Origin of the sequence: Streptomyces sp. NPDC012637 (assembly GCF_042954805.1) — a bacterium.
Lineage (GTDB): Bacteria > Actinomycetota > Actinomycetes > Streptomycetales > Streptomycetaceae > Streptomyces.
Genome location: NZ_JBIBDS010000008.1, coordinates 114736 through 171693 on the forward strand (window position 1 = coordinate 114736; position 56958 = coordinate 171693).

Here is a 56958-nt window from a genome sequence, read left to right on the forward strand (position 1 = left end):
CGCCACCGATGGACGGCTCACCCGCGGCGTAAGGCTTCAGATTCGTCACGTATCCACCTGCTCGTCTCCGACGGCCACGGGCCGTCTCGCGTCTCGTTCTGAGGGCAGTGCCCTCGTATTCATGGACCCTAACGCGCAGGTGGGACAACGCCATCCCGCTTCCCGAACTGTTCGCTGGGAGCGCAAGGTAGTTGGGCGCGCATAAACGGGTCACGAGCGGGTCCCCGGAGGGATCCCGGGACGTCCACGGGCCCGGCGCACTGCTGTGCGTCCGGGCCCGTGGCGCGTGGTTCAACGCGAGGCCTGGGCCTCCCGGTGAGCCTGGTGGGGCTTACTTCTCCTCGGAGACCTCGGCCTCGCCGGTGACGGCCTCGACCGTCTCGGTGGCCTGCTCCTCGTCCTCGTCGGACAGGTCCACCACGTTGCCGTTGGTGTCGACGACCTTGGCGGCCTCGACGACGACCGCGAGGGCCTTGCCGCGGGCGACCTCGCCGACCAGCATCGGCACCTGGCCGCCCTGGACGACGGCCTGGGCGAACTGGTCGGGGGACATGCCGGAGGAGGCGGCGCGGCGCATGAGGTGCTCGGTGAGCTCCTCCTGGTCCACGTTCAGCTGCTCCTTGGAGACCAGCTCGTCGAGCAGGAACTGGGTCTTGATGCCCTTGACCGCCTGCTCCTTGGTCTCGGCCTCGAACTCCTCGACCGTCTTGCCCTGGAACTCCAGGTACTTCTCGAGGGTCAGGCCCATCTGGCCGAGCTGGTGGTGCTCCAGGTTGTGCTTGCGGGTCTGGATCTCGTCCTCGAGCAGCTTCTCGGGAACGGGGATCTCCGCGATCTCCAGGAACTTCTCCAGGACGCGCTCCTGGGCCTGGGTGGCCTGGTCGAACTGCTTCATGTTCTCGAGGCGCTTGCGGCTGTCGGCCTTGAGCTCGTCGAGGGTGTCGAACTCGGACGCCATCTGCGCGAACTCGTCGTCGAGCTCGGGGAGCTCACGGGCGGCGACGGCGGTGACCTTGACGGTGACCTCGGCCTCCTTGCCCGCGGCGGAGCCGCCCTTCAGCTCGGAGGTGAAGGTGGCCTCGCCGCCGGCCTCCAGGCCGGTGACGGCGGCGTCGATGCCGTCGAGCAGCTCGCCGGAGCCGATGGTGTACGAGACACCGCTGGCGATGCCGTCGGGCAGGACCTCGCCGTCGACCTTGGCCTCGAGGTCGATGGTGACGACGTCACCCTCGGCGGCGGCGCGCTCGACCGGGTTGGTGGAGGCGAAGCGCTCGCGCAGCTGCTCCACGGACTTCTCGATGTCCTCGTCGGTGACCTCGACGGCGTCGACCTCGACCTCGATGCCGGAGTAGTCCGGGATCTCGATGGCCGGGCGGATGTCGACCTCGGCGGTGAAGGCCAGCAGCTCGCCGTCCTTCAGCTCGGTGATGTCGACCTCGGGCTGGCCCAGCGGGTTGACCTCGGCCTCGTTGACCGCCTCGGTGTACAGCTTCGGGAGCGCGTCGTTGACGGCCTCCTCAAGGACGGCACCGCGGCCGAAGCGCTGGTCGATGACGCGCGCGGGGATCTTGCCCTTGCGGAAGCCCTTGACCGTGACCTGCTGGTTGATCTTCTTGTACGCCGCGTCGAGGCTGTCCTTGAGCTCCTCGAAGGGCACCTCGACAGTGAGCCGAACCCGGGTCGGGTTCAGGGTCTCCACGGCGCTCTTCACGGTTCGGTCTCCTTGTGGCTGATTCCTGGTTTCCGGCGGCGCCGCCCGTGGCGGTTCCGGCCGATCGGCCCGGTCAGAGAGACACACGGGCACGCAGCTTGCATAGTAGCCGCAAGCGGCTTGCGCCCCACAACGTGATCTTGGCTGGTCGGGGTGGCGGGATTTGAACCCACGGCCTTCCGCTCCCAAAGCGGACGCGCTACCAAGCTGCGCCACACCCCGTCGGTGCGACACGTAGGGTACATGGACGGGGACGGTGCGACGCCCCCTCTTCCAAGGGGCGTGCGAGCACCCGCCAGGACCGGCTACGATGGCGTCCGTGCCGCGGCCCTGGCCTGCGGCGCACTGCTGTGCGGGCGTAGCTCAATGGTAGAGCACTAGTCTTCCAAACTAGCTACGCGGGTTCGATTCCCGTCGCCCGCTCTTCACGGCCCGGGGCCGGGCCGGAGACACGTTCTCCGGCCCGGCCCCGAGGCGTTTCCGGGACCTTTTGCGGGGACCTTCGGGGCACCGGAGAATGAGCGCTGTCCGCTTTGTCTGCAGTTGCCCCTTTGTCTGCAGTCGCTCCTGGCGCACCGGAGGTACTCATGAAGGACCTGAAGTTCGAGCAGAAGCGCTCGCTCTCCCGTACCGAGGCGGCCGATCAGCTCTCGGCGCTCGCCGACGCGCTCAGGGAGGGCGGGGAGGCGGAGCTCGAACTGGGCGCGGGCACGCTGAGCCTGCGCATCCCGGACGAGCTGCGCAGCGAGCTGGAGTTCGAGGTCGGCGACGGGGAGTTCGAGCTGGAGATCGAGCTCAAGTGGCCGACGGGCCGGCCCCGCAGGACGAACGCCGAGCCCGCGGCGGCACCGGCCGCGAAGACGACGGATGCGCCGGAGGCGGCGGACACGGCGGAGGCAGCACAGCCGGCGAGGACGGCGAAGGCGCCGGCCAAGAAGACGGCGCGGAAGACGGCCGCGAAGACGTCGCGGAGCCGCAAGCGCGCCACCGCCAAGCCGGCGTGACCGCGACCGGGCTCAGAACTTGATGGAGCCGATCGTCTGCGTTATGGAGTCCAGGAAGCGCTGGATGTCGTCGGCCATGCCCGTGGAGGCGAGGAAGAAGCCGAAGAGGACCGCGACGACGGCCGGACCGGCCTTCAGGTTTCCGCCACGGATCAGCACCACCAGGATGATCGCCAAAAGCAGCACCACGGACAGTGAAATGGCCACAACTGATCACACCCTCGGTCGGTCCCGCCCTTGCCGCCGGGGAGCGCACGTCACAGAACACCCCCGCCGCATCTATCGTGCCACCAACTTCCTGCCCAGCGCGGCCGGGTGACGAATCGTCGACGTAAGGATCGAGCCAACGTGACGAAATCCGTCCTGATCATTTCCCTGTGGTGAGCCCCAACAGGGTCCGCATCCGGGCGTACTTGGCGGTCAGCCGCTCCCCCGTCGCCGCGTCGAGTGCGGCGAGGCGGGCCGGATCGGCGTTGTGGGCGAGGTCGGACTCCTTGACCAGCAGGGCGCCGGGGGTGGCCAGAATGCGACGGGCGTAGTCCTCGGGCGGCTCGCCGGCCCGTTTGGTGAGCGCGCGCACCATCGCCTTGACCTCGTCCGGCAGCGCGGCCTCCGCGAGCCACCGCTCGGACAGGGCCTCGTCCTCGACGGCGTCGTGCAGCCACCCGGCCGCGATCTGCGCCTCGCTCCCGCCCCTGGCGCGCACGCCCTCGGCGACGGCCCGCAGGTGCTCGCCGTAGGGCCGGCCCGCCTTGTCGGTCTGCCCGGCGTGGGCGGCGAGGGCGACGGCCTCGACCTCGGCCGGCGTGAGGTACGGGCCCGGGTGCGGGGTGTGGGTCACGGCGGCTACCCCTTGCGGCTGATCAGGAGGAGGGCACGGTCGTCGTTGACGTCCTTGGCGCAGGCTTCGATGAGGTGCCAGGCGGCGCCCTCGAAGCCGCCGCCGATGTGGCGGTCGGCCTCGCCGGTGAGGCGGTCGATGCCCTCGGCGATGTCCCGCTCGGCGCTCTCGACGAGGCCGTCGGTGAAGAGCATCAGGACGTCGCCGGGGCGCAAAGCGCCCTTGACCGGGTGGAACTCGGCACCGTCGTACACACCGAGGAGCGGCCCTTCGGCGGCCTTCTCCTCCCAGCGGCCGGTGCCCGCGTGCAGCTGGAGCGCGGGCAGATGGCCGGCGGAGAGCAGCTCGTAGTCGCCGGACTCCAGGTCCAGGACGAGGTGGACGGAGGTGGCGAAGCCCTCGTCCCAGTCCTGGCGCAGCAGATAGCCGTTGGCGGCGGGCAGGAAGCCGTGCGGCGGCAGCGAACCGAGCAGGCCGCCGAAGGCGCCGGAGAGGAGCAGCGCGCGGGAGCCCGCGTCCATGCCCTTGCCGGACACGTCGGTGAGCACGACCTCGAGGGTGCGTCCGCCGTTCGTGCGGGCGGCGACGACGAAGTCGCCGGAGAAGGACTGGCCGCCGGCCGGACGCAGCGCCATCTCGCGGTGCCAGCCGGCCGGGAGGCGGGGCAGCGCGCTCTGCACCCGGATGCGTTCGCGCAGGTCGAAGAGCATGGTGCCGCCGCGCCGCCAGGGCACGCCGACGCGGGCCCGGAACTGGGCGATGAGCAGCCCGAACAGGCCGCAGGCCGCGACGACCAGGACGGTGCCGGGGGTGACGCGGGCGGGACCCTCGGAGTACGGACCGAGGACGAGCGACTCGACGATGAGCCCGCCGGCGGCCGCCGCGTACAGGCCGAGGAGGCTGGCGGGCCGCAGCAGCAGTCCGCCGGCGACGATCGGCAGGACGAGGGCGACGGGCGAGCACCACACGGGGTTCATGAGGGTGCCGAGGACGATGGCGGGGACGGTCAGGAGGAGGCCGGCCAGGGCGATCCAGTCGGAGCCGTCGCCGCGGAAGTAGTCGACTCCGCTCCGGCGCAGCGCGACGCGGGCCCGGCGGGCGCTCCTGCGCATCCGGGCCGCGTACGAGTCGAGCACTCCGCGACGTCCCATTGGCCTGGACCCTATCCACCCCGCCGGAGCTCGTGCAGGGGGACCCAGGTGACAACGTGTGCGAAATCGGGTCGCGACGGGCGGCGGGGCGCTGATATCGATGGCATATGACGACTGAACTGCGGGTGCTCGACCCTGCCGATTGGGACAACTGGTACGGCGTACTCGAACTAGCGTTCGGCGGTGTTCCGGAATCGGACGAGGAGCGCAAGCTCTGGCAGGAGCTGACCGAGCACGAGCGGTCCATCGGGGCGTGGGACGGCGACCGCTGCGTCGGTACGGCGAGCGCCTTCACGTTCCGCCTCTCGGTGCCCGGCGGGAACGTGCTGCCGGCGGCGGGCGTCACCATGGTGAGCGTGGCCGGGACCCACCGGCGGCGCGGGATCCTCACGTCGATGATGCGGCGCCAGCTGGAGGACGTACGGAGCTGGGGCGAGCCGGTCGCGGTCCTGACGGCCTCGGAGCCGGAGATCTACGGGCGGTTCGGGTACGGCGTGGCCGCGTACTCGACGCACGCGACGATCGACACCACCCGGGTGCGGCTCACCGTGCCGGAGGGCACGGACCAGGTGGCGCTGCGGCACACCACGCCGGCCGAGGCGCTGGACGCCATGGAGGCGCTGTACGCGCGGACCGTGCGGTCCCGGCCGGGGATGCTGGAGCGCCGCCCCGGCTGGGAGCGGCTGGCCCTCCTCGACCCTCCCGGCGAACGGGAGGGCGCCTCGCCGCTGCAGTGCGTCCTCGCGGAACGGGACGGCGAGGTCGTCGGGTACGCGCTGTACGCGGTCAAGCCGGAGTGGTCCTACGCGGGTTCGGACGGCTCGGTCTCGATGCACCAGCTGACGGGGCTCGACCCGGCGGCGGAGGCGGCGCTGTGGCGGTTCCTGTGCTCGGTGGACCTGACCGCGCGGGTCCGCATGCGCAGCCGGCCGGTGGACGACGCCTGGCAGCACCTGGTCTCGGACGTCCGGCGCTGCGAGCCGACGCTGCGGGACGGGCTGCACGTGCGGCTCGTGGACGTCGGCGCGGCGCTCGCGGCGCGCGCCTACCAGGCCCCGGTGGACCTGGTCTTCGAGGTCGAGGACGCGTTCTGTCCCTGGAACGAAGGGCGTTGGCGGCTGACCGGGGACGCGAAGGGCGCCCGCTGCGCGCCCACCGACGACGCCGCCGACCTCACCCTGTCCGTACGGGAGTTGGGCGCGGCGTACCTGGGCGGGGTGTCGCTGGTGTCGCTGGCCGCGGCGGGCCGGGTGCGGGAGCTGCGCGAGGGCGCGCTCGTCGAGGCGTCGGTGGCGTTCGGGTCACCGGTGGCGCCGTGGCTGCCGCACGGGTTCTAGGACGGGCCCTGGCCGCACGGGCTAGGCCTGCTGGCAGCCCGGGCACCAGAAGAGGTTGCGGTGGGCGAGGTCCGCCGTGCGGATCCCGCTGCCGCAGACGTGGCAGGGCTGCTGGGCCCGGCGGTAGACGTAGACCTCGCCGCCGTGGTCGTCGACGCGCGGCGGGCGGCCCATCGCCTCGGGCGTGTGCTCGGGGCGGACGGTGTCGATGCGGTTCAGGCGCACGCCCTCGCGCATCAGCGCGACCAGGTCGTCCCAGATCGCGCGCCACTCCCGCTCCGTCAGGTCCCTGCCCGCGCGGTACGGGTCGATGCCGTGGCGGAAGAGGACCTCGGCGCGGTAGACGTTGCCGACGCCCGCGACGATCTTCTGGTCCATGAGGAGCGCGGCGATCGTGGTGCGGGACTTCGAGATCCGCCGCCAGGCGCGCGCCGGGTCGTCGCCGTCCCTGAGGGGGTCCGGGCCGAGCCGGTCGTGTATGGACCGCTTCTCGGCGTCGGTGATCAGCGTGCAGGTCGTCGGGCCGCGCAGGTCGACGTACGACTCCGCGTCGGCGAGCCGCAGCCGGACCGTGTCCGTGGGCGGCGGCGCGGGGGCGTCGCCGAAGTTCACCTTGCCGAAGAGGCCGAGGTGGATGTGGACCCATTCCTCGCCCGGGAAGCCCAGGAAGAGGTGCTTGCCGTGGGCCTCGGTGCGGGCGAGCACCGTGCCGTCGAGGAGCGCGGCGGAGTCGGCGAACTTGCCCTGCGGGCTGGAGACGCGCACGGGCCGGCCGCCGAACCGTTCCCGGTAGTCGGCGGCCAGCCGGTGGATGGTGTGCCCTTCGGGCATCAGGCGGTGGGCTCCTGCGGGTGGTGGGCCGGGATCGGCGGGAGCTCGCCGGTGGTCTCGTACGCGCTGAGCATGTCGATGCGGCGGGTGTGGCGCTCGTCACCGGAGTACGGGGTGCTCAGGAAGATCTCGACGAACTTGGTCGCCTCTTCCTCGGAGTGCATGCGGGCGCCGACGGCGACCACGTTGGCGTTGTTGTGCTCACGGCCGAGCGCGGCGGTCTGCTCGCTCCACGCGAGGGCGGCACGGACGCCCTTGACCTTGTTGGCGGCGATCTGCTCGCCGTTGCCGGAACCGCCGATCACGATGCCGAGGCTGCCCTCGTCGGCGGCCGTCTTCTCGGCGGCGCGCAGGCAGAACGGCGGGTAGTCGTCCTGGGCGTCGTAGATGTGGGGACCGCAGTCGACAGCCTCGTGGCCGTGGGCCTTCAGCCACTCGACGAGGTGGTTCTTGAGTTCGTAGCCGGCATGGTCGGAGCCGAGGTAGACGCGCATGTTCCGAGTGTGGCACGGGCGGAGCCGGGTAGCGGTCATCGGGGTCGGGACCTCTGTCACGGCCGTCGGGGACCTTGGTCCCGCCTGGTCCGGACCTTATGTCCTGAATCACGATCCGGAATCAGCTCTTCCGTACTGCCGGGTCACCCGGTTTCATTGCTCCAGCTCGCGACCCGAGCATGCCCCCATACCGAAGGAAGCGTTCATGAACACGCAGCCGACCCTGGCAAAGGAAGGCGGCGCCACCGGAAACCCCGGTGAAGTCCAGCCCGACGGAGCCAACGGCCTGAAGGCCGGGCTGAAGAACCGCCACCTGTCGATGATCGCCATCGGCGGTGTCATCGGTGCCGGCCTCTTCGTCGGCTCCGGCTCCGGCATCGCCGCGGCCGGTCCCGCCATCCTCCTCTCCTACGCACTCGTCGGCGCGATGGTCGTCTTCGTGATGCGGATGCTGGGCGAGATGGCCGCCGCCCGCCCCTCCTCCGGCTCCTTCTCCGCCTACGCCGACCAGGCGCTCGGCCGCTGGGCCGGCTTCACCATCGGCTGGCTGTACTGGTTCTTCTGGGTGGTCGTGCTGGCCGTCGAGGCGACCGCGGGTGCGGTGATCCTGGAGAGCTGGATCCCGGCCGTGCCGCAGTGGGCCTGGGCCCTCATCGTGATGGTGGTGCTCACCGCGACCAACCTCGGCTCCGTCGCCTCGTACGGCGAGTTCGAGTTCTGGTTCGCCGGCATCAAGGTCGTCGCCATCGCCGCCTTCGTCGTCATCGGCTTCCTCGCCGTCTTCGGCGTGCTGCCGGGCTCGGACAACCCGGGCGCGGGCTTCGCGCACCTCACCGACGCCGGGGGATTCTTCCCGATGGGCGCGGGCGCGATCCTCACCGGTGTGCTGATGGTCGTCTTCTCCTTCATGGGCAGCGAGATCGTCACCCTGGCCGCCGGCGAGTCCGAGGACCCGCAGCGTGCCGTCACCAAGGCCACCAACAGCGTGATCTGGCGGATCGGCGTCTTCTACCTGGGCTCGATCTTCGTCGTCCTCACCCTGCTGCCGTGGAACGACAAGTCGATCACCGAGAAGGGCTCGTACGTCGCCGCCCTCGACTCCATCGGCATCCCGGCCGCCGGCCAGATCATGAACGTGATCGTGCTGACCGCCGTCCTGTCCTGCCTGAACTCGGGCCTCTACACCGCCTCCCGCATGGCCTTCTCGCTCGGCCAGCGCGGTGACGCGCCCAAGGCCTTCGCCCGCACCAACGCCCGTGGCGTCCCGGTGACGGCGATCCTCGCCTCGGTCGTCTTCGGCTTCGTGGCGGTCTTCTTCAACTACTGGCGGCCGGACGACGTCTTCGCCTTCCTGCTGAACTCCTCGGGTGCGGTCGCGCTCTTCGTCTGGCTGGTCATCTGCCTGACCCAGCTGCGGATGCGCAAGATCATCCTGCGCGAGTCCCCGGAGAAGCTGGTCGTGAAGATGTGGCTCTTCCCGTACCTGACCTGGGCCACCGCCGCCATGATCGTCTTCGTCCTCGGCTACATGGTCTACGACGGCGGCAGCAACCGTGAGCAGGTCGTGCTCTCGCTGCTCGTCGCGGCGCTGGTGCTCGCGATCGGCATCGTGAAGGACCGGATCCAGAAGCCCTCGGAGATCGAGAAGATCTGACTCCATACCTGACGGAACCTGTCAGGTATCGGCGAAAGGCTCTCCGTACACCGACCACCTCGGGAACGGAGAGCCTTTCCATGTCCACGCACGACCGGTTGACCGGCTTCCGGACCGCCTTCCCCGTCCGCCCCGACCGGCACGTCGAGGCCACCGGGCCCGACGGCGTCCGCGCCGCCGTCCGGTACGCGGCCGAGCACGGCCTCGCCGTCGCCGTGCAGTCCACCGGTCACGGGCGCGGCGGGCCCGTCGAGGGCGGACTGCTCGTCGACACCCGGAGGATGGACGAGAACCACCCGGGCGGGGCGCTCGCCGCGGAACCGGCGGTGCCGAACTCCGTGCCGTACCGCGGGGCGGGCTGGCTCGTACGCGCCCTGCACCCGCTCGACGCGGCCGGCCCGGCGCCGGTGCGGGAGCTGCACGCGCGCGTGCAGCGGGTGCTCGCCCCGCGCACGGTGGGGCGCGCCGTGAACTTCGTCTTCGGCGACCGGGAGCGCACGGCCGGCCCGTACGACTCGGCGACGGCGAAGAGGCTCGCCGCGGTCAAGTCGGAACTCGACCCGGCGAGCCTCTTCGGGGCCTTCGGGAAAAGCGGGCGGGCTCGGCCCTCCGTCGGGCTCAGCCCCTGCGGCCGAGCAGCTTCCAGGCGGTCGGCAGGGCACCCATCGCGAGCGCGGCCTTGAGGGCGTCGCCGATGAGGAACGGCGTCAGGCCCGCGGCGACGGCCTGGCCGAGGGACATGCCGGTGGCGAGCGCCAGGTACGGCACGCCGACCGCGTAGATGACCGCCGAGCCGAGCACCATCGTGCCGGCCGTGCGGAGCACCGAGCGGTCGGCGCCGCGGCGGGCGAGGGCGCCGACGACGGTCGCGGCGAGCAGCATGCCGAGGATGTAGCCGAAGGACGGCATGGACCAGCCGGAGGAGGCCTGGGCGAACCACGGCACGCCCGCCATGCCGGCGACGGCGTACAGGGCGAGGGAGAGGAAGCCGCGGCGGGCGCCGAGCGAGGTGCCGACCAGCAGTGCGGCAAAGGTCTGGCCGGAGACCGGGACCGGCGAGCCCGGAACGGGCACGGACAGCTGGGCCGCGAGGCCGGTGAGCGCGGCGCCGCCGACGACGAGCGCGAGGTCGCGGACGCGGCTGGACGGGATCAGGTCGGCGAGGACCGTCCCGGAGCGGAGGGGACGGACGGGGGCGGCAGCGGTGCTCATCGGTACTCCGCGGAACGAGGGGACAAGGGGACGGCTCGACCGTATGCCAGGAGCGAGCGGCCGATCACCATCAGCCGCCCACAAAGCGGAGGTTGAGCCCTTCGTCGAGATCAAACAAAGCCCGCGATCCATGCCTCCCGCCACGTGACGCTTGTCACTGGGCACTCTTGCCCAGTGGTCCCTTTTGCGCCAGGCGTCGGTCACCAGACAGACTGTGGGGTCCCCATAAACCGTCCGAGAGCGCGAGCCCCCACATGCACGACTCCCCGCCCGCCCCTCAGCCCTCCCTCGCCGCCGAACCCGAGCCGCTCTCCCACGGGCTGAAACAGCGTCATCTGACGATGCTGGGGCTCGGCGGTGTGATCGGCGCGGGGCTCTTCGTCGGCTCGGGCGCGGGCATCGCGGTGGCGGGGCCGGGGATCGTCGTCTCGTATCTGCTCGCGGGCGCGCTCGCGATGCTGGTGATGCGGATGCTGGGCGAGATGTCGGCGGCGATGCCCGCCTCCGGCGCCTTCTCGGTGCACGCGGAGCGGGCGCTCGGCCGCTGGGCGGGCTTCTCGGTGGGCTGGCTGTACTGGTTCCTGCTGGTGGTGGTGCTCGCGGTGGAGGCGACGGGCGCGGCCCGGATCGCGCACGGCTGGGTGCCGGGCGTCCCACAGTGGGGCTGGGTCCTCGTCTTCATGCTGGTGTTCACGGCGGCCAACCTGGCGGCGGTGAAGAACTTCGGCGAGTTCGAGTTCTGGTTCGCGGCGCTGAAGGTCGGCGCGATCGTGCTCTTCCTGGTGCTCGGCGTGCTCGCGATCGCCGGCCTGCTGCCGGACACCGACCCGGTGGGCCTGACCAATCTGACCGGCCAGGGCGGCTTCCTGCCCAACGGCTGGGCAGGGGTGGTCTCCGGCGTCCTCGCCGTCGTCTTCGCCTTCGGCGGCCTGGAGGTCGTGACCATCGCGGCGGCCGAGTCGGACGACCCGGCGCGCAACGTGGCACGGGCGGTGCGCAGCGCCGTGTGGCGCATCCTCTTCTTCTACGTGGGCTCGATGCTGGTGATCGTGACCCTGCTGCCGTGGACCGCGATGAAGCCGGGCGAGTCGCCGTACGTGGCGGTCCTGGACGCGATCGGCGTGCCGGCGGCCGGGCAGATCATGAACGCGGTGGTGTTCGTGGCGCTGCTCTCGGCGCTGAACGCCAACCTCTACGGCTCCTCCCGGATGGTGTTCTCGCTGGCCGAGCGCGGTGAGGCACCGAAGGGACTGCTCAGGGTCTCCGGCGGCGGGGTGCCGCGGCGGGCGGTGCTGGCGTCGGTGGCCTTCGGCTTCGTCTCCGTACTGCTCAATCTGAAGTGGCCGGATTCCGTCTTCCTCTACATGCTGAACGCCGTCGGCGCTGTGCTGCTGTTCGTGTGGGCGCTGATCGCGGTGTCCCAACTGCGGCTGCGGCGCCGGATCGAGCGGGAGGCGCCGGAGACGCTGTCGCTGCGGATGTGGGGCTTCCCGTGGCTGACCTGGGTGGCACTCGCCGCGATGGCGGCGGTGCTCGTGCTGATGCTGGTGGACGACGCGGCGCGGCCGCAGGTGCTGTGGTCGGCCGGGGCGACGGCGGCGGTGCTGGTGGTGGCGTGGGTGCGGGAGCTGCGCGGCCGCTCCCCGCGTGACCCCTCCCTGCACGGCCCCTCCCTGCACGGCCCCTCCACAAAGCGGAGCTGAACGTTCACCTTGTGTGAAGCTCGTGCCCGTATAGCGGACATCTGTTCCCTGTGAGCGGTGCGGGCCCACAGACTGTGGGCCACCTCCCCGTCTCACCTCATGAACAGGTTGCCCATGTCCCGGACCACCGCGCCCGCGCCGGCCGACCGCAAGGACGGCGGGAGTGCTCCTGCCGGGGGCCTGTCCCACGGCCTCAAGCAGCGCCATCTCTCGATGATCGCCCTCGGCGGCGTCATCGGTGCCGGCCTCTTCGTCGGCTCCGGCGCCGGCATCGCCGCGGCCGGCCCGTCGATCGTCCTCGCGTACGCGATCTCCGGCGTGCTCGTCATGCTGGTGATGCGGATGCTCGGCGAGATGTCGGCGGCGAACCCGGCCTCGGGCTCCTTCTCCGTCCACGCCGAGCGCGCCTTCGGCCCGTGGGCCGGTTTCACCGCGGGCTGGGCCTTCTGGTTCCTGCTCTGCGTGGCCGTCGGCCTGGAGGGCATCGGGGCGGCGAAGATCATGACCGGCTGGTTCCCCGGGACTCCGGAGTGGGCCTGGGTGGCCCTGTTCATGGTGGTGTTCTGCGGCACGAACCTGGCGGCGGTGAAGAACTTCGGCGAGTTCGAGTTCTGGTTCGCCGCGCTGAAGGTCGGCGCGATCGTCCTCTTCCTCGGCATCGGCGTGGCCGCCATCGTCGGCGTCCTGCCCGGCACCGAGGCCCCCGGCACGGCGAACCTCACCGGTGACGGCGGCTTCTTCCCGCACGGCTCCGAGGGCCTGATCGTCGGCCTGCTCGCCTCCGTCTTCGCGTACGGCGGCCTGGAGACCGTCACCATCGCCGCGGCCGAGTCCGAGCACCCGGTGCAGGGCGTCGCCAAGGCCGTCCGCACGGCGATGTGGCGCATCGCGCTCTTCTACATCGGCTCGATGGCGGTCATCGTCACCCTCGTGCCGTGGGACGACAAGGCGGTCGTCGAGAAGGGCCCGTACGTCGCCGCCCTCGACCACCTGGGCATCCCGGCCGCCGGCCAGATCATGAACGTGGTCGTCCTGGTCGCCCTGCTCTCGGCGATGAACGCCAACATCTACGGCGCCTCCCGCATGGCCGGCTCGCTGGTCGCCCGCGGCCAGGGCCCGCAGGCGCTCGGCCGCACCTTCGGCGGCGTGCCGCGCCCCGCGGTCCTGGTCTCCTCGGTCGTCGGCTTCGGCTGTGTGCTGCTGAGCTACTGGTCGCCGGACAAGGCCTTCATCTGGCTGCTCAACACCATCGGCGCGATCATCCTGGTCGTCTGGTTCTTCATCGCGGCCTCGCAGCTGGTGCTGCGCCGCCGCACCGAGCGCGAGGCGCCCGAGAAGCTGGTCGTGAAGATGTGGCTCTTCCCCGGCCTGACCTGGGTGGCGCTGGCCGGCATGGCGACGGTCTTCTTCCTGATGGCCCGCGAGGAGGGCACCCGGATCCAGCTGTACTCGACGGGCGCCCTGACGCTGGTGCTCGCCGTGGTCGGCTTCGCGCTGCAGAAGGCGCGCGGGACCGCTGCCGCGACGGCGAACGAGCCGGCGGCCGAGGAGGCCTGACCCCGCTCACTGGGAGAACACCCGGTTCGCCGGGGCGTCCCAGAAGAGGTGCTTGATGGCGCCGTCGTCGCTGCGGTAGAAGACGTGCTGCTGGTTCGGCCACACCAAGGTGGCCGGATCGTCGGTGGCGTCGGCGGCGACCCGGCCCATCCGGCTCCAGTCCTCCGCGAACACCCGGTTCTGACCCGCGTCCCAGAACAGGTGCCCGATGGCGCCGCTCGTGCTCCGGTAGAAGACGTGCTGCTGACCCGGCCACACCATCGTGGCCGGGTTCCCGGCGACGTCAGCGGCGGCCCCGGCCTTCCGGCTCCAGTCGTCGGCGTAGACCCGGTTCTGACTCGCGTCCCAGAACAGGTGCCTGACGGTCCCGGCCGTGCTGCGGTAGAAGACGTGCTGCTGGTTCGGCGTCACCATCGTCGCGGGATCCCCGGCGACATCAGCCGCCACACCGGCCTTCTGACTCCAGTCCTCCGCGAACACCCGGTTCGCCGAGGCGTCCCAGAACAGGTGCCTGACGGTCCCGGCCGTACTGCGGTAGAAGACGTGCTGCTGGTTCGGCGTCACCATCGTCGCGGGATCCCCGGCGACATCAGCCGCCACACCGGCCTTCTGACTCCAGTCCTCCGCGAACACCCGGTTCGCCGAGGCGTCCCAGAACAGGTGCCTGACGGTCCCCGCCGTGCTGCGGTAGAAGACGTGCTGCTGGTTCGGCGTCACCATCGTCGCGGGATCCCCGGCGACATCAGCCGCCACACCGGCCTTCTGACTCCAGTCCTCCGCGAACACCCGGTTCAGATTCGCGTCCCAGAACAGGTGCCTGACAGTCCCCGCCGTACTCCGGTAGAAGACGTGCTGCTGACCCGGCCACACCATCGTCGCGGGGTTCCCGGCGACGTCAGCGGCGGCCCCGGCCTTCCGGCTCCAGTCGTCGGCGAACACCCGGTTCGCCGAGGCGTCCCAGAACAGGTGCTTGATGGCGCCGTCCTCGCTCCGGTAGAAGACGTGCTGCTGGTTCGGCGTCACCATGGTGGCAGGGTCCCCGACGGCGTCCGTGGCGACCTGCGCCCGTGCGTTCCAGCTGCCCGCCGGAGCCACGACCTCGCCTCCGGGCGGGATGGCCCGCTCCCCGGTCCGGTTGCCCGCGGGGGCGTACCGGCAGACCAGGATCCAGCCGGTGTTGCCCGACACCGGGACGCCCTCCTTCACGCCGCACCCGATCGTGGTGGTGGGTGAGGCGGAGGACATCCACACCATCTGGGAGTAGTGGCCCCACACGCGGTAGTTGGTGCCGTCGACGGGCGCGTTGCCGTCGGCGTCGAACGCCGCCTTCTCGGCCGTCCAGCTGTAGTGCACCGCCGGGTCCACCGCGACCAGCGGGCGCGCCGGGCCGGGGTAGGAGTTGAGCAGGTTCTCGCCCTCGCGGCCCCGGTCCTCGAAGCCGCTGTGGTGCAGTGTCCCGCCCGCGCTGGACGCGGGGCCGTCGGCCCAGGCCTGCGCGTCGCAGGCGAGCTTGGGATCCCAGCTGACGGAGACCACGGGAAGTCCCGGGTGGTACTTCTCGACCGCCTCCCGGCGCGCTTCGTTGTGGGCGCGGACGAGACCCTCCGCGTCGGCGGCGCTGACCCGTGAGCCGGTGCCGGGCGGCGCCTGGGGCGTGGGGCACAGAGCCGACCTCGTGACGGACGCCGGGGCGGTGGCGGCTTCGGCAGCGACGGCCGCGGCGCCGGCCGACGCCGCCGGCCCCGGGGCCATGAGGACGAGACCGCAGACGACCGCGGTCGCTGCGGCGAAGGGACTGGGCTTCATCGGACACCCCGACGGGACGTGAGGGGGACCCGGCGCGCAGACTCCGCTCCCCGAACGCGATCCGTCAGGCGCCGGACGATGACCCCATCGTCACCCATTCGGCGCAGATCTTCCCGTCCGGAGATCAACCACTTCACTGATGCAGGTGCTGATAGCCTGCACTTGCATATAGGTTGCAATAAGCAGTCGGTCGAAGGGCTAAGGGTTCGGCGCATGGCGATCTACACACTTCCGGAGCTGCCGTACGACTACGCGGCACTGGAGCCGGTGATCAATCCGCAGATCATCGAGCTGCACCACGACAAGCACCACGCGGCCTACGTGAAGGGTGCGAACGACACCCTGGAACAGCTGGCGGAGGCCCGCGACAAGGAGCAGTGGGGAAGCATCAACGGGCTCGAGAAGAGCCTGGCCTTCCATCTCTCCGGGCACATCCTGCACAGCATCTACTGGAACAACATGAACAGCCCGAAGGACGGAGGCGGCGGTGAGCCGCTGGCCGCCGACGGGGTCGGCGAGCTCGCCGACGCGATCACCGAGTCCTTCGGCTCCTTCGCCGGGTTCAAGGCCCAGCTCACCAAGGCCGCCGCGACCACCCAGGGCTCCGGGTGGGGCGTCCTCGCGTACGAGCCGATCAGCGGCCGCCTGATCGTCGAGCAGGTCTACGACCACCAGGGCAACGTCGGCCAGGGCTCGGTCCCGGTCCTCGTCTTCGACGCCTGGGAGCACGCCTTCTACCTGCAGTACAAGAACCAGAAGGTCGACTTCATCGACGCCATGTGGCAGGTCGTCAACTGGCAGGACGTGCAGAAGCGCTACGCCGACGCGAAGGGCCGCACCCCGCTGATCGGCATCTGAGGAACTCCTGCTCGTGATCGTCTTCTCAACCTTCACCGGGCAGGCGGAAAAGAGGACGGCCCCCGCGGTGGGCACCCCCTCTTGGGGCGAACCGCGGGGGCCGTCCGCATGTGCGGAAGCGGGCCTACTCGAAGCTCGGCGCCGCCGTCCGCGTGCGCTTGATCTCGTAGAAGCCCGGCGTCGACGCGACGAGCAGCGTGCCGTCCCACAGCCGGGCGGCGGCCTCGCCGCGCGGAGTCGGGGTGACGACCGGGCCGAAGAAGGCGACCTCGTCGCCGTCCGGGCCGGGTACGGAGATCACCGGGGTGCCGACGTCCTGGCCGACCTTGTCTATGCCCTCCTTGTGGGAGGCGCGCAGCTCGGTGTCGTACGTGTCCTTGTCCGCGTAGTCGACGAGCTCGGCCGGCAGGCCGACCTCGGCGAGCGCGGCGGCGATCGCCTCGCGGGTCGGGCCCTCGCCGTCGTTGTGGAAGCGGGTGCCGAGCGCCGTGTAGAGCTTGCCGACGACCTCGTCGCCGTGCAGCTGCTGGGCGGCGATCACCACGCGCACCGGGCCCCAGGCCTTGGTCTCGAGCATCTCGCGGTACTCCGGCGGCACCTCGTCGAGGCGGTTCTCGTTCAGCACCGCCAGGCTCATCACCTTCCAGCTGACGTCGACCGGACGCACCTTCTCGACCTCCAGCATCCAGCGGGAGGTCATCCAGGCCCAGGGGCACAGCGGGTCGAAGAAGAACTCGGCGGTGGTCCTGCTCTCGGACATGTGACTCCTCGGAAAGGGCCTCGGAACGGGCTGGGGAACGGGCGGGGCAAGGTGTTGCGCCGGAAAGGCGCAACACCGGGAGCTCCGGCGGCATTCCCCCGTACCTCGCGTCATCGGCACATGGCAGGATCGGTGCTGTTTTGATGGCGTCACGAAGGAGTGCCCCGTGCCCGGTGAGAATCTGTCCCGCGACGAGGCCCGCGAGCGGGCCGAGCTGCTGTCCGTCGACGGGTACGAGGTCTATCTCGACCTGCGGTCGGCGGTCGGCGAGTCCGGGGAGGGCGTGCGCACGTTCCGCTCGGTGACCACGATCCGTTTCCGCCGCACCGGCACCGGCGACGCCACCTTCGTCGACCTGATCGCCCCTTCGGTGAACGCGGTCACGCTCAACGGCCGCGAGCTCGACCCGGCGGTCGTCTTCGACGGCTCGCGGATCGCGGTCGACGGCCTCGCCGACGAGAACGTGCTGGTCGTCGACGCGCAGTGCGCCTACAGCCGCACCGGCGAGGGCATGCACCGCTTCGTCGACCCGGAGGACGGCGAGGTCTACCTCTACACGCAGTACGAGCCCGCCGACGCCCGCCGCGTCTTCGCGGACTTCGAGCAGCCCGACCTCAAGGCGCCGTACCGCTTCGCGGTGGACGCCCCCGAGGGCTGGACGGTCTGGTCGAACGGCGCCGGCGAGCAGGACGCCGAGGGCCGCTGGACGTTCGCCGAGACGGCACCGATCTCCTCGTACATCACCTGCGTGGTGGCCGGGCCGTACCACTACGTCACGGACACCTACAAGCGTGGCGACATCGAGATCCCGCTGGGCGCGATGTGCCGCAAGGGCCTCGCGAAGCACTTCGACGCGGACGACGTCTTCCTGATCACGAAGCAGGGCTTCGACTTCTTCCACGACAACTTCGACTACCCGTACCCCTTCGGGAAGTACGACCAGGCCTTCGTGCCCGAGTACAACCTCGGCGCCATGGAGAACCCGGGCATGGTCACCTTCCGCGAGGAGTACATCTACCGCGGCAAGGTGACGCAGGCGGCGTACGAGCGCCGGGCCAACGTGATCCTGCACGAGATGGCCCACATGTGGTTCGGCGACCTGGTCACCATGGTGTGGTGGGACGACCTGTGGCTGAAGGAGTCCTTCGCCGACTTCATGGGCTCCTTCTCGCTCGCCGAGGCGACCCGCTTCACCAACAGCTGGGTGACCTTCGCCAACAACCGCAAGGCCTGGGCGTACCGCGCCGACCAGCTGCCCTCCACCCACCCGATCACGGCCGACATCCGTGACCTGGAGGACGCCAAGCTCAACTTCGACGGCATCACCTACGCCAAGGGCGCGTCGGTGCTGAAGCAGCTCGTGGCGTACGCGGGCCGGGACGCGTTCCTCGAGGGCGCGCGCCGCTACTTCAAGCGCCACGCGTACGGCAACACGCGCCTCGCGGACCTGCTGACCGTCCTGGAGGAGACCTCCGGCCGGGACATGAAGGCCTGGGCGAAGTCCTGGCTGCAGACCTCCGGCGTCAACACCCTCACGCCGGTCGTCACCTACGACGCCGAGGGCCGGATCACCGAGCTCGCCGTCCTCCAGGAGGGTGGAGAGCTCCGTCCGCACCGCGCCGCCGTCGGCCTCTACCGCGTCTCGGGCGGCGAGCTCGTGCGGTACGCGCGCGTGGAGGCGGACATCACGGGCGCGAGCACGGTCGTGGCCGAGCTCGCGGGTGCCGAGAAGCCGGACCTGGTCCTGGTCAACGACGACGACCTCACCTACTGCAAGATCCGCTTCGACGAGGGCTCGCTCGCCACCCTGCGCGCCCACCTCGGCGACATCACCGACCCGCTGGCCCGTGCCCTGTGCTGGTCGGCGCTGTGGAACCTGACCCGCGACGGGCTGATGCCGGCCCGCGACTTCGTGCGGATCGCGCTGGACTTCGCGGGCCGCGAGACGGACATCGGCGTCCTGCAGATGGTGCACGCCTGGGCTCAGTCGGCCGTCACCCACTACGCGGCGCCGGACTGGCGACCGGAGGGCGGGCGGCTGCTCGCCGAGGGCGGGCTGCGCGAGCTGCGGCTCGCCGAGCCGGGCAGCGAGCACCAGCTGACCTGGGCGCGCTTCTTCGCGGCCGTCGCGTCCTCCGAGGCCGACCTCCAGCTCCTGGAGGGCCTGCTCGACGGCTCGGCCGCGATCGACGGCCTCGACGTGGAGCAGGAGCTGCGCTGGGCGTTCCTGGAGCCGCTGGCCACGCACGGCCGCGCCGACGAGGCCCGAATCGGCGCGGAGCTGTCCCGCGACGACACCGCGACCGGCAAGCGGCACCAGGTGCGCTGCCTGGCGGCCCGGCCGTCGGCCGCGGTCAAGGCGCAGGCCTGGGCGCAGGTCGTCGAGTCGGACGCGCTGTCGAACGCCCTGGTGGAGGCGACGATCGCGGGCTTCGTGCGGCCCTCGCAGCGCGAGCTGATCGCCCCGTACGCGGAGAAGTACTTCGCGGTGATCGAGCGGATCTGGGCGGAGCGGTCCATCCAGATCGGCATGGACGTGGTGCGCGGTCTGTTCCCGGGGCTCCAGGACCGGCCGGAGACGCTGGACGCGACCGACGCCTGGCTGGCCGAGCACGCCGACGCCGCCCCGGCGCTGCGCCGTCTCGTCCTGGAGTCGCGGGACGACCTGGCGCGGGCGCTGCGGGCGCAGGAGTGCGACGGGCGCGCCGTCTGACCTCCGGCGTGACCTCGTAGGACACCAGCGGCCCCCGGCGGAGACCTCCGCCGGGGGCCGCGGCGCGTGCCTGGCGGCCCGGAGCGCTTGCTCCGTGCCTGGTGGACGGCCGTGCCTACTCGGCACTCGAACGCGCGTACTTTAGTGCGAGGTTGTCCCTAAATGTCGACGGGCGTGTAACAGCGGTTAGTTGAGCTCCGGACGACGGAAGACCGTCGACATGAACCACGACACCTCCCCCAAGGCCCCCCTCTCCCCCCTCCCCCACACCGGAGTCGACCGGTTCCGGGAGGCCGTCCGGCACGCCGGCGCCGGTTCGATGCTCACCGGGCTCGCCGCCCTCTCCCTGCACCGCTTCGCCTCCGCTCCGCCGCCCGGCATGATCGACCGGGTCGACGTCCTCGTGCCGCGCACCCGCCGGCTGCGCTCGACCGGTCAGGTCCGGGTGGTGCGCGCCGCCGAGCCGCCGCAGTCGCTGGAGATCGACGGGCTGCCGGTCGCCCCGGTGTCCCGGGCGCTCGCCGACGCCGTCTCGGCGCTGTCCGACGCGGGCGTCGTCCGCCGGCTGCTCACCGAGGCGGTGAGCGCGGGCCACTGCGAGCCGGGCTCGGTGGTACGGGAGTTGAACCGGGCCCGGCTGCTGACCCGGCCCCATGTGGTGGACGCCGTGGACTCGCTGCTCGCCGAGGGCCGGTCGATCGCCGAGGACCGGCTGTACGCGATGGTGCGCGAGTTCGCACTGCCGGACCCGCTGTGGAACGTGGACCTGCGGCTGCCCGGCGGCCCCCACCTCGGCGGCGTGGACGCCTACTGGCCGGACCAGGCGGTGGCGGTGGAGCTGGACACCCGGGCGCCGCGGCAGGACGACGACGCGCTCTGGTCGGAGTACACGCGCAAGCGCGAGCACCTGGAGCGCCTCGGCATCACCGTCGTCCACCTCACCCCGCGCAAGCTGCGCGAGGCGATGGACCAGCAGGCGACCGTGGTCCGTACGGCCCTGATGGCCGCGCCGGACCGGCAGCCGCCCGCCTACGTCGTCGTCCTGCCCCGCTGAGCGTTACTGCTTCTTCGGTGCCGTGCCGCAGAACTCCGCCTCGATCACGGCCTGGGTGTCACCCGTCCAGTCGGCGTTGAAGTTCCCGGCGAGCGAGTGCTCGCCATCGCGGGTGGCGTACCCCTCCGAGACGGAGCCGTGGATGCCGCCGCCGTGCCCCCAGATCTCCTTGCCGCAGCTCAGCTTCTGCCAGGAGATCCCGAGACCGTAGCGGTAGTCCGGGTACTGGGCGGAGACCGGAAGCGTGGTCGTCAGCTCGCGCATCTCGGCCTTGGGCAGCAGCCGGCCCTTGAGCAGGGCCCGGTAGAAGGTCTGGAGATCGTTGGAGTCGGAGATCATCTCGCCGGCCGCCGACGCGATGCTCGGGTTGAGGTCGGTGACGTCGTACGTCGGTCCGTCCGTCTCGGCGCCGAGCTTCGAGTAGGCAACCGAATGGGGCTCGGGCATACGGGAGTCGGTGCCGGGCACGCTGGTGGCGCGCAGCTTGAGCGGCTTGATGATCCGGTTCTCGACCGCCTTGCCGTAGGGGCGGCCGGTGACCTTCTCGATGACCATGCCGGCGAGGACGTAGTTGGTGTTGGAGTAGCGCCAGGAGGTGCCGGGCGCGAAGTCGGGCGCGTGGCCCATGGCGACGTCGACGAGCTGCTGCGGGGCCCAGGTGTCGTAGCGGTGCTCCAGGAAGCCCGATCCGAAGACCTTCTGCTGGAAGGCGGGGTCCTCGGTGTAGCTGTAGATCCCGCTGGAGTGGTTGAGGAGCTGGCGGACGGTGATCTTCCGGCCGTCGTGGCCGTTGCCGCGGACCACGCCGGGCAGCCACTTCTCGACCGGGTCGTCGAGGTCGAGCCGGCGCTCGGCCTGGAGCTGGAGGAGGACGGTGGCGGTGAAGGTCTTGGTGATGGAGCCGACCCGGTAGCGGTCGTTGCCCTTGCGCTCGCCCGCGGTGCCGGTCCACCGGTCCTTGCCGTCGCGGGCCGCCGCGACGGCGCCGGGCACGCCCGCGGCCACGGCCGCGTCCAGGGCCTGCTGGGTGGCGGCGTGGGACGGCTCGGCCGGCGGTGCGGCGGCGACGGCGGGTGCGGCGAGCGCGGTCGCGGCGAGGCCGGCCACCAGGCCGGCGGCGACGACGGTACGGGCGGTGCGTACGGCTGACATGCGGGCTCCCCTGATCGTTGTGCTGCGGTCACGGGAGGGGACTGCGAGAGGCGGGCGGCGGGTTGAGACGGGTCGCGACGGTTGAGCCGTTTTCAGCCGTTCGCCGGATCGGTGAGGTGGGAGTGGCCCGAGGGGGGCCGGTCGCGCCAGAGCTGGAGGCCGATGTCGACGAGTTCCACGCGGTGGAGCGAGGGCACGGAGTCGAGCGGGTGCCAGGCGGCGAGGTCGGTGGAACCGCCCTGCTCGTTGCGCAGGGCGCCGCCGGTGACGCGGGCCTCGTAGATGATCCTGAGCCCCTGCCAGTCGCCGGGCCCGCCGAGCCGGCGCAGCCAGTCGCGGCGAATGGAGTCGATCCCGAGCAGGGCGACGACCTCGGCCTCGTACCCCGTCTCCTCCTCGACCTCCCGCACGACGGTCTCGACCGGCAGCTCGCCGTGGTCCATCCCGCCGCCGGGCAGCGTCCACCGCCTGACCCCGGCCTTGTCCACCCAGCGGGCGAGCAGTATCCGCCCGTCCCGCACGCACACGGCGTAGGCCGCCACCCTCAACTCCGTCTTCATACAGCGAGGTTAGAGCCAGTACGCCGGATAGCGGCGGCCCGTCAGGCGGGCGCCGGCGAGGCCGGTGGCGACGAGCAGGACGGAGGCGAGGACGAGGAGGCCGAGGAAGGTCCGGAACGGCGGGTTCTGGAGGGTCACGATCACCGCGGTGGCCGCGGCCGGCGAGTGCGGCGTACGGGCGGCCGCCATCACGCCGAGGGCCAGGCCGCCGGCGAGCGCGGCGCCCCACGGGCCGGGGCCGGTGAGCGCGAGGACGGCGAAGCCGGTGAGCGCGGAGAGGAGTTGGCCGCCGACCACGGAGCGGGGCTGCGCCAGCGGCAGGTCGGGCGCGCCCGCCACCAGCGCCATGCTCGCGGCGAGCGGCGGGATGAGCAGCGGCTGGTGGAGAGCGGTGCCGACCGCGACGAGCAGGAGCAGGGCCGTGACGCTGACCGCGGTGGACGCGAGCAGCACACGGGGCCGGGGCCGCGGGGGCGCGGAGGCGGGCCGGGGCGCGGCGGGCGCGGTCGGCTCCGCTGCGGCCGCCGGACCGGTCGGGACGGCTGCGGCCGTTGATGTCGGGGCGTTCGGAGCCGTCGGGTCGGCCGGAGCGGCGGTCATGCGCGGTCCTTCACGTCGGGGGAGGGAGGAACGGGCGAACGAGCGGGCGAACGAGCAAGGGGGCAAGCAGGGCCGAGGGAGCGCCCCACCGGGGCAGCCACCCCTCATGGGCAACGGACCACCCACGCAGGGCTAACCCCTAACGTCGACTTTAGAGGTTAGGCACGCCTGGCCGCAACCGGTCACGTACCCTTGAAGAGTTAGTCCGAAATCCGTCCCCTCAGGAGGGCGCCCGCCATGACCGTCATCGATCCGCGGCCGCTCACCGGCGAGCCCGTCTCCCTCGACCTGCTCAACACCCGGTGGATGGCGGACGGCGTGCGCCAGGACCTGCTCACCGACACGGACGGACTCGCGGTCTGGCTCGCCGCCAACGGGCTCGAGGGGCGCTTCGCCGCCGACGCGGCCACCCTGCGCCACACCCTCGCCGCCCGCGACGCGCTCGCCGCGCTCGTCGACCGGCCCGGCGACGCCAGGGCGACCGCCGCGGTGGACGCGGTGCTCGGGCACGGCCGCATCCGGGCCACGCTCACCACGGAGGGCCCGGGCGAGGAGGCGGAGTTCGCCGATCCCGCGTACGGGCCCGGCTGGACCGCCGCGCGTGACTACCTCGACCTGCTCCGGGCGAACCCGGAACGCATCCGCGCGTGCGCCCACGAGGCGTGCATCCTGCACTTCTTCGACACCTCACGGAACGGCACCCGCCGCTGGTGCTCGATGGCGCTGTGCGGTAACCGGGCCAAGGCCTCGCGCCACTATGCCCGTACAAAGGACAACTAGTCCCCCAAGGGATTCGGCCGAATCCCCCGTCGCAACGCCCCCGTTAGGGGCGATTCGTCCCTCATGGCGCACGGTCCGCAGTGGCGGATGTGCGCCATGCGCGCATTCCGCGACCCGGTAACTCTCCCCAAAACCCTGCCTCTTGCGAAAGGCTGAGCGGTCATCCGGTACCGAAATCCGGACCCTCTTCTTTCACAACAGGGATGTAAATGACCACCCCCGAAACCCAGAGCTCCATACCCGGGCGCTCGACCACCGGGACCAGACGTGCGGCCCGTATCGCCGCCGCCGCCGGACTCGTGACCGCGCTGGTCGCGGCCGGTGCCGCCCCGGTTCTGGCCGTCGACGACCCGGCTGCCACGACCACCCCGGCCAACACGGCCAAGCCCGCCGACGAGAACGACAAGCTCGGCACCACCGACGCCCAGCGCCTCTCCGAGGCCGAGGCCGCGAACAAGCCGAACGTCACGGTCCTGGTCGCCACCGCGCCCGGCGCCACCGAGCAGGTCGCGGGCCAGCTCGACGCCGTGCCCGGCGCCTCCGTCGGCAAGCAGGACGACAAGCTCGGCTACGTCCGCGCCACCCTGCCGACCGGCAAGGCCGATGCCGCCATCAAGGCCGCCACCAAGCTCTCCTCGGTCCAGTCGATCGACCTCCAGGCGGAGATCGAGCTCGACGACCCGACCCCGGACGCGGGCACCACGGGCGCCGTCGACGGCACCACCGTCACGCAGACGTACCCGGCCCCCGGCAAGAACACCCCGGCGAAGAACCCCTACAACCCGTCCCACGAGACGGGTGCGGTCGACTTCGTCAAGGAGCACCCGAAGGCCGACGGCCGCGGCGTGACCATCGGCGTCCTCGACTCCGGCGTCGACCTCGGCCACCCGGCCCTGCAGAAGACCACCACCGGCGAGCGCAAGATCGTCGACTGGGTCACCGCCACCGACCCGCTCACCGAGAGCGACGGCACCTGGCGCGCCCAGATCACCCCGGTCACGGGCCCCGTCTTCACCGCCGGCAGCCAGAGCTGGAAGTCCCCCGAGGGCAGCTACAGCTTCAGCGTCTTCCGCGAGTCGGTGACCGCGGGCGGCGACCCGAAGGGCGACATCAACCGGGACGGCGACACCACCGACGTCTTCGGCCTGCTCTACGACGCCGCCGCCGGCACCGTCCGGGTGGACTCCGACCAGAACGGCGACTTCACGGACAACGCTCCGATGAAGCCGTACAAGGACGGCAACCAGGTCGGCTACTTCGGCACCGACAACCCGGCCACCGAGGTCGTCGAGAAGACCCCGTTCGTCGTGCAGATCCGCAAGGACGTGCCGATGGACCCGTTGGGCGGCACCTGGGTCGGCAAGAAGGCCGACTTCGTGAACGTCGGCCTCGTCGAGTCCTCGCACGGCACCCACGTCGCCGGCATCACCGCGGCCAACGGCCTGTTCGGCGGGAAGATGAACGGCGCCGCGCCCGGCGCGAAGATCGTCTCCTCCCGCGCCTGCACCTGGACCGGCGGCTGCACCAACACCGCGCTCACCGAGGGCATGATCGACCTCGTCGCCAACCGTGGCGTCGACATCGTCAACATGTCCATCGGCGGCCTGCCGCTGCAGAACGACGGCGACAACGTCCGCGCCCGCCTCTACACCCGTCTCATCGACGAGTACGGCGTGCAGCTGGTCATCTCGGCCGGCAACGAGGGCCCCGGCATCAACACGATCGGCGACCCCGGCCTGGCCGACAAGGTCCTCTCGGTCGGCGCGGCCGTCTCCAAGGAGACCTGGGCCGCGAACTACGGCTCCGCCGTCGAGAAGAAGTACGCCATGTTCCCCTTCTCCTCGCGCGGCCCGCGTGAGGACGGCGGCTTCACCCCGACCATCACCGCCCCCGGCTCGGCCGTGAACACCATCCCGACCTGGCAGGCCGGCGCGGGTGTCGCCGAGGCCGGTTACACGCTGCCCGCCGGCTACGGCATGCTCAACGGCACCTCGATGTCCTCGCCGCAGGCGGCGGGCGCGAGCGCGCTGCTGATCTCCGCGGCCAAGCAGAAGCACATCGCGCTCTCCCCGAACACCCTGCGCACCGCGCTCACCTCGACCGCGAAGCGGATCTCCGGTGTCGCGGCCCACGCGCAGGGCGCCGGCCTCATCGACATCGAGGAGGCCTGGGAGTCGATCAAGGACGGCGCCAAGGCGCACGACTACAAGGTCGAGGCCCCGGTCGACACCGTGATCTTCCCGGCCCCGCACACCGGCAGCGGTGTGTACGACCGTGAGGGCGGCCTCAAGGTCGGCCAGAAGAAGGTCTACGACGTCACCGTCACGCGTACGAGCGGCCCGGACCGTGTCATCGAGCACGAGCTGGACCTCAAGTACAACGACGGCACCTTCCGCATCCTGGGCGACGACGAGATCGACCTGCCGCTGAACAAGCCGGTCACCGTCAAGCTGGAGGCCCGCCCGAAGACGGCCGGCGTCCACAGCGTCATCCTGGAGGCCGACGACGAGCGCACCGAGGGCGTCGACAAGCAGATCCTCGCCACCTCGGTCGTCTCCGCCGACCTGGTCGCGCCGGGCTACGGCTTCACCGCCTCCGGCTCCGTGCAGCGCAACAGCCACAAGTCGTACTTCGTCACCGTGCCGAAGGGCGCCAAGACCCTCGAGGTCGCGATCGGCGGGCTGAAGGAGAAGAGCCAGACCCGGTTCATCACCCAGCACCCGTACGGCGTGGCCCTCGAGGACAACGCGACCAACCAGTGCTACCCGCACTACAACCCGGCGAACACCTGCCGCCCGGACGTGCGCTCCTACGCGAACCCGATCCCGGGCGTCTGGGAGATCATCGTCGAGTCCCGCCGCACCTCGCCGGACCTGGACAACCCGTTCACCCTGAACGTGTCCGTCCTCGGCGCCGACTTCGACCCGGCGGTCCAGACCGTCGCCGAGGCGAAGATCGGCACTCCGGCCGCCGTGCAGTGGAAGGTCTCCAACGGCTTCGCCGCGCTCGACGGACGCCTGAAGGGCGGCCCGCTCGGCTCGCAGAAGTCCGAGAAGGCGACCATCCAGCACCACGAGCAGCAGATCAAGACCGTCACCATCGGTGAGGGCGTCGAGCGCCTGGACATCGCCATCGGCAACACCTCCGACCTGGCCGCCGACCTCGACCTCACGGTCAAGCTCGGCAACACGCAGGTCGGCCAGTCCGCCGACGGCGACTCCGAGGAGACCGTCACGCTGATCAAGCCCGCCGCGGGCACCTACACCGTCATCATCGACGGCTACTCCGTCCAGGCGGCCGGCGGCACCAGCTACGACTACAAGGACGTGTACTACTCGTCCGCGCTCGGCTCCGTGAAGGTCGACGAGTCGAAGCAGGTCCAGCTGGCCAACGGCGGCACCGCCGAGGTCGCCGCCGAGGTCGTGGTGAACGCCGCCGCGCCCGAGGGCCGGCAGTTCTTCGGCGAGGTCCAGCTGCTGAACGCGCGCGGCACCGCCGCGGGCACCGGCAGCGTCGTGATCGAGAAGGTCACGCCGTAGCCACGCCGTAACGAGGGTCACACTCCCGCATGGGAGTGCCGGGGGCGGGCACCGGAACGGTGTCCGCCCCCTTTGGCGTCTTAGGACCTGCCGGAGCCGTCCCGTCCCTTGGACAATGAATTGGACAAGGCGCCCCGGGCCACACGCATGATGGATGCGGCACCACCCTGCACACACATTCGGAGGACCCCCGTGAAGGTCGGAATCGTCGGAGCCACCGGTCAGGTCGGCACAGTCATGCGCAAGATTCTGGCCGAGCGGAACTTCCCGGTGGACGAGCTGCGCCTCTTCGCCTCGTCCCGCTCCGCCGGCACGGTCCTGGACGGCGTCACCGTCGAGGACGCCTCCACCGCCGACTACACCGGCCTGGACATCGTCCTGTTCTCGGCCGGCGGCACCACCTCCAAGGCCCTCGCCGAGAAGGTCGCCTCGCAGGGCGCCGTGGTGATCGACAACTCCTCCGCCTGGCGCCGCGACCCCGAGGTCCCGCTGGTGGTGTCCGAGGTCAACCCGCACGCGGTCAAGGACCGCCCCAAGGGGATCATCGCCAACCCGAACTGCACCACCATGGCCGCCATGCCGGTGCTCAAGCCGCTCCACCAGGAGGCCGGCCTGACCGCCCTGGTCGCCACCACCTATCAGGCCGTGTCCGGCTCCGGCCTGGCCGGCGTCGCCGAGCTCGACGGCCAGGTCAAGGCCGTCGCCGAGGGCGCCACCGCGCTCACCCACGACGGCGGGGCCGTCGACTTCCCCGAGCCCGGCGTCTACAAGCGCCCGATCGCCTTCAACGTGCTGCCGCTGGCCGGCTCGCTCGTCGACGACGGCTCCTTCGAGACCGACGAGGAGCAGAAGCTCCGCAACGAGTCCCGCAAGATCCTGGAGATCCCGGACCTCAAGGTCTCCGGCACCTGCGTGCGCGTCCCGGTCTACTCCGGCCACTCGCTCCAGGTCAACGCCCGCTTCGCGCGCCCCATCAGCGTCGAGCGGGCCTACGAGCTCCTCGCGGACGCCGAGGGCGTCGAGCTCTCCGAGATCCCGACCCCGCTCCAGGCCGCCGGCAAGGACGCCTCCTACGTGGGCCGCATCCGTGTCGACGAGACCGTCGAGAACGGCCTCGCGCTCTTCCTGTCCAACGACAACCTCCGCAAGGGCGCCGCTCTGAACGCCGTGCAGATCGCCGAGCTCGTCGCCGCTGAGCTGAAGGGCTGACACCCGGACGTACGCATCGAGGGCGGCCACCCCCACGGGTGGCCGCCCTCCGCTTGTTCGCCCTGGGAAATGGACCGTGCGCCGTCCGCACACCCCGTGGAAGGATGAGCCAAACGTCACGAAACCGAGGAGTTGACCGGGTGCCTGGCACAAACCTGACCCGTGAAGAGGCGCAGCAGCGGGCGAAGCTGCTGTCCGTGGACGCGTACGAGGTCGAACTCGACCTCACCGGTGCGCAGGAGGGCGGCACCTACCGGTCCGTCACCACCGTCCGCTTCGATTCCGCCGAGGCCGGTGCCGAGACCTTCATCGATCTGGTCGCCCCCACCGTGCACGAGGTGGTGCTCAACGGGCACGCCCTCGACGCGTCCGCCGTCTTCCGGGACTCCCGGATCACGCTGCCGCAGCTGCAGGAGGGCCGCAACGAGCTGAAGGTCGTCGCCGACTGCGCGTACACCAACACGGGTGAAGGCCTGCACCGCTTCGTCGACCCGGTCGACGGCCAGGCCTACCTGTACACGCAGTTCGAGGTGCCGGACGCCCGCCGGGTGTTCGCCTCCTTCGAGCAGCCCGACCTGAAGGCGACCTTCCAGTTCACCGTGAAGGCGCCGGAGGGCTGGAGCGTCATCTCCAACTCCCCCACGCCCGAGCCGAAGGACGGCGTGTGGGCCTTCGAGCCGACGCCGCGCATCTCCACGTACATCACGGCGCTGATCGTGGGCCCGTACCACTCGGTGCACTCCTCGTACGAGGGGCCGGGCGGCCAGGTCGTGCCGCTCGGCATCTACTGCCGCCCGTCGCTGGCCGAGTTCCTCGACGCGGAGCACATCTTCGACGTCACCCGTCAGGGCTTCGGCTGGTTCCAGGAGAAGTTCGACTACGCCTACCCGTTCGCCAAGTACGACCAGCTGTTCGTGCCGGAGTTCAACGCGGGCGCGATGGAGAACGCGGGCGCGGTCACCATCCGCGACCAGTACGTGTTCCGCTCGAAGGTGACGGACGCGGCGTACGAGCGCCGGGCCGAGACCATCCTGCACGAGCTCGCCCACATGTGGTTCGGCGACCTCGTCACCATGGAGTGGTGGAACGACCTGTGGCTGAACGAGTCGTTCGCCACCTACACCTCGGTCGCCTGCCAGGCCGCCGTCAAGGGCACCCGCTGGCCGAACGCCTGGACCACCTTCGCCAACGCGGAGAAGACCTGGGCCTACCGCCAGGACCAGCTGCCGTCGACGCACCCGATCATGGCGGAGATCAACGACCTGGAGGACGTGCTCGTCAACTTCGACGGCATCACCTACGCCAAGGGCGCCTCCGTCCTGAAGCAGCTGGTGGCGTACGTCGGCCAGGACGAGTTCTTCCAGGGCGTGCAGGCGTACTTCAAGCGCCACGCCTTCGGCAACACCCGCCTCACCGACCTGCTCGGCGCGCTCGAGGAGACCTCCGGGCGCGACCTGAAGGCCTGGTCGAAGGCGTGGCTCGAGACCGCGGGCATCAACATCCTGCGGCCCGAGATCGCGACCGACGAGAACGGCGCCATCACCTCCTTCGCCGTCCGCCAGGAGGCCCCGGCGCTGCCGGCCGGCGCCAAGGGCGAGGCCGTGCTGCGCCCGCACCGGATCGCGATCGGCTTCTACGACCTGGACGCGGCCGGCAAGCTGGTGCGCACCGAGCGTCTGGAGCTGGACATCGAGGCGGCCGAGCTGACGGCCGTCCCGCAGCTCGCGGGCAAGCAGCGCCCGGCCGTGGTGCTGCTCAACGACGACGACCTGTCGTACGCGAAGGTCCGTCTCGACGAGGTGTCCCTGAGGAACGTCACCTCGCACCTCGGCGACTTCACCGACTCGCTGCCGCGGGCGCTGTGCTGGGCCTCGGCCTGGGACATGACCCGGGACGGCGAGCTGGCCACCCGCGCCTACCTGGACCTGGTGCTCTCGGGCATCGCCAAGGAGAGCGACATCGGCGTGGTCCAGTCGCTCCAGGGCCAGGTCAAGGCGGCCCTCGACCTGTACGCGGCGCCCGCGTGGCGCGCCGAGGGCCTGGCCCGCTGGGGTGCGGCCGCGCAGGAGCAGCTGCGCGCGGCGGCCCCGGGCAGCGACCACCAGCTGGCGTGGGCGCGGGCCTTCGCGGCGACCGCCCGTGAGGACGCGGAGCTCGACCTGCTCGCGGCGCTGCTCGACGGCAGCGAGGTCATCGACGGCCTGGCCGTCGACACCGAGCTGCGCTGGGCGTTCGTGCAGCGGCTCGCGGCGACCGGCCGTTTCGACGAGCCGGAGATCGCGGCGGAGCTGGAGCGGGACAGGACGGCGGCGGGCGAGCGCCACGCGGCCACGGCCCGTGCGGCCCGTCCGACCGAGGCCGCCAAGGCCGAGGCGTGGGCGTCGGTCGTCGAGTCCGACAAGCTGGCGAACGCGGTGCAGGAAGCCGTGATCGGGGGCTTCGTGCAGACCGACCAGCGTGAGCTGATCGCCCCGTACACGGAGAAGTACTTCGCCTCGATCAAGGGCATCTCCGAGACCCGCAGCCACGAGATCGTCCAGCAGATCGTGGTGGGCCTCTACCCGACGCTCCAGGTCTCGCAGGAGACCCTGGACGCCACGGACGCCTGGATCGCGGCGAACGCCCCGGCCCCGGCGCTGCGGCGTCTGGTGACGGAGTGCCGTGCGGGCGTCGAGCGCGCCCTGAAGGCGCAGGCGGCGGACGCGTCCGCGGTCTGACGGCTCGCCTGAACGGAAGGGCCCCGGACCGGTTTCGGTCCGGGGCCCTTCCCCGTTCAGCGGGTCAGCCGAGCCAGGTGAGCCACTGCCAGCCGCCGGTCCCGATGGTCGTCGGGGTGCCGAGGCCGGTCGCCGTGCCCGGGAGGAACTCCAGGTTCTCCGCGGTGCCGGCGGTACGGGTGGTCCACAGGTCCGGCAGACCGTCGCCGGTCACGTCGCCGGCCGAGACGGCGAGCCGCCGGTCGGCGGTGGTCCAGGGGCCGCCGGTGAGGGCGACGGGGGCGGCGAGGGCGGTCGCGCCCTGGCTCGCGTACTGCTTGAGGTCGCCGGTGGCGCGGTCGCGGCCCCAGACGTCGGCCTTGCCGTCGCCGGTGACGTCGCCGGGCAGGATCACGTCGTAGCCGGCCCATTCGGGGCCGCCGATGTTCAGCGCGGCCTTGGCGGCGAAGGTGGGCCTGCCGTCGACGGCCTGGCCGCCGCGGTGCAGCCAGAGGCCGGTGGTGCTGCGGGCGAGGACGTCGGGCAGGCCGTCGCCGTCCACGTCGCCGGCGGCCAGCGGGGTGGCGCCGCCGTTCGACCAGCCGGTGGGGCGGCCGCCCATGGCGAGGCGGGCGCCGAGCTCGCCGTTGCCCGTGTTCGGGTAGACCCACAGCTCGTCGCCGATGCGGGCGACGACGTCCTCGCGTCCGTCGCCGGTCCAGTCGCCGCGGTGGCTGACGACGGAGCCGGCCCAGCCGCCGGTGCCGATCTGGCGCATGGCGCCGAGGGCACCGCCACCGGTGCCGGGGTACAGGCGCAGGCTGCCGTCGTCCTTGACGGCGAGGAAGTCGGGGCGGCCGTCGCCGGTGAGGTCGCCGGGCGCGAGCTTCGGGTGGGCGGCGGCGCGCAGCAGCTTGTGGTCGGAGAGCGCGGCGGTGCCCTCGGGCTCGGGTTCGAGGGCGTCGGCGCGGAGGGTGTGGAAGTCGCGGGTGCTCAGGAAGACGTGGTCGAACTTCTTGCCGGAGGCCACGGTGGGCTCGCCCGAGTGGCACGTGGTGACCAGTGCGTCCTTGCAGGGCTGGGTGAAGTAGTCCCAGTCGTTCTCGTCGGCCTCGCCGAACGGCCCGGTGCCGGGCAGGCCCTGGCGGACCGGGTCGAGCATCGGGTCGTACGTGGCGTCCGTACCGGCGTTGAAGTCGCCGCCGAAGATCACGGGAGCTCCGGCCGCCCAGGTGTCCGCGTGGGCCAGGGCCTCGGCCGAGCCGTTGTCGGGGGTGATCTTCTGGTCGAGGTGGACGTTGCAGACGAGGGTGGTCCGGCCGTCGATCGGGCCCCGGGCGCAGAGCACCGGACGGGGCTCGGTGCCGGGGGTGGTCAGGTTGGCCGTGTAGCGGTCGACCGCGGCGGTCTTGACGAAGACGCCGAGGCCGAAGCCGTTGTCGGTGCCGCCCCAGTGGGCGCAGCCGGGGGTCTTCGTGGCGAAGCCCCAGACGGCGGTGTAGCCGGCGTCGGCCAGCGCGTCGCGCACCGACGTCCACTGGGTGAAGCAGAGTTCCTGGAGCATCAGGGCGTCGGCGTCCCAGGCGAGGGTCTGCGCCTTGATCTTGGCGGTCCAGGTGGGCAGGTCCAGCGTGCTCTGGCAGGTGGAGGCACCGCAGACGTTGTACGAGATGACGCGCACCGACGGTGCCGTGGCGGGGTCGACGGTGTCGGCGGCGGCCGGCCCCGCGGTCGTGAGGACCGCGGAGACGAGCAGCGCGAGCGCGGCCATCGCCCTCTGGAGAAGTCTCATGAGCGGAGAGCCTAATGATCACTTGCCGTGGACCTGCCAGGCGGTCCGTCAGCCGGTCAGCCGCGCGTACCGGGCCCGCAGTCCGGCCGCTCCCGTCTCGGTGAGGCTGCCGTGCAGCCGCATCCGGGCGACGCCGCCGTCGGGGAACGCGTCGAGCCGGACGTGGGTGACGACGGCGCGCGCCGGGAGGCGGAAGCGGTGCAGGGTGTCGGGCTGGAGGCGGGTGCGGGGGATGATCTCGAACCATTCGCCGTGCTCGCCGTTGCGGCCCTGGAGCGCGATCCACCCCGCGCTGTTGCCCTTGAGGTACGCGGTGTCGATCTCGACCGCGCGGACGGCGCCCTGGGCGGCGAGCCGGAAGCGCACCCAGTCGTGGGTGCCGCGGACCCTGCGGCGGCGGTTCTCCCAGCCGTCGTCCATCTTGCGGGAGGTGCCGGGCAGGATGATCTGGGTGGGCGAGGAGTAGAAGCGGTCGGACGCGTCCTCGTACACGCCGCCGTTGACCACGGCGATCAGGTCGATGGTGCCGAGGACGTCCAGCCACTCGGGGTCGGGGACCACCTCGCCGTGCACCCGGAGGCGGGCGATGCCGCCGTCGGGGTGCTGGCAGAGCCGGAGGTGGGTGTAGCGCCGCTCGGCGTCGACGGTGAAGCCGTTGGCGGCGTGGCCGCGGACGGGGGTGGGCGGGACGAGCTCCTCCCACTTCGCGTCGAGGAGCTCCTCGGGGCTCGGTGAGCCCTCCACGGCCGCGGCCTGGATGCTGACGCGCTGGGGGTAGTTGCCGCGGAAGTGGGCGGTGTCGACGACGATCCCCCGGATGACGCCGGGGGCTCCGAGGCGGACGACCGCCCAGTCGTGCTCCTCGGGCGCGGGGAACGGGTGGCCGGCGTCGGCGCCGCGGCGGCGCCGGGTCTCCCAGCCGTCCATGACCTTGCCCTTGTGGCCGAAGTGCTCGGGATCGAAGACGGCGCGCTCGCGGACGAGCAGGTTCTCGCGCTCGGCGAAGAACTCGTCGGCGGCGGCGACCACTCCGGCGCCGAGGCGCCGGTCGGCGAGGTCGACGAGCTCGGTGAAGGGGAAGTCACCGGCGCGGTAGTCGGCGTACGGGTCGCCTCCGGCGTAGGGGGCGGCGTCGTTGGCGTGCGGGTCCGGGTCGTTCGCGTCGAGGCTCATGCCCTCGACTGTGCCGCCGCCGCGCCGGGCAGGTCCATCGAATGTTTTCGATGATGTTTTTCAGCTGTGCTGAACGGTCTCGCGCTGCGCGGCGGCCTGCCGCAGGGCGGAAAGGACCTTCGCCACGGCCGGGCCCTCCTCCGCCCCGCGCCGTACCGCCGCGACGACGTGGCGGCGCGGCTGGTCGGCGGAGAGCACCCGCATGACGACCCCCGAGCCCGCTCCCGTGCGCCGCTCGGCCGCGGCCATCCGGGGTACGAGGGCGACGCCCATCCCGGCCTCCACCATGGCGAGGATCGCGGTCCAGCCGGCCGCGCTGTGCGCCTGCTCGGGCACGAAGCCGGCGGCCTCGCAGGCGGCGGTGGTGATCTCCGACCAGGGCCCGGAGCCGCCGAAGATCCAGGCCTCGGCGGAGAGGTCGGCGAGCCGCAGGCCCGGGGCACCGGCGAGCGGATGCCCGGCGGGCAGGGCGACGTCCAGCGGGTCGGCCAGCAGCGGCACCCGGCTGAACCTGGGGTCGCGGGCCGTGGGCGCGTGGGCGGCGAGCGAGAGCGCGAGGTCGACCTCGCCGGCGGTGAGCAGTTCGTACGCCTCCGCCGCCTCGGCCTCCCGGATCCGGACGTCGAGTCCGGGATGGCCGGGGCGCAGGGCCTGGACGGCGGGGACGACGAGCGCGGGCACGGCGGTGGAGAACGCGGCGACCCGCACGCGGCCCGCCTCGCCCCGCAGATAGCCGTCGAGTTCGGCCTCGGCCCGCTCCAGTTGGGCGAAGACCGCCTCGGCGTGCCGCAGCACGAGGTGGGCGGCATCGGTGAGCCGGACCCGGCGCCCGTGCGCCTCGAGGAGCTTCACGCCGAGCTGCCGGGACAGGTTGGTGAGCTGCTGCGAGACGGCCGAAGGGGTCATGAGCAGCGCCTCCGCGGCCGCGGTGACGGTCCCGCGGTCCCGCAGGGCACGGAGGATCCGGAGCTTCCTGATGTCCCACTCGGTCATGGAGCGCAACCTACCGGGGTGCGTCGACGGGGTGCGCGCCCGCTCACGCCCGGGTGCGCGACGCGCCGGACAGGGCGACTCCGCCCAGGATCAGCACCATGCAGGCCGCGCCCCGGACTCCCGGTTCCTCGCCGAGGAGGGCGTACGACAGCAGGGCGACGCACACGGGCTGGAGGTAGTAGACGACACCGGCGCGGGCCGCGCCGATGAGGGTGATGGCCTTGTTCCAGGCGAAGAAGGCGACGGCGGAGGACATGACGCCGACGTAGAGCAGCGGTCCGGCTGTGGCGGTGGTGGCCGGGAAGCCGCCCTGGACGGTGACGGACACCGCGTAGGCGGGCGCGAGCATCAGCGCGCCGAGGACGAAGGTCGCGAAGAGGAAGGCGAGTCCGCCGATCTCGGCGGGCCTGCGCTTGAGCAGGGCGCTGTACGAGGCGAAGGACAGGGCCGCGGCGAACATCCACAGGTCACCGGCGGCGAGGTGGAGGGTGAGCGAGCCCTTGCCGACGAGCAGGAGCACGCCGAGGGCGGCGGCCAGCATCCCGAGGACGCGGCGGGGGCCGAGCCGTTCGCCGCCGAGGCGTGCGAACACCGCCATGACGACCGGCGAGGCGGCCATGATCATGCCCATGTTGCCGGCGGAGGTGGTCAGCCCCGCCTGGTGGACCAGGGTGTTGTAGAGGGCGACGCCGAGCAGCGAGGCGAGCGCCAGGAAGCCGAGGTGACGGCGGATCAGTCTCCGCTGCCGCCAGAACGGGCGGGCGGCGAACGGGGCCACGGCGACGAGGGCGATGATCCAGCGCCAGAAGACGGCCTGGACGGGCGGGACCGAGTCGGCCATGCCGCGGGTGGCGACGAAGCTGCCGGACCAGACGACGGTGGCGAGCAGCGCGAGCAGCACGCCGAGGCCGGCGCCCCGTGCGAGCTTCCTCGCGGGCGCCGGCCTCTCGGTGGTGGCGGTGGTGGGAGTGGCGGTCGGGTGTCGGGCGGCGATCAGACTCATGGGGCCTAACGTCGCACCGCCGAAACCTCCAGGTCCATCGAAACTTCCTGAGCGTTCTTTTCAGTTTCACTGAACGATTCGGCCTGAGGAGCTGCGGGCTTCTTCGGCCGCGGGTTCAGCTGGCCGGCCAGCGTGGCACCGAAGGCGACCACCATGCCGAGGAGCTGGACGGGGCCGAGTGCCTGGCCGAGCACGGCCCAGCCGACGACGGCGGCGGTGATCGGCGAGAGCGGGCCGAGCAGGGTGACCGAGGAGGCGCTGAGCCGCTCGATGCCGCGGAACCAGAGGAAGTACGAGACCGCGGTGTTGCCGAAGGCGAGGTAGGCGTAGCCGGCCAGGTTGCCGCCGGTGAGCGCGGGCGGGGCGCCTTCGAGCAGCAGGGCGAGGGGCAGGATGATCAGACCGCCCGCGGTGAGCTGCCAGCCGGTGAGCGCGAGGGCGCCGACGCCCTCGGGGCGGCCCCAGCGCTTGGTGAAGACGGTGCCCGCCGACATCGACAGGGCGGAGAGCAGTCCGGCGACCACGCCGAGCGTGTCGAGCGCCGCGTTCGCCTTGAGGACGACGAGGCTGACGCCGAAGGCGGCGGCGATGGCGGTGAGCAGGGACTTCACGGTGGGCTTGTCGCCGAGGAAGAGGGCGGCGAGTCCGACGACGAAGAGCGGGCCGACCGAGCCGACGACGGCGGCGACACCGCCGGGCAGACGGTAGGCGGCCAGGAAGAGCAGTGGGAAGAAGGCTCCGATGTTGAGGCCGCCGAGGACCGCCGACTTCCACCACCAGGGGCCCTGCGGGAGCTTGCGGGTGAGGGCCAGGAGCAGGAGCCCGGCGGGCAGGGCCCGCATCAGACCGGTGAAGAGGGGCCGGTCGGGCGGCAGGAACTCGGTGGTGACGTAGTAGGTCGTGCCCCAGGAGATCGGGGCGAGGGCGGTGAGGGCGATGGTGGCGGCCTTGCGGGACATGACGGTTCCCCCCTGCGCTTGACGGACCGGGCGCGGCGCCCGAACTGGCTTGGCAGTAATTAACTTAGCACTAAGCTACTTATTCGCAAGTGGCTTCCTTGCGAGTTACTCACTGGGGAGGGAAACTGGGCGCATGGACAACCACGACGCCGTCGACGCCATCGCCGACCAGTGGGCCCGGGTACGGCCCGACCTGGACACCCTGCCGATGATGGTGTTCGGCCGGATCTACCGGCTCTCGGCCGCCATGCGCGGCAAGGTGGACAAGGCCTACGCGCCGTACGGAGGGATGTCGCTCGGCGAGTTCGACGTGCTCGCGACGCTGCGGCGCTCGGGCGAGCCGTACACCCTCTCACCGCGCGAGCTGACCGCCACGCTGATGATCACGACCGGCGGCATGACGGGCCGGCTCGACAAGCTGGAGCGGGCCGGGCTGCTCACCCGCAGCCCCGACCCGAACGACCGGCGCGGCCTGCGCGTCACCCTCACCGAGGAGGGCCGGGAGCTGGTCGACCAGGCCGTCGGCGCCGGACTCGCCCAGCAGCGCGCGGCACTGGAGGCGGCGCTCACTCCGGAGGAGGCGGAGCAGCTGTCCGGCCTGCTGCGCAAGCTCCTCGCCACGACGGCGTGACACGGGGCCGGCCGGCCCGCCACGACGGCGTGCTGCCGGGCCGGCCGGAGACGCACGAGGGCGCCGCGCGGTGACTGCACACCGCGCGGAGCCCTCGGGGGAAGCCGAGTGGAGACCTACGCCTTCTTGACGCGGTCCTTGGACCTGTCGAGCACCATCACCAGGCCGGCGATGACCAGGAACAGCGCGAGCGGGAGAGCCACGAACAGACCGAGGGTCTCGACGACCTCCAGCTTGGGGGCCGGGTCGTCACCGTCGTCGCGGGTCAGCGCGAGCGCGGGGGACGACATGAGCAGCATCATCAGCGTCGTACCGGCCGCGACGGCGCCGGCGCGCAGGGCGTTCTTCTTGTCCACGGTGCAAAAGTAGCGAACACCTAAACGGGCCGCGCGCCCGGGGGTGCCGTACGGGCCCCGACCCGCTCCGCGAGCACCCGCAGCAGGTCGTGCGCGCGGGCCGAGGCGGCCAGCCGCTCCAGGGACACGGGCTGCCCGTCGGGGCCCGCCACGGGCAGCCGCCAGTTGGGGTACTGGTCCCAGGTGCCCGGCAGGTTCTGCGGTCTGCGGTCCCCGACCGCGTCCGGCAGCCACACCCCGACCATCCGGGCCGGCGTGGCCACCAGGAAGCGGTGGAAGGCCCGGATCTCGGCCGGCTCGTCGCCCGGCCCCTCCGGCAGCAGTCCGAGCCGCTGGAGCAGGCCCAGCCACTCGGCGGTCTCCGCCGTGTCCCGGCTCCGCTCCCGCTCCAGGTCGCCGGCGAGCAGCCCGAGCCGGTGGCGCAGCGTCACGTGGTCGCCGGACAGCCGGGCCGCGGTCGACGGCAGGTCGTGGGTGGTGGCGGTGGCCACGCAGTCGGCCCGCCACTCCTCCGGGGCCAGCGGACGGCCGCCGCCGGCCCAGTCCCGCTCGAACCACAGCACGGAGGTGCCGAGCACCCCGCGCCGCGCCAGCGCCTCCCGCACGCCCGGCTCGACGGTCCCCAGGTCCTCGCCGACCACCGCCGCGCCGGCCCGGTGGGCCTCCAGGACGAGCACGGCGAGCATCGCCTCGGAGTCGTAGCGGACGTAGGTGCCCTCGGTCGGCTCGCCGCCCTCGGGAACCCACCACAGCCGGAACAGGCCCATCACGTGGTCGATCCGCAGCGCGCCCGCGTGCCGCAGCAGTTCGCGCAGCAGACCGCGGTACGGCGCGTAGCCCTCCGCCGCGAGCCTGTCGGGGCGCCAGGGCGGCAGGCCCCAGTCCTGGCCGCGGGAGTTGAACGCGTCGGGCGGCGCGCCGACCGACATGCCCGCGGCGAAGACGTGCTGCTGCGCCCAGGCGTCCGAACCGTCCGGGTGCACGCCCACGGCCAGGTCGTGCACGATGCCGACCGCCATCCCGGCCCGGCGGGCGGTGAGCGCCGCGTCGGCGAGCTGCCGGTCCGTCAGCCAGGCGAGCCGGCAGTGGAAGTCGACCCGGGCGGCGAGCCCGGCGTCGGCCCGGACCGCCGCCGCGGCCGAGCGCGGGTCGCGCAGCCCCTCCGGCCAGTGGCGCCAGTGGTGGCCGTGCCGCTCGGCGAGCGCCTGGTAGGTCGCGTGGTCCTCCAGGGCCCGGCCGCGCTCGGCCAGGAAGTCGCGGTAGTCGGCCCGGCGGCCCGGTCCGAGCTCCACGGTGTGCACCAGCTCCAGGGCGCGCCGCTTGACCTCCCACACCGCGTCCCGGTCGATCAGGGCGCCCTTGCCGAGCACCTGTTCGCGCAGCTCGGCGGCGTCGGCGAGGACCAGCTCGAGCTCCTCGCGGCGGCCCGGGTCGACGTACCCGAACTCCGGCACGTCCTCGATCCGCAGATGCACCGGGTCGGGGAAGCGGCGCGAGGACGGGCGGTACGGGGAAGGGTCGGTGGGCGCCCCGGGCACGGCCGCGTGCAGGGGGTTGACCTGGACGAAACCCGCGCCGTGCGTACGGCCCGCCCAGTCGGCGAGCTCCCGCAGGTCACCGAGGTCGCCCATGCCCCAGGAACGGCCGGACAGCAGCGAGTAGAGCTGGACCAGCAGGCCGAAGGCCCGCCCGTCGGGACCCGGCACGCGCGCGGGGGCCACGATCAGGGTGCTGGCGGAGCGGCGCCCGTCGGGAGCGAGGGCGACGAGCCGGTGCACGCCGAGCGGCAGACCGCCCCAGTCGGGGCCGGTGACGGCCCGTCCGGTCTCGGTGGTGACCGTGAACCGGGTCCCGGCGGGCAGCCCGCGCGGCGGCCGTGGCGGCCCCGCCGCGTCGCCCTGGTCCCGCCACAGCACCACCGTGGGCGGAAGCAGCCGCTCCCGGTCCGCCCGCTCCGCCGTTTCGAGCGCCGCGGCCAGCGCCTCCGGGGTGGACGCGTCGACGTCCAGGGCGCGCAGCACGGCCACCACGGTGGCCTCGGGCACGGTGACCGTGACGCCCTCGGACGGGGCGTACTCGGTGGCGACGCCGTGCAGGGCGGCGAGACGGGCCAGGGTCACGTCACACTCCGGGGGACTCCGAACCGCCCGCGGTGGCGCGGGCGGTGGGTTCACTGGTCAGGGGAGCCGCCTCGATGAGGGGCGGTTCGCTGGTGAGCGGCGCGGCGTCGGCGAGGGGCGGCTCGCTGGTGAGCGGCGGGCCCTGCCGCGGAATCCGTATCCGTTTGCGGGTGGGGTCGGTCGCGGTCACGGGATCTCCCGGTTCGTCTCGACAGGTGGGACAGCACGAGGAGCCCTACCCACGGATCCCCGTTTTACCGGCGGAATTCGGCGAAAGCGCGCCACCTCGCCGAAACGCCACCGGGCAAAGCAGACAGTTCGACCACTCGCATTGACACCCCGTCGGCCCGGGTGGTGGGCTCGTCATCCAATCGTGACCAACGGGTCGTGCGGCCGGCCGGTCGTCGTGACCACCGGACCGTCGTGACCGGCAGGCCGTCGTGACCACCGGGTCACCACGGCCGAAGGGCGGAGAGGAGTCCCGCGTGCACGTCGGACGCAGGAAGCGGACGGCGACGGCCGTGGCCGCGGCCGTCATCGGCGGACTCCTCGGCGGCGCCGTGCCGGGCGTCGCCCAGGCCGCCCCCGTCTCCCCCGTCGCCACGCCCGACCGGCAGCCCGCCGCCGTCCCTCCGGTCTGGCCGCGCCCCCAGTCCCTGACCGCCGCGGGCGAGTCCGTACCGCTCGGCGCAGAGGTGACCCTGCTCACCGCGCCCGAGGCCGACCCGTACGCCGTGACCGCCCTGCGCACGCTCCTCCGGGCGGCCGGGGTGCGCACCGTGCACGAGGCGCTGCCCGGCCGCGGCCCGGTCCTCAGGGTCGGCGACAGCCTGGAGACCGAGACGGCGCTGCGCGCCCTGAGGGTGCCCGAGCGCGGCGACCTGCCCGACGGCGGCTACCGGCTCGCGACCGGCCGGCTCCAGGGCCGGGACACCGTCGTCCTCGACGGCGCGGGCGACGACGGCCTCTTCCACGCCGTCCAGACGCTCCGTCAACTCGTCGGCACCACCGGGAAGGTGCCGGGCGTCGTCGTCCGCGACTGGCCGGCCGGCGCCGTGCGCGGACTGACCGAGGGCTTCTACGGCCGCCCCTGGTCGCCCGCCGAGCGGCTCGCCCAGATCGACTTCATGGGCCGCACCAAGCAGAACCGCTATCTGTACGCGCCGGGCGACGACCCCTACCGCCGGGCGCTGTGGCGCGAGCCCTACCCGGCCGCCGAGCGGGCCGCGTTCCGCGAGCTGTCCGCCCGGGCCGCCGCCAACCACGTCACGCTCGCCTGGGCCGTGGCGCCCGCCCAGGCGATGTGCCTGTCGTCGGACGCGGACGTCAGGGCGCTCACCAGGAAGATCGACTCCATGTGGGCGCTCGGGGTGCGTGCCTTCCAGCTGCAGTTCCAGGACGTCAGCTACAGCGAGTGGCACTGCTCCGACGACAGCGACGCCTTCGGGAGCGGTCCCGGAGCCGCCGCCCGCGCCCACGCGCGCGTGGCGAACGCCGTCGCCGCGCACCTGGTGGAGCGGTACCCGGGCGCGGCCCCGCTGTCGCTGATGCCGACCGAGTACTACCAGGACGGCGCCACCGACTACCGCACCGCCCTCGCCGGCGCCCTCGACGCGCGCGTGGAGGTCGCCTGGACCGGTGTCGGGGCGGTTCCGCGCACCATCACCGGGCGCGAACTGGCCGGTGCGCGCGACGCGCTGCGCCACCCGCTGCTCACCATGGACAACTATCCGGTCAACGACTACGCGCAGGACCGGCTGTTCCTCGGCCCGTCGACCGGCCGCGAACCGGCCGTGGCCGCCGGGTCCGCCGGCTTCCTGGCCAACGCGATGGAGCAGGCCGCCGCCTCCCGGGTACCGCTGTTCACCGCCGCCGACTTCGCCTGGAACCCGAAGGGCTACCGGCCGCAGGAGTCCTGGCGGGCCGCCGTCGACGAGCTCGCGGGCCCCGACCCGGCCGCCCGCGAGGCGCTGCGGGCGCTCGCCGGGAACGACGCCTCCTCGCTCCTCGACCCGGACGGCGAGTCCGCCTATCTGAAGCCGCTCGCCGCCGCCTTCTGGGCGAGCCGCGCCAAGGCCGACCCGGTCGCACGGGAGAAGGCGGCGCGCGAGCTGCGGGACGCGTTCACGGTGATGCGCGAGGCGCCCGCGCGCCTGAAGGGCACCGCGGACGGCACGCTGGGGCACGAGGCCGGGCCGTGGCTCGACCGGCTCGCGCGGTACGGCGCGGCGGGCGAGACGGCCGTCGACATGCTGCTCGCCCAGGCGCGCGGCGACGGCGCGGCGGCCTGGCGGGCCCAGCTCGACCTGGAGCGGCGGCGCGCGGAGCTGCGGCCGGCCGGTGTGACGGTCGGCAAGGGCGTCCTCGACGGCTTCCTCGCACGGGCGGTGTCGGAGTCGGCGGCCTGGACGGGCGCCGACCGGGCACAGCAGCGCGGGCCAGGCCGGGGCGCGGACGCGAAGCCGGACGAGGGCCTGGACGTGGACGCGGCGCGGGGCACGTACACCGTCCGGCTCGACCGCTCGCGGCCGGTGGAGACCCTGACGGTGATGACCGAGCCGGCCGACGGCCCGGGCGGCCCGGGCGGCTCCGACGGTTTCCCGTCCGGCTTCCTGGAGGCGTACGTGCCGGGCGAGGGCTGGCGGCGGATCGGCCCGCTGGCCGCCTCGGGCTGGACGCAGGCGGATCTGAAGGGCCTGCGGGCGGAGGCGCTGCGGATCGTGTGGACCGGCGGCGGCGAGCCGCCCCGGGTGCGGTCCCTGGTGCCGTGGTTCGCGGACGAGCCGCACGCCGGGCTGGAACTGGCCCGCGCCGAGACCGACGCGGAGATCGGCGGCCCCGCCCAGCGGGTGGACGTGACCCTGGAGGGCCGGCGGGCGGCCGCGGTACGCGGGGCGCTGACCGCGCGGGCGCCCAAGGGGATCGCGGTGCGGCTGCCGAAGGAGGCCGTGGTGCCGCGGGGCACCCGGACCACGGTCCCGCTGGAGGTGTCGGTGGCGCCGGACGTGCCGGCCGGCTCGTACGCCGTGCCGGTGTCGTTCGCGGGCGAGGAGCGGGTCCTGACGGTGCGGGCCTTCCCGCGCACGGCGGGGCCGGACCTGGCCCGTACGGCCACTGCCTCATCCTCGGGCGACGAGACGCCCGACTTCCCCGCCGCGCTCGCGCTGGACGGCGACCCGGCCACCCGCTGGTCCTCGCCGGCCGAGGACGGGGCCTGGTGGCAGCTGGAGCTGGCGGAGCCGGCCCGGATAGGCCGGGTGGTGCTGCACTGGCAGGACGCCTACGCCTCCCGCTACCGCATCCAGGTCTCCGCCGACGGCCGCACCTGGCGCACGGCCGCCACGGTGCGCGACGGCCGGGGCGGGCGCGAGTCGGTCCGGATGGACGCGGCGGACACCCGCTTCCTGCGGGTGCAGGGCGACGCGCGGGCGACGGAGTACGGCTACTCGCTGTGGTCGGTGGAGACCTACGCCGTGGCGGGCACGGCGGACGCCGGGTCCGAGGACGCACAGCAGGACACGGACCGGAGGGAGCCGGACGCGTCGACGCCCGGCTCCCGGTAGCCCCGCCCGCAGGCCCCCGCAGGCCGCCCGACGTGAGGCCTGCCGGGGGGAGCCTGCCCGGTCCCCGATCCGCCGGGCGAGCCCCGAGGCGGCCGGGTACGCGAAAGGCCCGGCTCAACCCGTCGTCAGCACCTCCTGAGGAGTGCTGCCGACGGCGTCGATCCGGGCCATGACGTCGTCCGCGCCGTACGGCTGGAGGTACGGCAGCCAGCGTGGGTCCCGATGGCCGGTCCCGATGATCCGCCAGGCGAGGCCCGTCGGCGGCGCGGGTTGGTGGCGCAGCCGCCAGCCCAGCTCCCGCAGGTGCCGGTCGGCCTTCACGTGGTTGCAGCGGCGGCAGGCCGCCACGACGTTCTCCCAGGCGTGCGTCCCCCCGCGGCTGCGCGGAATGACGTGGTCGACGCTGGTTGCGACGCCACCGCAGTACACGCAGCGCCCGCCGTCGCGGGCGAAGAGGGCTCTGCGGGTCAAGGGAACGGGCCCCCGGTAGGGGACCCGCACGAACCGTTTGAGCCGCACCACACTGGGCGCGGCGATGGCACGGCTCTCGCTGTGCAGGAAGGCGCCGGACTCCTCGAGGCAGAGTGCCTTGTTCTCCAGGACGAGGACGAGCGCGCGGCGGAGCGGTACGACGCCGAGCGGCTCGTACGACGCGTTGAGGACCAGGACATGCGGCACGGATGCCTCCTATGACGCCGGCGGCGCGTGGCTCGCGCCGGGACGAAACTGCAACCAGTCTCCCCTCATGCCTGGTCGGAGCGCCACCACATGGAGGTAACGGCCCTGGGGTGTTCTCGACCACATCGGCGGGCGTACGGGAGTCTTCCCCGGCGGTGGACCGTCTTTCCTGGTGCACACGTGTGCACACGACGACGGGGGCACGCCCTGTCCCCCGTTAGTGTGGATGGATTGCGAACGCCTGCCTGGAGGTCCCCCCGTGCTCTGGTCCGCCCCGCCGACCGACGATCCCCAAGCCGTCCCGGTGACGCTGGACGAGGCGGCGGAGAAGGCGACGAACGCCGCGGGCTGGGTGGAGCAGAACTGGTCCACCTGGCTGAACACCGGTCTGCAGATCCTGCTGATCCTGGTCGTGGCGCTGACCCTGCGGATGCTGGTCCGCAAGGCGCTGACGAAGCTGATAGAGCGGATGAACCGGTCGGCACAGGCGGTGGAGGGGACGGCCCTGGGCGGCCTCCTGGTCAACGCCGAGCGGCGCCGGCAGCGCTCGGAGGCGATCGGCTCGGTGCTGCGGTCGGTCGCCTCGTTCCTGATCCTTGGCACGGCCGGCCTGATGATCCTGGGCGCCTTCAAGATCGACCTGGCGCCGCTGCTCGCCTCGGCGGGTGTGGCCGGTGTCGCGATCGGTTTCGGCGCCCGCAACCTCGTCACGGACTTCCTCTCGGGCGTCTTCATGATCCTGGAGGACCAGTACGGCGTCGGTGACTCGGTCGACGCGGGCGTCGCGTCCGGCGAGGTCATCGAGGTGGGCCTGCGGGTGACGAAGCTGCGCGGCGTGGACGGCGAGATCTGGTACGTCCGCAACGGCGAGATCAAGCGCATCGGCAACCTCAGCCAGGGCTGGGCGACGGCCGCGGTCGACGTGACGGTCCGCCCGACGGAGGACCTGGACCGGGTGCGCGAGGTGATCAGCGAGGTGGCCGAGACGATGTCGAAGGAGGAGCCCTGGAACGAGCGCCTCTGGGGCCCGGTCGAGATCCTCGGTCTGACCGAGGTGCTGCTCGACTCGATGACGGTCCGCGTCTCGGCGAAGACGATGCCCGGCAAGAAGCTGGGCGTGGAGCGCGAGCTCCGCTGGCGCATCAAGCGCGCCCTGGACGCGGCGGGCATCCGCATCGTCGGCGGCATCCCGGCCCAGGCGGAGGAGTCCGCCCCCGCCGACCCGACGGCCGGCATGGCCGCCCCGTCGGCCTTCGCCTCCCCGGCCTCCCCTCAGTCGGCCGCGGCGACCCCGCTCCCGAGGCCTGACCTCAACAAGTAGCGAACAAGTAGCGCGCATCGCGCACGCGAAGGTGGCGCCCCGCCCATGACGGCGGGGCGCCACCGCTGTCTCCGCCGGATTGCCGGGATCCGGCCCCCGTTCGGGGTGTGCGCGCGAAGCAGTCGCCGTGTTCGGGGTATTGACGCCCTGCTGACCTCCGCCTTACCTTCCTCCCAACCCAATAGGAAACTTTCCTAACAGTGCACCCCAGGCAGGTGGAGCGTCTTGGCCGGTACGACCCCGGGTACTCCCGGCACCCCGCGCGTGCTGCGCGCCATGAACGACCGTGCCGCGCTCGATCTGCTGCTCGCGCACGGACCCTTGTCACGGACCCGGATCGGCAAGCTGACCGGGTTGTCCAAGCCGACCGCCTCGCAGCTGCTCGCACGGCTCGAGGCCGCCGGGCTCGTCGTGGTCACCGGCACCACCGAAGGACGGCCGGGGCCCAACGCGCAGCTCTACGGGGTGAATCCGCGGGCCGCCCACGCGGCCGGGCTCGACGTCAGTCCCGAGCGCGTGCACGCGGCGGTCGCCGACATCACCGGCGAGGTCGTCGGGGAGTTCCAGGTGCCGACGCCCGGACGCGGCGCCGACGACGTGGTGCGCCAGGTCGTCGACGCCCTCGGCGGGGCCGCCAAGGACGCCGGGCTGGCCCTCGGGGACGTACACCGCGTCGTCATCGGCACGCCCGGTGCCTTCGACCCGGCCACCGGGCGGCTGCGCTACGCCTCCCACCTGCCCGGCTGGCACTCCCCCACCCTCCTGGAGGAGCTGGCCGTCGCCCTGCCCATGCCGTTCGAGTACGAGAACGACGTCAACCTCGTCGCCATCGCCGAGCAGCGGCTCGGTGCCGCACGCGGCCACGAGGACTTCGTGCTGCTGTGGAACGAGGAGGGCATCGGCGCCGCCCTCGTCCTCGGCGGCCGGCTGCACCGCGGCTTCACCGGCGGCGCCGGCGAGGTCGGCTTCCTGCCGGTGCCCGGCACCCCGCTCGTCCGGCAGGTCGCCAAGGCCAACTCCGGCGGCTTCCAGGAACTCGCCGGCGTCCAGTCCGTACCCCGGATCGCCAAGGCCGTCGGAATCGACACCCGTGAGCAGCCGTACGTGGAGACCGCGGCCGGACTGCTCGCCCGCGCCGCCGGACTCCACGGTGAGGACGAGCGGTACGGCCGGCTCCTCGACGTCTACGCCGAGCGGCTCGCGACCGGACTCGCCGCCCTGGTCGCCGTGCTCGACCCCGAGCTGATCGTCATGTCCGGCGCGGCCGTCAGCCCCGGCGGCGAGCCGCTGCGCGCCCGCGTCCAGGCCCAGCTCGCCGATCTCGCCGCCTCCCGGCCGCGGCTCGTCCTCGCCGAGGTCGACCGGCAGCCGGTCCTGCGCGGCGCCCTCGAATCGGCGCTCGCCGCCACGCGCGACGAGGTCTTCGACACCTCCCGGTAAGCCGCGCCCGACCACGCCCGCCCCCGAAGCTCTCTCTCCTCGACCGCCCCCGTCCCGGCCCTCCGTTCCAGGGAGAACCCGTCATGCCCGCTCGCCCCCGCCGGCGCGCCGCCGCCGCACTCGCCGCCACCGCGTCCATAACGCTCTTCGCCTCGGCCTGCACCGGCCAGTCGGGCAGCGGCGCCACCGACGACCCCGACGCCAGGACCACGATCACCTTCTGGCACGGCTGGTCCGCCGAGTCCGAGGTGAAGGCCATCAACGACAACATCAAGCGCTTCGAGCAGGCCCACCCCAACATCAAGGTGGACGTCGTCGGCAACATCAACGACGACAAGCTCAACCAGGCGCTGCGCACCGGCGGTTCGAAGGGCCCCGACGTGGTCTCGTCGTTCACCACCTCCAACGTCGGCAAGTTCTGTTCCTCCGGGGCCTTCGCCGATCTGAAGCCCTTCGTCGAGAAGTCGAAGCTCGACCTCGAGAAGATCATCCCGAAGACGCTGCTCGACTACACCCAGTTCGAGGGCAGGCGGTGCGCCATGCCGCTGCTCACCGACGCCTACGGCCTCTACTACAACAAGGACGCCTTCAAGGCGGCCGGCCTCGACCCCGCCAAGCCCCCGAAGACGTACTCCGAGCTGCTCGCCTACGCGAAGAAGCTCACCAAGGCCAAGGGCGACGGCTACGAGCAGCTCGGCTTCATGCCGAACTACCACGGCTACGAGACCACCACCGAGCACTACCTGGGCAGTTGGGGCCCCACGTACTTCGACGCCGCCGGCAGGTCCACCGTCGCCTCCGACCCGGCGGTCGCCGAGATGATGACGACGCAGAAGAAGATGGTCGACGAGCTCGGCGGCTACGCGAAGCTGGAGAAGTACCGCACCGCCTTCGGCGACGAGTGGGGCGCCAAGCACCCCTTCCACACCGGCCAGGTCGCCATGCAGCTCGACGGCGAGTGGCGCCTCGGCATGGCCACCGACGCCAAGGTGCCGTTCGACATCGGGGTCGCCCCGATGCCCGTCCCGGACGACCGCGCGGCGGAATACGGCAAGGGCTTCCTGTCCGGCACGATCATGGGCATCGCGCCGCAGAGCAAGAAGCAGAACGCCGCCTGGGAGCTGGTCAAGTTCATGACCACCGACACGGATGCCGTCGTCGCCTTCGCCAACGGCATCCGCAACGTGCCGTCCACCTTCGACGCCCTGAAGTCGCCGGACCTGAAGTTCGACCCGCGCTTCCGGACCTTCCTCGACATCGCCCAGCACCCGAAGTCCAACACCCCGGCGGGCGCGGTCAACGGCGCCACCTACCTCAACACGATCCAGGACTTCGCCCTGCAGTACGAGAAGGGCGAGGTGTCCGACCTCAAGGCCGGTCTGGCGAAGACCGCCCAGCAGATCGACACCGACGTCGCCAAGGCGAAGTAACCGCGGATGAGTGCTCCCACCCTCCGTTCGAAGCGCCGTCGCTCGGCGCTGCGCACGGCCGCGTTCCTGTCACCGTGGCTCATCGGGTTCGGCGTGTTCTTCGCGTACCCGATGGTCTCGACCGTCTACTTCTCCTTCATGCACTACGACGGCTTCCAGCCGCCGTCCTTCAACGGCCTGGCCAACTGGACGTACGTCTTCCAGGACTACCCGATGTTCTGGCCCGCGCTGCGCAACACCCTGTGGCTGGTCGTGGTGATGACTGCCTGCCGGGTGGCCTTCGGACTGGGCGTCGGACTGCTCATCACGAAGATCAAGACGGGCGCCGGCCTCTTCCGCACCCTGTTCTACCTGCCGTACCTGGCCCCGCCGGTCGCGGCGACGCTCGCCTTCGTCTTCCTGCTCAACCCGGGCACCGGGCCGGTGAACTCGGTCCTGGAGGGGCTCGGCGTCCCCGCGCCCGCCTGGTTCAACGACGCGGCCTGGTCCAAGCCCGCGCTGACCATGCTCGCGGTGTGGGGGGTCGGCGACCTCATGGTCATCTTCATGGCCGCGCTGCTCGACGTGCCGAAGGAGCAGTACGAGGCCGCCGAGCTCGACGGGGCCTCCGCCCTCCAGCGCTTCCGCTTCGTGACGCTGCCGAACATCTCGCCGATCGTGATGTTCGCCGTCGTCACCGGGATCATCCAGGCGATGCAGTACTACACCCAGCCCCTGGTGGCCGGGAAGGTCGCCTCCGGTGTCATCGGCGGCTCCGGCCAGCAGTTCGAGCCGGGCTATCCGGACAAGTCCACGCTGACCCTGCCGCAGCTCGTCTACAACCTCGGCTTCCAGCGCTTCGACTACGGAGCGGCCTGCGCCACCGCCCTCGTCCTCTTCGCCCTGGCCATGCTCTTCACCGGGCTGCTCATGCGCCGCCGCGGCGGCCTCGTCCAGGCAGGTGACTGAACCATGAGCCAGGTACTCCGGAGCCGCGAGGCCGCGCGGCCGGCCGCCGCCCGGCCCGCCCCCGCCTCCCGGACCGCCCGCCGCAAGGCGCTGCTGCACTGGATCGCCGTGCACGCGCTCGGCATCGCCGCCGCGCTGTTCTTCGTGCTGCCGTTCGTCTTCGTGCTGCTCACCTCGCTGATGAGCGACCAGCAGGCGCTCACCCGCGACCTCACGCCCGACACCTGGGAATGGGGCAACTACGTCCGGGTCTTCGAGGCGCCGGGCTTCCTCACCTGGTGGCGCAACACCCTGCTGTACGCGGGCCTCGGCACCGTCCTGACCGTGGTGTCCTCGGTCCCGGTGGCGTACGCGCTGGCCAAGTTCCGCTTCCGCGGCAGCAGACTCGCCCTGATGCTCGTGATCTCGATGATGATGCTGCCGCCGCAGGTCGTCGTCATCCCGATGTACCTGTTCTGGGCGAAGCAGCTGGACCTGTCCGGCAGCCTGTGGCCGCTCATCGTCCCGATGGCCTTCGGCGACGCCTTCTCCATCTTCCTGCTGCGCCAGTTCCTGCTGACCATCCCGAACGAGTACCTCGACGCCGCCCGCGTCGACGGCTGCGGCGAACTGCGCACGCTCGTCCGGGTCGTGCTGCCGATGGCGAAGCCGGGCATCGCGGCCGTCGCGCTCTTCCAGTTCTTCGCCGCGTGGAACGACTACTTCGGGCCGCAGATCTACGCCTCGGAGAACCCGGCCGCGTGGACGCTGAGCTACGGCCTCGAGTCGTTCAAGGGCGCGCACCACACCGACTGGAATCTGACCATGGCCGCGACCGTCCTGGTCATGGCCCCCGTGATCCTCGTCTTCTTCTTCGCCCAGAAGGCATTCGTCGAGGGCGTCACACTGACCGGAGTGAAGGGCTGACTGATCGTATGAAGCTGGCTGTCGTGGGGGGCGGCTCCACCTACACCCCCGAACTGATCGACGGGTTCGCGCGCTTGCGCGACACCCTGCCCGTCACCGAACTCGTCCTGGTCGACCCCGCCGCCGAGCGTCTGGAGCTCGTCGGCGGCCTGGCCCGGCGGATCTTCGCCAGACAGGGCCACGACGGTGTCATCACCACCACGTCGGACCTCGACGCCGGAGTCGACGGCGCCGACGCCGTCCTGCTCCAGCTGAGGGTCGGCGGGCAGGCCGCGCGCGAGCGGGACGAGACCTGGCCGCTGGAGTGCGGCTGCGTCGGCCAGGAGACCACAGGCGCCGGCGGCCTCGCCAAGGCGCTGCGGACGGTCCCGGTCGTCCTGGACATCGCCGAGCGGGTCCGCCGCACCAACCCGGACGCCTGGATCATCGACTTCACCAACCCGGTCGGCATCGTCACCCGGGCGCTGCTCCAGGCCGGCCACAAGGCCGTCGGCCTGTGCAACGTGGCGATCGGCTTCCAGCGGAAGTTCGCCGCGCTGCTCGGCGTCTCCCCCGCCGAGGTGCACCTCGACCACGTGGGCCTCAACCACCTCACCTGGGAGACCGGGGTACGGCTCGGCGGCCCCGAGGGTGAGAACGCACTGCCGCGGCTGCTCACCGCGCACGGCGACGCCATCGCCGGGGACTTGCGTCTGCCGCGCTCCGTCCTCGACCGGCTCGGCGTCGTCCCCTCGTACTACCTGCGCTACTTCTACGCGCACGACGCCGTCGTCGAGGAGCTGCGCACCAAGCCGTCGCGGGCCGCCGAGGTCGCCGCGATGGAGAAGCAGCTCCTGGAGATGTACGGGGACCCGGCGCTCGACGAGAAGCCCGAACTGCTCGCCAGGCGCGGCGGGGCGTTCTACTCGGAGGCGGCCGTGGACCTGGCGGCCTCGCTGCTGGGCGGAGGGGGCTCGCCGTACCAGGTGGTGAACACGTACAACAAGGGCACCCTGCCGTTCCTGCCGGACGACGCCGTGATCGAGGTGCAGGCGGCGGTGGGTCCGAAGGGTCCGGTGCCGCTGCCGGTGGCGCCGCTCGACCCGCTGTACGCGGGCCTGGTCGCCAACGTCACCGCCTACGAGGACCTGGCCCTGGACGCGGCGCTACGCGGCGGGCGGGACCGGGTGTTCAAGGCGCTGCTCGCGCACCCGCTGGTCGGGCAGTTCGCGTACGCCGACGGGCTGACCGACCGGCTGATCGCGCACAACCGGGAGCACCTGGCGTGGGCCTGACCGGGGTACTCCTCGCCGTGGACGCGGGGAACAGCAAGACCGACGTCGCGGTCCTCGCCCCGGACGGCACGGTCCTGGGCGCGGCGCGCGGCGGCGGGTTCCGGCCGCCCGTGGTGGGCGTGGCGGTGGCGGTCGACGCGCTCGCGGAGATCGTCGACGCGGCGTGGGCGGCGGCCGGCGGGGGTGGCGCGCCGCCGGTCTTCGCGCACGTCGCCGCCTGTCTCGCCAACGCCGATCTGCCGGTCGAGGAGGAGGAGTTGAAGGCGGCCCTGGACGCGCGCGGCTGGAGCCGCTCGGTCCGGGTGCACAACGACACCTTCGCGATCCTGCGGGCCGGTGTCGACGAGCCGCGCGGCGTCGCCGTGGTGTGCGGGGCCGGGATCAACTGCGTGGGCATGACGCCGGACGGCCGCACCGCCCGCTTCCCCGCGATCGGGAAGATCTCCGGGGACTGGGGCGGCGGCGGCGGCCTCGCGGAGGAGGCGCTGTGGTTCGCCGCGCGCGCCGAGGACGGGCGGGGCGTGCCGACCGCGCTGGCCAGGGCCCTGCCGGAGCACTTCGGGCTGCCGTCGATGTACGCGCTGATCGAGGCGCTGCACCTGGGGCGCGTGCCGGCCGAGCGCAGGCACGAGCTGACGCCGGTGCTGTTCCGTACGAGCGCGGCGGGCGACCCGGTGGCCCGGTCGCTGGTGGACCGGCTGGCGGAGGAGGTCGTGGCGCTCGCGTCCGTCGCGCTCGGCCGGCTCGGACTGCTCGACGAGGAGGCGCCGGTGGTGCTCGGCGGCAGCGTGCTGGCCGCGCGCCATCCGCGTCTCGACGCGCGGATCGCGGCGCTCCTCGCCGTGAAGGCGCCGAAGGCGACGGTCCGCGTGGTGACCGCCCCGCCGGTGCTCGGCGCGGGGCTGCTCGCCCTGGACGCGGCGGGCGCGCCGCCGGAGGCGGCGGCACGGCTACGGGAGCAGTACGCGGCCTGAAGACATGAGGTGCAAGTGCGGGAGCAGTACGCGGCCTGAGGGCATGAGGCGCGCGGGTGCGGGAGCAGCACGCGGCCTGAGGTCATGAGGCGCGGGTGTGGGAGCAGCACGCAGCCTAAAAGCATGGGGCGCGGCTGCCGACGGCCGTGGCCGTGGTGGGTGCGGGGCGTTCCTCCAGGGGCGCCCCGCACGCATGTTCACTCGTTCGAGGACGTTCGGGGTGGAACCGATTCCGGCCAGGGGACGTATTCAAGGTGAAGGGGGTTCGCCTGCGACGGCCAGGGGAGCATGGGGCACGATAGGAACAAGATCAGGTCAATCCCGGTGTGCGGGACGGGTGCTGCGGCCATACTGCTGGCCGGGTAGTCGTCCGCCGCTCCGCCGGCAGGACGGGTCGACGTCTGAGACCGAGGGGGAGGTCACGTGACATACCCGCCGAACGCGCCCGCCGCCTCGGCGGCGCAGGGCACCACCGCCGCGCCCGCGCGGCCGGCTCCCGCCGTGCCCGCGCAGGCGACGCAGGCCGGGCCCGCGCCGGCCGCCGCTCCGCCGCCGGTCACGCCCGGCGCGTGGGCCGAGGGCCGCGAGATGCTGCGCCGCGCCGCCACGACCGAGCCGGGCCGGCTGCGGATCCTCGGCGCCGTCCTGGCGCTGCTGGTCGTCGCCTTCGGCGCCGTCACGGCCTACGAGGTCGCCGACCGCGCCTCGTACGCGGACGACGTGGTGGGCCGCAGCCAGCCGCTGAGCGCCGACGCCGCCGACATCTACCGCTCCCTCGCCGACGCGGACGCCACGGCCGCCAGCGGTTTCCTGGCCGGCCCGCAGGAGTCCGAGCAGGTCCGCAAGCGGTACGCGGACGACATCGCGACCGCCTCCCGGCTGCTCGTCAAGGCCGCCGCGAGCACCGACGCCGACGGCGACTCGGCCCGCGAGATCGCCACCCTGAGCGAGTACCTCCCGCGCTACACGGGCCTCATAGAGCGGGCCCGTGCCGCGAACCGGCAGGGCCTTCCGCTCGGCGGCGCCTATCTGCGGTACGCGAACCTGACCATGAGCCGGCAGCTGCTGCCCGCCGCGGAGCGGCTGTACGCGGCGGAGACCGAGCGGCTGCACCAGGACGACGACGAGGCCCGCGCCTGGCCGGTCCTGTCGCTCGCACTCGGGCTGCTCACCCTGGCCGTGCTCGTCTGGGCCCAGCGCCGCAACTACCTGCGGACCAACCGGGTGTTCAACCGTGGGCTGCTCGCCGCGAGCGCCTCCTGCCTGGTGGCCCTGCTGTGGCTGATCGCCGCGCACGGGCTCGCCCGCGCCGGTCTGAACGACGCCCGGGCGCACGGCCAGGACTCCCTCCAGGTGCTCAACGAGGCCCGGATCAGCTCCCTGAAGGCCCGAGCCAACGAGAACCTGGCCGTGGTCGCGCGCGGCGCCGTGCTCACCGAGGACGGCAAGCTCGACAAGTACGAGTCCGACTACACCGGCAGCATGGGCATGCTGTCCACCGCGCTGGACGCGTCGGCGCGGCTCGCCGACGACGCGGAGGGACGCGCCCCGCTCACCGAGGCCGCCGCCCGCGCCGGCGAGTGGCGCGAGCGGCACACGAAGGCCCGCGAGCTCGACGACGCGGGCGACTTCACCCGCGCCATGGAGAAGATCATCGGCAGCACGGAGTCGACCGGGCAGTCCTTCGACCAGGTCGACGCGGCGCTCGGCCGGGCCCTCGCCCACGAGCAGGACGAGTTCACCCGCGCCGCCGAGAGCGGCCGGGACGCGCTGACCGGGCTGCCGCTGGGCGCGGCGGTCCTGGGTGTGTTCGCCGCGGGATGCGCCGTCACGGGCGTCAACCGCAGACTGTCGGAGTACCGGTGAGAGGGGGCGGGATGCCGGACGGCGTCGAGACGGCGAACGGGACGGCAGCGGTGCCGGGCGGCACCGCCACGCCTTCCGCCGCGTCACCGCGGGGCGTCGCGCGCCTGCGCGGCTGGGGCGGGGTGGCCGCGATGGCCGTGGCCTGCGCCCTGACCGCCTCCCTCGCGCTGTTCGCGCTGCCGCGCGCCGGTGAACCCGCCGCCGGGCCCGGGGCCGGCCCGGGCGTGGGCGTGGGCAGGGGCGTGCAGGTCAAGGCGGAGAGCGCGGAGACCTGCGAGAACCCGGAGGCCTCGCTGACGCCGTCGTCGGCCGACGGCCCTGCGGTCACCCGGATCAAGAACCGCGGCAAGCTGATCGTGGGCGTCGACCAGTCCAGCTACAACTGGGGCTTCCGCACGCCGCCGACGGTCACCCGGCAGGCCGACGGCTCGGTGAAGGAGGTCCCCGGCGAGCTGCGCGGCTTCGACATCGACCTGGCGAAGGCCATCGCCAAGTCGATCCTGGGCTCCGAGGACGCCGTCATCTTCCGCACCATCCCGACGAACCAGCGGATCGCCGCCCTGGAGAGCGGCAAGGTCGACCTGGTGGTGCGCACGATGACCATCAACTGCAAGCGCATCCAGCAGGTCGCCTTCTCCACCGCCTACTTCCAGGCCGGCCAGCAGGTCCTCGCGCCCAAGTCCTCCACCGTCACCGGCTACGACTCCTCGCTGAGCGGGAAGCGGGTGTGCACCGCCGAGGGCTCCACGGCCTACGAGGCACTGGAGGAGAAGTCGTTCGGCGCGGTCTTCCAGGACGTGGGCGACGGCACCAAGGACGACCCGGACCTGCTGACCGTGCCCAACCAGCTGGACTGCCTGGCCCGGCTGCAGATGGGCGAGGTCGACGCGGTCGTCACCGACAACGCGCTGGCCGCCGGCCAGGCCGCCCAGGACCCGGCCGTGGAGCTCAAGGGCAGACCGTTCACCACCGAGTACTACGGAGTGGCCGCGAAGCTGGGCGACGACGACCTGGTGCGCCGGGTCAACCAGGTGCTCGTGGAGTACCGGCAGGGCCCCTGGCAGAAGGCGTACCAGAAGTGGCTTGCCGCGGACCTGCCCGGGATATCCGGGCCGCCCGCACCCAAGTACAAGTAGCACGAGACGAGAGGTGATCGATGGGCGTCGCGGGACCCCCCGGGCCGGTGATGGACCGGGACGAGGTGGACCGTGCGCTGGCGCGGCTCGGCGCGGAGCACAAGGCGGTCGAGGACTCGCTCCTCGCCCTCCAGGACCACGCAGGCCGCCGGCTGCTCGAAGGCGCCGAGCTCACCGGCACGACCCGGGAACGCTGGCTGTCCGCCGAGCGGACGATCACCCTGCTGTGGGCGTACTTCGACGCGTACACGGCCGCGCTGCACGACGCCCGTGAGCTGCGGGCCCGGCGCCGCTGGCCCGGCCGTGAGGAGCTGGCCGAACTGACCGACCGGCTGCGCGGCGAGAGCGTGCACGTCCCGGGCGGTGCGATCGGACAGGCCGCGCTCACCGAGCGGTTCACCCTGGACGGCCTGGTCCGGCGGATGAACGAGCTCTACGCCTCGTCGCTCGACGTGGTGGTCACCGCCGACGCCGTGTGGTCGGCGCTGCCCGCCCGGATAGACCTGCTCGCCGCCGAGCTCGGCCGGACGCGTTCGCTGGCGCACTCGGTGGGCGTGCGGCCCGGGGAACACCCGGCCGGGGACGAGCTGGAGTCGATCACGGCAGAGCTGTCCGCGCTGCGCACCCAGGTGGTGTCCGACCCGCTGGCCTTCTGGCGTCCCGCGCAGGGCAGTTCGGCGCCGGGCGGCGGCCGTCCGGACACCGCGCGGTACGACACGGCGGCCCGCGCGCTCGAGGACATCCGGCGCGAGATCGAGGCGGTGCTCCAGGTCCGGCAGGACTCCGAGGAGCGGCTGCTGCGGCTGCGGGACGTGCTGTCGCGGGCGGACCGGACCCTCGCCGAGGCGCGGGCGGCGCGCGGCGAGGTCCTCGCGAAGATCGCCGCCTCCGAGGTGCCGGCCGTCAGCGGCCCGCCGACGGCGCTGCAGGAGCGGCTGTCCGCGGCCGCCGAGTACCGCAGGCACGCCCAGTGGCACCGGCTCTCGCCGCTCCTGGACGCCCTGGAGAGGGAGGCGGAGGAGGAACTGCTGCGGGCCCGTGAGTCGTTGACGGCGGTGACCGCGCCGCTCGCGGTCCGTGCCGAGCTGCGCGGGCGGCTCGACGCGTACAAGGCGAAGGTGGCCAGGCTCGGGGCGGCGGAGGATCCGCTGCTCATCGAGCGGTACGACACGG

The 56958-nt window shown here is 72.3% G+C and carries 47 protein-coding genes and 2 tRNA genes (2 of these 49 cut by a window edge); 26 read left to right on the plus strand and 23 right to left on the minus strand.

Translation table 11 applies throughout. From position 1 onward, the window contains the following. The 3 genes from ACFY8W_RS28995 to ACFY8W_RS29005 form a co-directional block, all read right to left on the minus strand. On the minus strand, nt 1-49 hold the beginning of the coding sequence (locus ACFY8W_RS28995) for an ATP-dependent Clp protease proteolytic subunit (protein WP_351182970.1). Its footprint begins 569 nt before the window's first position; only the first 49 of its 618 coding nucleotides appear in the window; the start codon lies at nt 47-49; its stop codon lies beyond the left edge, outside the window. A 282-nt stretch (nt 50-331) separates the two neighbouring features. After that, the gene (gene tig, locus ACFY8W_RS29000; RefSeq protein ID WP_391111335.1) at nt 332-1711 is read right to left on the minus strand and encodes a trigger factor; all 1380 of its coding nucleotides are present in this window, start codon (nt 1709-1711) and stop codon (nt 332-334) included. Nucleotides 1712-1856: 145 nt separating this feature from the next. Further along, nucleotides 1857-1933: transfer RNA gene (locus ACFY8W_RS29005), tRNA-Pro, on the minus strand. Between the two features lie 130 nt (nt 1934-2063). On the opposite strand from ACFY8W_RS29005, the gene ACFY8W_RS29010 reads away from it, so the two are divergent. Together ACFY8W_RS29010 and ACFY8W_RS29015 are read left to right on the plus strand one after the other, a co-directional pair. Beyond that, nucleotides 2064-2134, plus strand: a tRNA-Gly gene (locus ACFY8W_RS29010). 164 nt (nt 2135-2298) lie between these two features. Then, nucleotides 2299-2715: an amphi-Trp domain-containing protein gene (locus tag ACFY8W_RS29015; protein WP_391111338.1), complete on the plus strand. Its 417-nt coding sequence runs from the start codon at nt 2299-2301 to the stop codon at nt 2713-2715. A 12-nt stretch (nt 2716-2727) separates the two neighbouring features. Here ACFY8W_RS29015 and ACFY8W_RS29020 read toward each other — a convergent pair whose 3' ends face one another. From ACFY8W_RS29020 to ACFY8W_RS29030, 3 genes are all read right to left on the minus strand, one after another. After that, complete coding sequence (locus tag ACFY8W_RS29020; RefSeq protein ID WP_384421666.1) at nt 2728-2922, minus strand: hypothetical protein; 195 nt, start codon at nt 2920-2922, stop codon at nt 2728-2730. Between the two features lie 160 nt (nt 2923-3082). After that, on the minus strand, nt 3083-3556 hold the full coding sequence (locus ACFY8W_RS29025) for an HD domain-containing protein (protein ID WP_391111341.1): 474 nt from the start codon (nt 3554-3556) through the stop codon (nt 3083-3085). 5 nt (nt 3557-3561) lie between these two features. Further along, nucleotides 3562-4707 (minus strand): SpoIIE family protein phosphatase, encoded by a 1146-nt coding sequence (locus tag ACFY8W_RS29030; protein WP_391111343.1) that lies wholly within the window; start codon nt 4705-4707, stop codon nt 3562-3564. A gap of 107 nt (nt 4708-4814) precedes the next feature. Between ACFY8W_RS29030 and ACFY8W_RS29035 the strand changes: the two genes are divergently transcribed. After that, complete coding sequence (locus ACFY8W_RS29035) at nt 4815-6044, plus strand: GNAT family N-acetyltransferase (RefSeq protein WP_391111346.1); 1230 nt, start codon at nt 4815-4817, stop codon at nt 6042-6044. Nucleotides 6045-6065: 21 nt separating this feature from the next. Here the strand turns inward: ACFY8W_RS29035 and ACFY8W_RS29040 are convergent, their stop codons facing one another. Next, nucleotides 6066-6875 (minus strand): DNA-formamidopyrimidine glycosylase family protein, encoded by an 810-nt coding sequence (locus ACFY8W_RS29040; protein ID WP_391111348.1) that lies wholly within the window; start codon nt 6873-6875, stop codon nt 6066-6068. Continuing rightward, nucleotides 6875-7369, minus strand: coding sequence for a ribose-5-phosphate isomerase (locus ACFY8W_RS29045; RefSeq protein WP_391111351.1), 495 nt, complete (start codon nt 7367-7369; stop codon nt 6875-6877). Before ACFY8W_RS29045 ends, ACFY8W_RS29040 begins: the two co-directional genes overlap by 1 nt. A 205-nt stretch (nt 7370-7574) precedes the next feature. On the opposite strand from ACFY8W_RS29045, the gene ACFY8W_RS29050 reads away from it, so the two are divergent. Continuing rightward, the gene (locus tag ACFY8W_RS29050) at nt 7575-9023 is read left to right on the plus strand and encodes an amino acid permease (RefSeq protein WP_391111354.1); all 1449 of its coding nucleotides are present in this window, start codon (nt 7575-7577) and stop codon (nt 9021-9023) included. A gap of 80 nt (nt 9024-9103) precedes the next feature. Beyond that, entirely contained in the window at nt 9104-9706 is a 603-nt protein-coding gene (locus ACFY8W_RS29055) for an FAD-binding protein (protein WP_391111357.1), read from the plus strand. On the opposite strand, the gene ACFY8W_RS29060 is transcribed toward ACFY8W_RS29055, so the two are convergent. Beyond that, a complete protein-coding gene (locus tag ACFY8W_RS29060; protein WP_391111360.1) occupies nt 9642-10235 on the minus strand; it encodes a biotin transporter BioY in 594 nt (197 codons plus the stop codon). The two genes, ACFY8W_RS29055 and ACFY8W_RS29060, sit on opposite strands and share 65 nt — an antisense overlap. Before the next feature lie 254 nt (nt 10236-10489). Between ACFY8W_RS29060 and ACFY8W_RS29065 the strand changes: the two genes are divergently transcribed. Then, a complete protein-coding gene (locus ACFY8W_RS29065; protein WP_391111363.1) occupies nt 10490-11938 on the plus strand; it encodes an amino acid permease in 1449 nt (482 codons plus the stop codon). A gap of 114 nt (nt 11939-12052) precedes the next feature. Continuing rightward, nucleotides 12053-13495, plus strand: a complete 1443-nt coding sequence (locus tag ACFY8W_RS29070) for an amino acid permease (protein WP_391111366.1) — start codon at nt 12053-12055, stop codon at nt 13493-13495. A gap of 6 nt (nt 13496-13501) precedes the next feature. Here the strand turns inward: ACFY8W_RS29070 and ACFY8W_RS29075 are convergent, their stop codons facing one another. Next, the gene (locus tag ACFY8W_RS29075) at nt 13502-15301 is read right to left on the minus strand and encodes a CAP domain-containing protein (protein ID WP_391111369.1); all 1800 of its coding nucleotides are present in this window, start codon (nt 15299-15301) and stop codon (nt 13502-13504) included. 213 nt (nt 15302-15514) lie between these two features. Here ACFY8W_RS29075 and ACFY8W_RS29080 point away from each other — a divergent pair, with 213 nt between their 5' ends. Next, on the plus strand, nt 15515-16159 hold the full coding sequence (locus ACFY8W_RS29080; protein ID WP_391111372.1) for a Fe-Mn family superoxide dismutase: 645 nt from the start codon (nt 15515-15517) through the stop codon (nt 16157-16159). A 124-nt stretch (nt 16160-16283) separates the two neighbouring features. Here ACFY8W_RS29080 and ACFY8W_RS29085 read toward each other — a convergent pair whose 3' ends face one another. Then, entirely contained in the window at nt 16284-16919 is a 636-nt protein-coding gene (locus ACFY8W_RS29085; RefSeq protein WP_391111375.1) for a DsbA family protein, read from the minus strand. A gap of 166 nt (nt 16920-17085) precedes the next feature. On the opposite strand from ACFY8W_RS29085, the gene pepN (ACFY8W_RS29090) reads away from it, so the two are divergent. Further along, entirely contained in the window at nt 17086-19632 is a 2547-nt protein-coding gene (pepN, locus tag ACFY8W_RS29090) for an aminopeptidase N (protein ID WP_391111378.1), read from the plus strand. A gap of 220 nt (nt 19633-19852) precedes the next feature. Beyond that, nucleotides 19853-20686, plus strand: a complete 834-nt coding sequence (locus tag ACFY8W_RS29095) for a hypothetical protein (RefSeq protein WP_391111380.1) — start codon at nt 19853-19855, stop codon at nt 20684-20686. Nucleotides 20687-20689: 3 nt separating this feature from the next. Here the strand turns inward: ACFY8W_RS29095 and ACFY8W_RS29100 are convergent, their stop codons facing one another. The 3 genes from ACFY8W_RS29100 to ACFY8W_RS29110 all read right to left on the minus strand — a co-directional run bounded on the left by ACFY8W_RS29100 (nt 20690) and on the right by ACFY8W_RS29110 (nt 22998). Then, nucleotides 20690-21838 carry a serine hydrolase gene (locus ACFY8W_RS29100; RefSeq protein ID WP_391111382.1) on the minus strand — a complete coding sequence of 383 codons (1149 nt, stop codon included), beginning with the start codon at nt 21836-21838 and terminating at the stop codon, nt 20690-20692. Nucleotides 21839-21930: 92 nt separating this feature from the next. Continuing rightward, nucleotides 21931-22398: an NUDIX domain-containing protein gene (locus ACFY8W_RS29105; protein WP_391111385.1), complete on the minus strand. Its 468-nt coding sequence runs from the start codon at nt 22396-22398 to the stop codon at nt 21931-21933. Between the two features lie 9 nt (nt 22399-22407). Then, complete coding sequence (locus tag ACFY8W_RS29110) at nt 22408-22998, minus strand: HPP family protein (protein WP_391111387.1); 591 nt, start codon at nt 22996-22998, stop codon at nt 22408-22410. 237 nt (nt 22999-23235) lie between these two features. Between ACFY8W_RS29110 and ACFY8W_RS29115 the strand changes: the two genes are divergently transcribed. From ACFY8W_RS29115 to pepN (ACFY8W_RS29130), 4 genes are all read left to right on the plus strand, one after another. Next, nucleotides 23236-23778, plus strand: a complete 543-nt coding sequence (locus ACFY8W_RS29115) for a CGNR zinc finger domain-containing protein (RefSeq protein WP_391111389.1) — start codon at nt 23236-23238, stop codon at nt 23776-23778. A gap of 209 nt (nt 23779-23987) precedes the next feature. Next, nucleotides 23988-27317, plus strand: a complete 3330-nt coding sequence (locus ACFY8W_RS29120; protein ID WP_391111392.1) for a S8 family serine peptidase — start codon at nt 23988-23990, stop codon at nt 27315-27317. A 192-nt stretch (nt 27318-27509) separates the two neighbouring features. Next, a complete protein-coding gene (locus tag ACFY8W_RS29125) occupies nt 27510-28526 on the plus strand; it encodes an aspartate-semialdehyde dehydrogenase (protein ID WP_391111395.1) in 1017 nt (338 codons plus the stop codon). 140 nt (nt 28527-28666) lie between these two features. Continuing rightward, nucleotides 28667-31243, plus strand: a complete 2577-nt coding sequence (gene pepN / locus ACFY8W_RS29130; RefSeq protein ID WP_391111398.1) for an aminopeptidase N — start codon at nt 28667-28669, stop codon at nt 31241-31243. A gap of 64 nt (nt 31244-31307) precedes the next feature. Here the strand turns inward: pepN (ACFY8W_RS29130) and ACFY8W_RS29135 are convergent, their stop codons facing one another. The 5 genes from ACFY8W_RS29135 to ACFY8W_RS29155 are packed head-to-tail and all read right to left on the minus strand — an operon-like array spanning nt 31308 to nt 37142. Then, complete coding sequence (locus tag ACFY8W_RS29135) at nt 31308-33014, minus strand: FG-GAP-like repeat-containing protein (RefSeq protein ID WP_391111401.1); 1707 nt, start codon at nt 33012-33014, stop codon at nt 31308-31310. Nucleotides 33015-33062: 48 nt separating this feature from the next. Beyond that, nucleotides 33063-34187: an allantoicase gene (alc, locus tag ACFY8W_RS29140; protein ID WP_391111404.1), complete on the minus strand. Its 1125-nt coding sequence runs from the start codon at nt 34185-34187 to the stop codon at nt 33063-33065. Nucleotides 34188-34247: 60 nt separating this feature from the next. Then, nucleotides 34248-35180 (minus strand): LysR substrate-binding domain-containing protein, encoded by a 933-nt coding sequence (locus ACFY8W_RS29145; RefSeq protein WP_391111407.1) that lies wholly within the window; start codon nt 35178-35180, stop codon nt 34248-34250. A gap of 43 nt (nt 35181-35223) precedes the next feature. Continuing rightward, a complete protein-coding gene (locus ACFY8W_RS29150) occupies nt 35224-36183 on the minus strand; it encodes an EamA family transporter (RefSeq protein ID WP_391111410.1) in 960 nt (319 codons plus the stop codon). 5 nt (nt 36184-36188) lie between these two features. Beyond that, nucleotides 36189-37142, minus strand: coding sequence for an EamA family transporter (locus ACFY8W_RS29155; RefSeq protein ID WP_391111412.1), 954 nt, complete (start codon nt 37140-37142; stop codon nt 36189-36191). A 133-nt stretch (nt 37143-37275) separates the two neighbouring features. On the opposite strand from ACFY8W_RS29155, the gene ACFY8W_RS29160 reads away from it, so the two are divergent. Continuing rightward, nucleotides 37276-37773: a MarR family transcriptional regulator gene (locus ACFY8W_RS29160; protein WP_391111415.1), complete on the plus strand. Its 498-nt coding sequence runs from the start codon at nt 37276-37278 to the stop codon at nt 37771-37773. Between the two features lie 116 nt (nt 37774-37889). Here ACFY8W_RS29160 and ACFY8W_RS29165 read toward each other — a convergent pair whose 3' ends face one another. From ACFY8W_RS29165 to ACFY8W_RS29175, 3 genes are read right to left on the minus strand one after another with little or no spacing between them, the layout of a single operon-like run. Beyond that, the gene (locus ACFY8W_RS29165) at nt 37890-38129 is read right to left on the minus strand and encodes a hypothetical protein (protein ID WP_391111418.1); all 240 of its coding nucleotides are present in this window, start codon (nt 38127-38129) and stop codon (nt 37890-37892) included. A 20-nt stretch (nt 38130-38149) separates the two neighbouring features. Then, nucleotides 38150-40249 (minus strand): 4-alpha-glucanotransferase, encoded by a 2100-nt coding sequence (gene malQ, locus ACFY8W_RS29170; RefSeq protein WP_391111421.1) that lies wholly within the window; start codon nt 40247-40249, stop codon nt 38150-38152. Between the two features lies 1 nt (nt 40250). Then, nucleotides 40251-40439, minus strand: a complete 189-nt coding sequence (locus ACFY8W_RS29175) for a hypothetical protein (protein WP_391111424.1) — start codon at nt 40437-40439, stop codon at nt 40251-40253. A 295-nt stretch (nt 40440-40734) separates the two neighbouring features. Between ACFY8W_RS29175 and ACFY8W_RS29180 the strand changes: the two genes are divergently transcribed. Further along, nucleotides 40735-43812, plus strand: a complete 3078-nt coding sequence (locus ACFY8W_RS29180; RefSeq protein WP_391111426.1) for a beta-N-acetylglucosaminidase domain-containing protein — start codon at nt 40735-40737, stop codon at nt 43810-43812. Between the two features lie 114 nt (nt 43813-43926). Here ACFY8W_RS29180 and ACFY8W_RS29185 read toward each other — a convergent pair whose 3' ends face one another. After that, nucleotides 43927-44490 carry an HNH endonuclease gene (locus tag ACFY8W_RS29185; protein ID WP_391111430.1) on the minus strand — a complete coding sequence of 188 codons (564 nt, stop codon included), beginning with the start codon at nt 44488-44490 and terminating at the stop codon, nt 43927-43929. A gap of 226 nt (nt 44491-44716) precedes the next feature. Here ACFY8W_RS29185 and ACFY8W_RS29190 point away from each other — a divergent pair, with 226 nt between their 5' ends. The 10 genes from ACFY8W_RS29190 to ACFY8W_RS29235 form a co-directional block, all read left to right on the plus strand. Next, nucleotides 44717-45811, plus strand: a complete 1095-nt coding sequence (locus ACFY8W_RS29190) for a mechanosensitive ion channel domain-containing protein (RefSeq protein ID WP_391111432.1) — start codon at nt 44717-44719, stop codon at nt 45809-45811. Between the two features lie 225 nt (nt 45812-46036). Further along, nucleotides 46037-47251: an ROK family protein gene (locus tag ACFY8W_RS29195; protein WP_391111435.1), complete on the plus strand. Its 1215-nt coding sequence runs from the start codon at nt 46037-46039 to the stop codon at nt 47249-47251. An 83-nt stretch (nt 47252-47334) separates the two neighbouring features. Beyond that, a complete protein-coding gene (locus ACFY8W_RS29200) occupies nt 47335-48681 on the plus strand; it encodes an extracellular solute-binding protein (RefSeq protein WP_391111438.1) in 1347 nt (448 codons plus the stop codon). A gap of 6 nt (nt 48682-48687) precedes the next feature. Beyond that, on the plus strand, nt 48688-49629 hold the full coding sequence (locus tag ACFY8W_RS29205; protein ID WP_391111440.1) for an ABC transporter permease subunit: 942 nt from the start codon (nt 48688-48690) through the stop codon (nt 49627-49629). A 3-nt stretch (nt 49630-49632) separates the two neighbouring features. Continuing rightward, a complete protein-coding gene (locus ACFY8W_RS29210) occupies nt 49633-50535 on the plus strand; it encodes an ABC transporter permease subunit (RefSeq protein ID WP_391111444.1) in 903 nt (300 codons plus the stop codon). Nucleotides 50536-50543: 8 nt separating this feature from the next. Further along, on the plus strand, nt 50544-51809 hold the full coding sequence (locus ACFY8W_RS29215; RefSeq protein WP_391111447.1) for a 6-phospho-beta-glucosidase: 1266 nt from the start codon (nt 50544-50546) through the stop codon (nt 51807-51809). Next, entirely contained in the window at nt 51800-52783 is a 984-nt protein-coding gene (locus tag ACFY8W_RS29220) for a BadF/BadG/BcrA/BcrD ATPase family protein (protein ID WP_391111449.1), read from the plus strand. Before ACFY8W_RS29215 ends, ACFY8W_RS29220 begins: the two co-directional genes overlap by 10 nt. A gap of 423 nt (nt 52784-53206) precedes the next feature. Then, entirely contained in the window at nt 53207-54649 is a 1443-nt protein-coding gene (locus ACFY8W_RS29225) for a hypothetical protein (RefSeq protein ID WP_391111451.1), read from the plus strand. Nucleotides 54650-54660: 11 nt separating this feature from the next. Continuing rightward, on the plus strand, nt 54661-55785 hold the full coding sequence (locus ACFY8W_RS29230; RefSeq protein WP_391111454.1) for a transporter substrate-binding domain-containing protein: 1125 nt from the start codon (nt 54661-54663) through the stop codon (nt 55783-55785). Nucleotides 55786-55805: 20 nt separating this feature from the next. Beyond that, a protein-coding gene (locus ACFY8W_RS29235; protein WP_391111457.1) for a hypothetical protein crosses the window boundary here: on the plus strand, nt 55806-56958 show its 5' portion. It continues 125 nt past the right edge of the window; only the first 1153 of its 1278 coding nucleotides appear in the window; the start codon lies at nt 55806-55808; its stop codon lies beyond the right edge, outside the window.

What these genes read in the sequence shown, in the direction of transcription:
- ACFY8W_RS29085 (WP_391111375.1), bottom strand. Translation starts at nt 16,919, where the DNA reads ATGTCCGAGAGCAGGACCACCGCCGAGTTCTTCTTCGACCCGCTGTGC.
- ACFY8W_RS29040 (WP_391111348.1), bottom strand. Translation starts at nt 6,875, where the DNA reads ATGCCCGAAGGGCACACCATCCACCGGCTGGCCGCCGACTACCGGGAA.
- ACFY8W_RS29015 (WP_391111338.1), top strand. Translation starts at nt 2,299, where the DNA reads ATGAAGGACCTGAAGTTCGAGCAGAAGCGCTCGCTCTCCCGTACCGAG.
- ACFY8W_RS29160 (WP_391111415.1), top strand. Translation starts at nt 37,276, where the DNA reads ATGGACAACCACGACGCCGTCGACGCCATCGCCGACCAGTGGGCCCGG.
- ACFY8W_RS29205 (WP_391111440.1), top strand. Translation starts at nt 48,688, where the DNA reads ATGAGTGCTCCCACCCTCCGTTCGAAGCGCCGTCGCTCGGCGCTGCGC.
- ACFY8W_RS29060 (WP_391111360.1), bottom strand. Translation starts at nt 10,235, where the DNA reads ATGAGCACCGCTGCCGCCCCCGTCCGTCCCCTCCGCTCCGGGACGGTC.
- ACFY8W_RS29050 (WP_391111354.1), top strand. Translation starts at nt 7,575, where the DNA reads ATGAACACGCAGCCGACCCTGGCAAAGGAAGGCGGCGCCACCGGAAAC.
- ACFY8W_RS29155 (WP_391111412.1), bottom strand. Translation starts at nt 37,142, where the DNA reads ATGTCCCGCAAGGCCGCCACCATCGCCCTCACCGCCCTCGCCCCGATC.
- ACFY8W_RS29035 (WP_391111346.1), top strand. Translation starts at nt 4,815, where the DNA reads ATGACGACTGAACTGCGGGTGCTCGACCCTGCCGATTGGGACAACTGG.
- ACFY8W_RS29110 (WP_391111387.1), bottom strand. Translation starts at nt 22,998, where the DNA reads ATGACCGCCGCTCCGGCCGACCCGACGGCTCCGAACGCCCCGACATCA.
- ACFY8W_RS29075 (WP_391111369.1), bottom strand. Translation starts at nt 15,301, where the DNA reads ATGAAGCCCAGTCCCTTCGCCGCAGCGACCGCGGTCGTCTGCGGTCTC.
- ACFY8W_RS29150 (WP_391111410.1), bottom strand. Translation starts at nt 36,183, where the DNA reads ATGAGTCTGATCGCCGCCCGACACCCGACCGCCACTCCCACCACCGCC.
- ACFY8W_RS29080 (WP_391111372.1), top strand. Translation starts at nt 15,515, where the DNA reads ATGGCGATCTACACACTTCCGGAGCTGCCGTACGACTACGCGGCACTG.
- ACFY8W_RS29210 (WP_391111444.1), top strand. Translation starts at nt 49,633, where the DNA reads ATGAGCCAGGTACTCCGGAGCCGCGAGGCCGCGCGGCCGGCCGCCGCC.
- ACFY8W_RS29230 (WP_391111454.1), top strand. Translation starts at nt 54,661, where the DNA reads ATGCCGGACGGCGTCGAGACGGCGAACGGGACGGCAGCGGTGCCGGGC.
- ACFY8W_RS29115 (WP_391111389.1), top strand. Translation starts at nt 23,236, where the DNA reads ATGACCGTCATCGATCCGCGGCCGCTCACCGGCGAGCCCGTCTCCCTC.
- ACFY8W_RS29190 (WP_391111432.1), top strand. Translation starts at nt 44,717, where the DNA reads ATGGATTGCGAACGCCTGCCTGGAGGTCCCCCCGTGCTCTGGTCCGCC.
- ACFY8W_RS29135 (WP_391111401.1), bottom strand. Translation starts at nt 33,014, where the DNA reads ATGAGACTTCTCCAGAGGGCGATGGCCGCGCTCGCGCTGCTCGTCTCC.
- ACFY8W_RS29200 (WP_391111438.1), top strand. Translation starts at nt 47,335, where the DNA reads ATGCCCGCTCGCCCCCGCCGGCGCGCCGCCGCCGCACTCGCCGCCACC.
- ACFY8W_RS29105 (WP_391111385.1), bottom strand. Translation starts at nt 22,398, where the DNA reads ATGAAGACGGAGTTGAGGGTGGCGGCCTACGCCGTGTGCGTGCGGGAC.
- ACFY8W_RS29095 (WP_391111380.1), top strand. Translation starts at nt 19,853, where the DNA reads ATGAACCACGACACCTCCCCCAAGGCCCCCCTCTCCCCCCTCCCCCAC.
- ACFY8W_RS29215 (WP_391111447.1), top strand. Translation starts at nt 50,544, where the DNA reads ATGAAGCTGGCTGTCGTGGGGGGCGGCTCCACCTACACCCCCGAACTG.
- alc (WP_391111404.1), bottom strand. Translation starts at nt 34,187, where the DNA reads ATGAGCCTCGACGCGAACGACCCGGACCCGCACGCCAACGACGCCGCC.
- ACFY8W_RS29030 (WP_391111343.1), bottom strand. Translation starts at nt 4,707, where the DNA reads ATGGGACGTCGCGGAGTGCTCGACTCGTACGCGGCCCGGATGCGCAGG.
- ACFY8W_RS29100 (WP_391111382.1), bottom strand. Translation starts at nt 21,838, where the DNA reads ATGTCAGCCGTACGCACCGCCCGTACCGTCGTCGCCGCCGGCCTGGTG.
- ACFY8W_RS29045 (WP_391111351.1), bottom strand. Translation starts at nt 7,369, where the DNA reads ATGCGCGTCTACCTCGGCTCCGACCATGCCGGCTACGAACTCAAGAAC.
- ACFY8W_RS29055 (WP_391111357.1), top strand. Translation starts at nt 9,104, where the DNA reads ATGTCCACGCACGACCGGTTGACCGGCTTCCGGACCGCCTTCCCCGTC.
- ACFY8W_RS29070 (WP_391111366.1), top strand. Translation starts at nt 12,053, where the DNA reads ATGTCCCGGACCACCGCGCCCGCGCCGGCCGACCGCAAGGACGGCGGG.
- ACFY8W_RS29065 (WP_391111363.1), top strand. Translation starts at nt 10,490, where the DNA reads ATGCACGACTCCCCGCCCGCCCCTCAGCCCTCCCTCGCCGCCGAACCC.
- ACFY8W_RS29145 (WP_391111407.1), bottom strand. Translation starts at nt 35,180, where the DNA reads ATGACCGAGTGGGACATCAGGAAGCTCCGGATCCTCCGTGCCCTGCGG.
- ACFY8W_RS29120 (WP_391111392.1), top strand. Translation starts at nt 23,988, where the DNA reads ATGACCACCCCCGAAACCCAGAGCTCCATACCCGGGCGCTCGACCACC.